This window comes from Streptomyces sp. CLCI03, from assembly GCF_053615355.1.
In genome coordinates, this window is the sequence record NZ_CM132132.1 from 6443067 (window position 1) to 6498323 (window position 55257).

The window sequence follows — 55257 nt, forward strand, 5'->3', positions numbered from 1 at the left end:
ACGAACTCCAGATCCGGTACGACGGCCCGCACGGCCCGCACCACCTCGGCCCGCCGCGCCGCCAGCTCCTTGCGGGCCGCGCCCTGCATCAGCCGGATCGTCCGGGACCGCAGCGGGCGACCCGCCAGCGAGTCCCCGACCCCGGCGACATGACCCTCGTACGCCATCAGACCCACGACCCGGAACCCGGGCCGGGCGGCCACCGCCCGGGCCAGCTCGGCCAGTTGCGCCGGCTCACGCAGCGGGGAGCGGCGGGCCCCGATCCGTACCCGGCCGCCGAGCAGCCGCAGGGACGTGTCCAGCTCCAGACAGACCCGGATCTCCTCGGCGCCGCCGTCCCGGGCGGCGTCGATCAGGTCCAGCTGCGCGGCGTCGTCCACCATCACGGTCACCGCGCCGGCGAGCTTGGCGTCGCTCGCGAGCTCGCCGAAGCCGGCCCGATCGGCGGAGGGATAGGCGAGGAGCACGTCCTCGAACCCGGAGCGGGCCAGCCAGAGCGACTCGGCGAGGGTGTACGACATGATCCCGGCGAACCCGGGGCGCGCGAGGACCCGTTCCAGCAGCGCACGGCACCGGACCGACTTGCTCGCGACCCGGACCGGCTTGCCGGCGGCGCGGCGGACGAGGTCGTCGGCGTTGGCGTCGAAGGCGTCGAGATCCACGATGGCCAGCGGCGCGTCCAGGTGCGCGGTCGCCCGGTCGTACCGGGCGCGGTCGGTGGCGGCGGAGTTCATGGGCGGCAGCTTGCCAGAGGTCTCTACCGGTGGGTAGAGGTCGCCCCCACGGGGCTGGATCGGCCCCGGTGGCGGGGGTGGTTCGGGAAGGGGCCTTGTGCGGGCACCCGGGGGCGTCGGGCGGCGGTGACGCCGTAGAGTACGGGGAGGCAGCCGTACGGAACGGGGGGCGGAGCCGCCGGATGACCACGACGACACCGCGGACCGAGATCCTGGGCGAGCCCGACCGGCCCCAGCCCACGCACGCGCACCCCCGCCGCCACCCCGTACGGGTCCTCGCCGCCACGCTCTGCGTCCTCCTCGGCAGCGGCCTCGTCGGCGGAGCCGCCCTCACCACCTGGGCCGAGCACCGCGCCGCCGCCCGCCCCCTCCCCGCCGACGCCGCCTACCGCAAGGCCGGGTCGCTGTGGCGCGCCGCCCCCGTCGACAGCCTGTTCCCGCCCGTCCTGACCGGCCCCGCCGCCGGCCCCGGCGGCGCCGACCGCACCTGGACCCGGATCGCGCTCGCCCCCGACGCCGACTGCTCGGCCGCCCTCGCCGCCGACTGGCAGGCCCTGTTGGCCGACGTCGGCTGCACCCGCGTGCTGCGCGCCACCTACACCGACGCCACCCGCAGCTCCCTGATCACCGTCGGCATGGTCTTCACCCCCGCCGACGCCCCCACGATGACCGCCCTCACGGCGCGGCTCCCCGCCCCGCCCGCCTACGGGTTCACCGACGCGCAGCGCGCCGCCTGGGCCACCTTCGTACGCCCGCAGGCGCCCGTCGTCGTCTACACCGTCGCCGCCTTCGCCGACGGCCGCCGCCCGGACGCACCCCGCCCCGCCGAGGACCTGATGAAGAAGGACGCCACCGGAGCCGCCGCCCATGCGGGCCTCGGCCACGAGGCCCGGGCGCTCGCCGACCGCGTCGGCAACGGCCTCGCCGTCCTCGCCGCGCCACCCGCACCGACCGCCGCCACACCCACCCCGGAGCCCACCCGATGATCCGCCGGGCCTCCGGGCAGGCGGCCGCCGCGCTGCTCGCCGCGACCCTCCTGGTGTCCGCCACCGCGACCCCAGCTGCCGCCGACACCATCCGCGACCGCCAGTGGGGCCTGCTGACCCTGCGCGCCGAGGAGGCCTGGGGCACCACCCGGGGCGCCGGGGTGACCGTCGCCGTCCTGGACACCGGCGTCGACGAATCCCATCCCGACCTCTCCGGTCAGGTCCTCGCCGGCACCGACCTCATCGGCATGGGCGCCGGCCCCGGCGACCGCGCCTGGGCCCGCCACGGAACCGCCATGGCGAGCATCATCGCCGGGCACGGCCACGGCCCCAGCCGCGGCCAAGGCGTCCTCGGCATCGCCCCGCAGGCTCGGATCCTGCCCGTCCGGGTGATCCTCGAAGAGGGAGACCCGGGCCGCGCCCAGGCCCGCGACAGCAAGGGCGGAGCCCTCGCCGAGGGCATCCGCTGGGCCGCGGACCACGGCGCCGACGTGATCAACCTGTCGCTCGGCGACGACAGCGACTCCGCCCACCACGAGGCGGGGGAGGACGAGGCCGTCCAGTACGCCCTCGCCAAGGGCGTGGTCGTCGTGGCCTCCGCGGGCAACGGCGGGGAGGCGGGCGACCGCGTCTCCTACCCGGCCGCCTATCCCGGGGTCATCGCCGTCACCGCCGTCGACCGGCGCGGCAGGAAGGCCAAGTTCTCCACCCGCAACTGGTACGCGACCGTCGCCGCCCCCGGCGTGGACGTCGTCATCGCCGACCCGGACCGCTCCTACTACGAGGGCTGGGGCACCAGCGCCGCGGCGGCCTTCGTCTCCGGCTCCGTGGCCCTCCTCCTGGCCGCGCACCCGGACCTGACCCCGGCCCAGGTGAAGAAGCTGCTGGAGGAGACCGCCTCCGACTCCCCGGCCGGCGGCCGCGACGACGCCCGCGGTCACGGGCTGGTCGATCCCGTCGCCGCCCTCCAGGCCGCCGACGAGGTGCGCCCCGAGGCCCCGGTGCCCGCGCCGGCGGCGGCAGGGAGCACCTACTTCGGCCCCGGCCCCGAACCGGTCCGCCCGCCCGAGCGCGGCGCCCGCCTGCGGGCCCCGGTGGCGGCCGTCTCGGGGGCGGTGCTGCTCGTCCTGGCCGCCGTACTGGCCAGGCGCCCGCGCCGGGGCACCCGGGGCCGCGACCAGGACCCGTACCCGGCACAGTAGGGTCGGGTAACTGTGGCGAACATGGCGAACAAGAACATTCCCGACCCGGGCTTCTCCGACGACGACGGCTCCGCCGATCCCCGGCTGACCGCGGCCCTGGCCGCCTGGTCCGAGGACCGGGCCAAGGAGCCGGAGGTGCTGGCCGCGCTCCAGGGCGCCCGCCTGCTCGTTCCGGTGGTCGCCGTCCTCGGCGAGGTGGAGACCGACCCGGAGACGGGCCTGAAGCGCGAGAAGACCAGCGACATGGCCGTCCCGACCCTGCGGGCGGGAGACCGGCGGGCCCTGCCCGCCTTCACCTCGATCGCCTCGCTCGCGCTATGGGACCCCGCGGCCCGGCCGGTGGCCGTCCCCCTGCACCAGGCGCTGGCGGCGGCCGCGCACGAGAAGGCCGACACCCTCGTCCTGGACCTGGCCGGTCCCGTCACCTATCAGTTGACCGGCTCCGCGCTGCTCGCGCTCGCCGAGGGCCGCACCGACGCGGGTCCCCTGGCCGACCCCGCCGTACGGGAGGCCGTACGGGCCGCCGTGTCCGCCGAGCCGGCCGTGCTGCGCGCCCACCTCGTCCCGGGCGGCGGCGACTGCGACGGCACCCTGGCGATCGTGTTGGCCGAGGACGCGCAGCCGCCCGCGGCGGCCCGACGCGTCGCCGAGGCGCTGGCGGCGGACACCACCCTGCGGGCCAGGCTGGTCCGCGGCCTGGACCTGGCACTGCTCCCGTCGGACGCCCCGGCTGCGCCCGGCGATCCCCTCTTCACCCGCTGACCGGGGGAGTCCCGTGAGCGATCTGCCGGCCCGGATGCGCCAGGCCGCCCTGATCGCGGGGCGGTCGCGCGGCCCCCGGACATGACGACGGCCGGTGCACCCCAGAGGGGTGCACCGGCCGTCGTCACATGGTCTTCCGTGTGCGGACTCAGCCGAAGACGGGGCCCGTGAACTTCTCGCCCGGCCCCTGGCCCGGCTCGTCCGGGACGATCGAGGCCTCGCGGAAGGCCAGCTGCAGCGACTTCAGGCCGTCGCGCAGCGGGGCGGCGTGGAAGGAGCTGATCTCGGTGGCGCTCGCGGTGACCAGGCCGGCCAGGGCCGTGATCAGCTTGCGGGCCTCGTCGAGGTCCTTGTGCTCGGAGTCCGGCTTGTCCAGGCCCAGGTTGACCGCCGCGGCGCTCAGCAGGTGCACGGCCACCGTGGTGATCACCTCGACGGCGGGCACGTCCGCGATGTCGCGGGTCATGGTGTCGTAGTCGGGGGCGCCGTCGGCAGTGGGCTCGGTGGGGGGTGTCGCGTCAGTCATGCGCCCCACGATATGCCGTGCGGCGGGCTTGCGGCGCGGGTGCTAGTATGTACTTCGACCGGCCGGACACTTCTGTGCCCGGCCCACAAGTGGAGGCTCCGTTCTCCCACCTGACTGCCCTCCGGGGCGGCGGGTCACCGGTCAGGTGGCATCCATCGTTCCGTACGGACGATGGAAAGCTGCCCGAGTTTACGCCCCGCGGTTCGCACGCGACGGTGTTCCGGTTGTTTTGGAGCCCCTGCCTGTGCCCGGCGGGGCTTTTTTGATTCTCCCGCCGCGGTCGGTCTGACGGAAATACACGTCAGCGGCTGTCTGCCAGGCAGCCGTGTGGTGCTACCGAGGAGGATCCATCAGCACCGAGCCCCGCATCAACGACCGGATTCGCGTTCCCGAGGTACGGCTTGTCGGTCCCAGCGGCGAGCAGGTCGGCATCGTGCCGCTTGCCAAGGCGCTCGAGCTCGCGCAGGAGTACGACCTCGACCTGGTCGAGGTCGCGGCGTCCGCACGCCCGCCGGTCTGCAAGCTCATGGACTACGGCAAGTTCAAGTACGAGTCGGCCATGAAGGCCCGTGAGGCGCGCAAGAACCAGGCGCACACGGTCATCAAGGAAATGAAGCTCCGGCCGAAGATCGACCCGCACGACTATGACACCAAGAAGGGTCACGTCGTTCGGTTCCTCAAGCAGGGCGACAAGGTCAAGATCACGATCATGTTCCGTGGTCGCGAGCAGTCCCGGCCGGAACTCGGCTACCGACTGCTGCAGCGTCTCGCCTCGGACGTCGAGGACCTCGGGTTCATCGAGTCGAACCCGAAGCAGGACGGCCGAAACATGATCATGGTCCTCGGTCCGCACAAGAAGAAGACCGAGGCGATGGCCGAAGCCCGCGAGGCGCAGGCCGCCCGCAAGGCGGAGCGCCAGGGTGTCGCCCACACCGAAGGCGAGGCTCCTTCCGAGGACGCCGCCGTCGAGGTCGATGACACCACCGAGGTCGCCTCTGCCGAGGCCACCGAGGCCGCCGCCGACGAGGCGCCGGCCGACGAGGCGAACGCCGAGGCCTGATTCCGAGGCAGCCTGTCTCGGATCACCGACACAACATGACGCTCCCGTCAGCCGGTCCCCCAGGACCGGCGGGAGCGCCACCGACGAGGAGATAACGGCGCCATGCCGAAGAACAAGACGCACAGCGGTACCAAGAAGCGCTTCAAGGTCACCGGCTCCGGCAAGGTGCTCCGCGAGCGTGCCGGCAAGCGCCACCTGCTCGAGCGCAAGTCGTCCCGCCTCACCCGCCGCCTGACCGGCACCGCGGAGATGGCTCCCGGCGACGCCGCGAAGATCAAGAAGCTTCTCGGCATCTGACGTCCTCCGCTCCCGACAGGGAGCGGACGTCGGACCGGGACCCCATCGAATTCGGGCCGTGTGAAGACACCCACGGCCCCGCTACAAGGAGTTAAAAAGTGGCACGCGTCAAGCGGGCAGTAAACGCCCACAAGAAGCGCCGGGCGATCCTCGAGGCGGCCTCCGGCTACCGCGGTCAGCGTTCGCGCCTGTACCGCAAGGCCAAGGAGCAGGTCACCCACTCGCTGGTCTACAACTTCAACGACCGCAAGAAGCGCAAGGGCGACTTCCGTCAGCTGTGGATCCAGCGCATCAACGCCGCTGCCCGCCAGAACGGCATGACGTACAACCGCCTCATCCAGGGTCTGAAGGCCGCCAACATCGAGGTGGACCGCAAGATCCTCGCGGAGCTGGCCGTCAACGACGCCAACGCGTTCGCCGCGCTCGTCGAGGTCGCGCAGAAGGCGCTTCCGGCCGACGTCAACGCCCCCAAGGCCGCTGCCTAAGGGCTAGCCGGCCCCGCTCGCACAGGGCCGGCCCCCACGGACCCGCAGGCATTCGCCTGCGGGTCCGTGTGCTTTCCCGCCCCGCGCACCGTCCGTACCCCGCGGGTCGCCCCGCCCCGTCCCGCACCCCCGCGGGCCGTCCCGCCCGGAACCCGAGAGAGAACCGCACACACCATGGGTCACCCCGACGAGCTGATCTCCCCCCGATCCACGCGGGTGGCCGCCGCCAGGCGTCTGGCGCGGCGCAACTTCCGCACCAAGGAGCGCCGCTTCATCGCCGAGGGCCCGCAGGCCGTCCGCGAGGCCGTCGAGCACCGCGGACCCACGGGCCGGTCGACCCTGATCGAGCTGTTCGCCACCGTCGAGGCCGCCGAGCGCTACTCCGGGATCATCGAGGCCGCCCTGGACGCGGGGGCCCGGGTCCACCACGCCTCCGACGAGGTGCTCGCCGAGGTGTCCCAGACCGTCACCCCCCAGGGCCTGGTCGGGGTCTGCCACTTCCTGGACTCCCCGTTCGAGGAGATCCTGGCCGCCCGGCCCAAGCTCGTCGCCGTCCTCGCGCACGTCCGCGACCCCGGCAACGCCGGTACGGTGCTGCGCTGCGCGGACGCCGCCGGCGCCGACGCGGTGGTGCTGACCGACGCCTCCGTGGACCTCTACAACCCCAAGTCGGTACGGGCCTCCGTCGGCTCCCTCTTCCACCTCCCGGTCGCCGTCGGCGTCCCGGTCGAGCAGGCCGTCGAGGGACTGCGGGCGGCCGGCGTACGGATCCTGGCGGCCGACGGCGCGGGCGAGGACGACCTCGACGCCGAGCTGGACGCGGGCACCATGGGCGGGCCCTCCGCCTGGGTCTTCGGCAACGAGGCCTGGGGTCTGCCCGAGGAGACCCGGGCCCTGGCGGACGCCGTCGTACGGGTCCCGATCCACGGAAAGGCGGAGAGCCTGAACCTCGCGACGGCCGCCGCCGTGTGCCTCTACGCGTCCGCGCGTGCACAGCGGGCGCCCGGAGGGTGCCGCTCTGTGACCCCCAGCTAGTAATGTGGCGGCCCGGGGGGCCCACTGCGCTACTCGGAGATGTGGGGTACGGGGACATGACCGTCGGTACGAACAACTCGCCGGGGGCCGGCACGACGGCCGGTCCGCCGATGCCCGTCGGCCCCTGCGCCCGCACGGGCGGGCCCGTCGACGCGGTGCCCCCCGCACGCGCCTCCGAAGCGCTGCGCGGCGTACCGCCGCAGGGCACGGCCCGCGGGGCCGTCCTGGGCGGCGGCGCCCCCGGTGACGCCCTCGGCTTCGGGATCGACCCCGACTGCCTGCCCGACGGGCTCGTCGTCGCCGACGCCACCGGGCGCGTGATCTGCTTCAACCGGGCCGCCGCCCGGATGACCGCGACCGACCCCGCCCAGGCGCTCGGCACCCCCATCGAGCGGGCCCTCCCGCTGGAGGACCTCGAAGGGCGCCGCTGGTGGGCGCTGACCGATCCGTACGGGGGCCTCGCCACCCGCCGCGGACAGCCCGAGCGGAACCTGCTGCTTCCCGGCGGCCGCGAGGTGCTGGTCTCCGCCAGCTACGTCCGTACGCACCCCACCGGCCCGCTGCGCCGCCTCGTGGTCACCCTGCGCGGCACCGAGGCCCGCCGGCGCACCGAGCGCAGCCACGCCGAGCTGATCGCCACCGTCGCGCACGAGCTGCGGTCCCCCCTGACCTCGGTCAAGGGCTTCACGGCCACCCTGCTCGCCAAGTGGGAGCGGTTCACCGACGACCAGAAGCGGCTGATGCTGGAGACCGTCGACGCCGACGCCAACCGCGTCACCCGGCTGATCGCCGAGCTGCTCGACATCTCCCGCATCGACTCCGGCCGCCTGGAGGTACGCCGCCAGCCCGTCGACATCGCCACCGCCGTCGGCCGACACGTCCAGGCACTCACCGCGAACGGGCAGGCCCCCGAGCGGTTCCTCGTGAGCGTCAGCCGTCCGCTCCCCGATCTGTGGGCCGATCCCGACAAGATCGACCAGATCCTCGGCAACCTCCTGGAAAATGCGGTGCGCCACGGCGAGGGAACGGTCACCATCGGGGTGTCGCCACATGAGAAGGGAACCGCCGTCACCGTGACCGACGAAGGCCCCGGGATCCCCGAGGAGTCGATGGGCCGCGTCTTCACCCGCTTCTGGCGGGGGAGCAAGCGCGGCGGCACCGGCCTGGGCCTGTACATCGTCAAGGGCATCGTGGAGGCCCACGGCGGGACCATCACGGTCGGCCGCGGCCCCGGCGGCGGCGCCGAGTTCCGATTTATCCTGCCCGTGAGCGCGCCCGCGTACCTCACGCAGTAGTCCTGCGGAGCGTCTCGGCAGGCGGCCCACGGGCTCCTTCACCCCCAGCGACCTTTAGACTCGTCCTTTGGCACCTTTGTGTCCTTGTGCCGAGCGCGTCCTGCGCGTCGCGCGGGGGACCCAACCAGCCAGCCATCGGAAGTACGGGAAGAGATGTCGGCACCGAACAAGTCGTACGACCCTGTCGAGGTCGAGGCACTGAAACCGGAAGAGATCGAGCGCATGCGGGACGAGGCGCTCGCCGCCTTCGCGTCCGCCGGCGACCTCGACGCGCTGCGTGAGGCGAAGACCGCGCACATGGGCGACCGCTCGCCCCTGGCGCTCGCCAACCGCGAGATCGGCGCGCTGCCCCCCCAGGCCAAGGCCGAGGCGGGCAAGCGCGTGGGACAGGCCCGCGGCGCCGTGAACAAGGCCTTCGGGGCCCGCACGGTCGCGCTGGAGGCGGAGCGCGACGAGCGGGTGCTGGTCGAGGAGGCCGTGGACGTCACGCTGCCCTACGACCGCGTGCCCGCCGGCGCCCGGCACCCCCTGACCACGCTGATGGACCGCATCGCGGACATCTTCGTGGCCATGGGGTACGAGGTCGCCGAGGGCCCCGAGGTCGAGGCGGAGTGGTTCAACTTCGACGCCCTCAACTTCACGCCCGACCACCCGGCGCGCCAGATGCAGGACACCTTCTTCGTCCGGGGCCCCGAGGGCACCCAGGGCGACGAGTCCGGTGTCGTGCTGCGCACCCACACCTCCCCGGTGCAGGCGCGCTCGCTGCTGGAGCGCAAGCCCCCCGTCTACATCGTCTGCCCGGGCCGGGTGTACCGCACCGACGAGCTCGACGCGACGCACACCCCCGTCTTCCACCAGGTCGAGCTGCTGGCCGTGGACGAGGGCCTGACCATGGCGGACCTCAAGGGCACCATGGACCACATGGTCCAGGAGCTCTTCGGCGAGGGCACCACCACGCGGCTGCGCCCGCACTTCTTCCCCTTCACCGAGCCGTCCGCCGAGATGGACATGCAGTGCTACGTGTGTCGCGGCGAGTCGGTGGGCAACCCCGACCGCCCGTGCCGTACCTGCTCCAGCGAAGGCTGGATCGAGCTCGGCGGCTGCGGCATGGTCAACCCCAAGGTGCTCGTCGCCTGCGGTGTCGACCCCGAGAAGTACAGCGGGTTCGCCTTCGGTTTCGGCATCGAACGGATGCTGATGTTCCGCCACAACGTCGAAGACATGCGAGACATGGTCGAGGGTGACGTTCGCTTCACCCGGCCGTTCGGGAGTGAGATCTGATGCGCGTCCCGCTTTCCTGGCTGCGGGAGTACGTCGATCTCCCCGCGGGTGAAACCGGCCGCGACGTGGCGGCCAAGCTGGTCGACGCCGGCCTTGAGGTCGAGACCGTCGAGCAGCTCGGCGGCGGCCTCAAGGGCCCGCTCGTCGTCGGTCAGGTGCTGACCATCGAGGAGCTGGAGGGCTTCCGCAAGCCGATCCGCTTCTGCACGGTCGACGTCGGTCAGGCCAACGGCACCGGTGAGCCGCAGGAGATCGTCTGCGGCGCCCGGAACTTCGCCGTCGGCGACAAGGTCGTCGTCGTGCTGCCCGGCGCGGTCCTGCCCGGCGACTTCGCGATCGCCGCGCGCAAGACCTACGGCCGCACCTCGCACGGCATGATCTGCTCCGGCGACGAGCTGGGCATGGGCGACGACGGCACGCACGGCATCATCGTGCTGCCGCACGAGCACGAGGTCGGCACCGACGCGATCGAGCTGCTCCAGCTCGTCGACGAGGTCCTCGACATCGACATCACCCCGGACCGTGGCTACTGCATGTCCATGCGCGGTGTCGCCCGTGAGGCGGCCACCGCCTACGGCCTGCCGCTGCGCGACCCGGCGCTGCTCGACGTGCCCCAGCCGAACTCGTACGGCTACCCGGTCAAGGTCGACGACCCGGCCGGCTGCGACCGCTTCACCGCCCGCACGGTCACCGGTCTCGACCCCGACGCGCGTTCCCCGATCTGGCTGACCCGCCGCCTGCAGAAGGCGGGCATGCGCCCGATCTCGCTCGCCGTGGACATCACCAACTACGTGATGCTCGAACTCGGCCAGCCGCTGCACGCGTACGACCGCTCCAGCATCGACGGCACCATCGGTGTCCGCCGTGCCGAGCAGGGCGAGAAGTTCACCACCCTCGACGGGGTCAAGCGCACGCTCGACGCCGAGGACCTGGTGATCACCGACAACAGCGGCCCGATCGGGCTCGCCGGTGTCATGGGTGGCGCCAACACCGAGATCGCCGACTCCGTCACCGACCCTGAGACCGGCCAGGTCACGGGGACCACGGACGTCGTCATCGAGGCCGCGCACTTCGACTCCGTGTCGATCTCGCGCACCGCCCGGCGCCTGAAGCTGTCCTCCGAGGCCTCCAAGCGCTTCGAGCGGGGCGTCGACCCGCAGGCCGCCGCCGCGGCCGCGCAGCGGACCGTCGACCTGCTCGTGCTCCTCGCGGGCGGCACCGCCGAGGCGGGCGTCACCGAGGTCCTCGCCCCGGGCGCGCCCCGCACCGTCGCCATGCCCGCGGACCACCCGGACCGGGTGGCGGGCATGGAGTACGGCCGCGAGACCGTCGTGCGCCGGCTCCAGGAGATCGGCTGCGACGTCTACGGGCAGGACGAGCTCGTCGTCACCGTCCCCTCGTGGCGGCCCGACCTCGCCGCGCCCAACGACCTCGCCGAAGAGGTCATCCGGCTGGAGGGCTACGGGAACCTCCCCTCGACCCTCCCGCAGGTGCCCTCCGGCCGCGGTCTGACCGCCAGGCAGCAGCTGCACCGCCGGGTCGGTCGCGCGCTGGCCGGCGCGGGCTACGTCGAGGCGCTCAGCTACCCGTTCATCGGTGAGGGCGTCTTCGACCAGCTCCAGCTCCCGGCGCACGACGTGGCCCGCCAGGTCGTCAAGCTGGTCAACCCGATCTCCGACGAGGAGCCGGCGCTGCGCACCACGCTGCTGCCGGGTCTGCTCGGCGCGCTGCGCCGCAACGACAGCCGGGGCAGCCACGACCTCGCGCTCTTCGAGACCGGTTCGGTCTTCCGGGCCGCCGCCCAGCCGGGTGTCGCCGTACGGCTGCCCGTCGACCGGCGTCCCACGGACGAGGAGATCGCCACCCTGAACGCGGCCCTGCCCGCGCAGCCGCGGTACGCCGCGGTCGTGCTGGCCGGTGCGCGCGAGCAGGCCGGCTGGTGGGGCAAGGGCCGCCCGGCCGACTGGGCGGACGCGGTCCAGGCCGCCCGCGCGCTGGCCGTCGAGGCCGGCGCCGACCTGGTGGTCCGCCAGGGCCAGTACGGCCCCTGGCACCCGGGCCGCTGTGCCGAGCTGGTCGTCACCCTCCGCGGGGTGGAGCAGGTCATCGGTCACGCCGGTGAGCTGCACCCGCGCGTGGTCAAGGCGATGGGCCTGCCGGCCCGGACCAGCGCGATGGAGATCGACCTGGACCGCCTCGCGGCGGCCGGTGGCGAGGCCCTCCAGGCTCCGCGGATCGCCTCCTTCCCGGTGGCGACCCAGGACGTGGCGCTGATCGTCGACGCGTCGGTCCCGGCGTCCTCGGTGGAGGCCGCGCTGCGCAAGGGCGCGGGTGAACTCCTCGAATCGCTGCGGCTGTTCGACGTGTTCACCGGCGAGCAGGTCGGCGAGGGCAAGAAGTCGCTGGCCTACGCGCTGCGCTTCCGCGCGGCCGACCGGACGCTGACCGCCGAGGAGTCCACGGCCGCGCGCGACGCGGCGGTGGCCCTGGCGGGCGAGCGGACCGGGGCGGTGCTCCGGGGCGCGTAGTCGCTTCGTACACGCGTGAGGGGCAGGTCCGGACCACCGGACCTGCCCCTCACTCGTTCGGGTGAGAACCCCGACGGCCCGTGTCCGGGGCGCCGGTCGGTCGACACAATCGATCCGGCCGGAGGGGAGTCCTACGGATGATCACGCGTGGGGGGATGACCCACGCCGGGGCGGACCGACGGCCCGACGCCGGCCGCGGCGCAGCCCCCGGCGAGCCGGGGCGAGGCCTCACCGCCGCCCGTGGTGCACCGACGGAGCCGAGGACGCCCGCGACCGGGCCGGGCGGTTCTTCGATCTGCCGGGCGTCCTCGCGCGGGAGGCGGCGGCGACGCCCACGCGGCTGGTGGCGGGCGTGCACGCCGCCCTGCTCCGGCACACCGGCGGGCGGCTCACCGACGACGTCGCCCTGCTGGTGCTCCGCAACGACCGGCCCTGACCGCCGGCCCCGGACACGCGCGCCGGGCCCGGTGGATGAGCCCGGCGCGCGCTCTCGACCCGACCCCTGCCGGGGCGCGGCGACCAACCGGGCGCCGGCGGGGCCGGAACGCGCCGCCCGCCTGCCATGGAGTGTCGGGCAGACAGCAGAACGGGCGGCGCGGTGACGGGTCGTCGCACTGTACGAGGGGGAGCCGACGACCCGAGCTACCTCTTGGCGAGGCTCTTCAGTGAAGCGCCTCCAGGGGTCCGCGCGGCAGAGTGCGCATCGCATTTATGCGCGTACGCGGTTCACACCCCGTGTGAACCGCGCACCCACTAGCCTGAGACCGACGAGCCCTTGGAGCGGCCCATGCAGCCCAATGTCCTGCTCGACGCCCTCCTCGCCGAGGCGGGCATGTCCCACGCCGGACTCGCCGCGTACGTGAACCAGGCAGGCCGCACCCGCGGTCTCGCACTGCGGTACGAACACACTGCGGTGACACGGTGGTTGAAGGGTCAGCGGCCCCGTGGCCAGGTTCCCGACCTGATCTGCGAGGTGCTCGGCGGGCGGCTGCGGCGACCGTTGGGGCTGGACGACATCGGACTCGGGGCGGCGGACCGGCCCGTGCCGCTGCACGCCTCACCGCTGAGCGGGTTCGTGGACCGGGCCGCCGCCCTGTGGCGTTCCGACGTCCAGGCCCGGCCCCAGCTGCTGGCCGCCGAGGCGGTCACCGGGACGCCCGCCGTCATCCCGGTGTGGGAGTGGGAGAATCCGCCGGAGGACGTCGACGTCTCGCGCGAGGGCCCGAATCCGGTCGGTCCCGAGCACATCGAGATCCTGAAGTCCGCCCGCGCCCACTACGAGCTGATGTACCGCCGGGCCGGCGGGCTGGCCACGCGGGACCGGATCGTCCGCTTCCTGGGCAGTGAGACCGCGCCCCTGCTGCGCGGGAGCTACTCCGACGACCTCGGCCGCCGGCTGCACCGGGCCACGGGGTCCCTCGTGGCGGTGGCGGGGATCTGCGCGTACGACTCGGACGCCCACGGCCTGGCCCAGCGCTATTTCCACCAAGCCCTGCGCCTGGCCAAGGCGAGCGGGGACCGGGGGCTCGGCGCGTACGTCATCGCGCTGATCGTCAACCAGTCCCTGCACCTACGGGAGCACCGCCAGGCCGTCGCCTTCGCCGAGGCCGCGCTGCGCGCCGCCGGGCACCACACCACCCCGGCGCTGGCCGCCGACCTGTACGCGATGCAGGCCAAGGCCTACGCCCAACTCGGCGACACCGGGGCCGCCATGGCCTGCATCCGCAAGGCCGAGGCGGCCGCCGAGCGGATCAGCCCGGGCAGCGAACCGGACGAGACCGGCTACGTACAGCCGGGGCTCGTCAACGTCCAGGTCGCCGAGGCGCTGCTCAGTCTGGGCGATCTGGAAGCCGCGCGGATCCAGGCGACCGCCGCCGTCGGCACCCCGGCGCACGACCGCGGCCGGGTGCACCGGCTGGCGATGCTGTGCGAGATCCAGTTGCGTCAGGGGGAGGCGGACCGGGCCGCGGCGTCCGCGGCCGAGATGGCCGAGCGGGCCAAGGGAATGGAGTCGCTGCGTCTGCGGGACCGGTTGAGGGCGGTCCGCGAACAGCTTCTGACCAGCGGTTGTACGGGCGCGGAGGAGACCGCGCTGCTCATCGACGGGGCGCTGCGCGTTCCGCTGTGACGGGCCGAGCTGCTGCCATGTTGCCACCTACTCGAACGGAAGGTGGCACAACCGTGCAGTGGATGAACCTGAGTGAGCAGACCGTGTACAAGAACCGTTGGTTCGACGTGAACCTCGCCGATGTGGAACTCCCCGACGGCCGACACCTGGACCACTTCGTGATCCGGCTGCGGCCGGTCGCCGTCGCCACGGCCGTCAACGAGGCCAACGAGGTGCTGCTGCTCTGGCGGCACCGCTTCATCACCGACAGCTGGGGCTGGGAACTGCCCGCCGGGGTGGTCGAGGACGGCGAGGACATCGAGGTCGCGGCGGCCCGGGAGATGGAGGAGGAGTCGGGCTGGCGACCCGGCCCGCTCCACCACCTCATGACCGTCGAGCCGTCCAACGGACTGACCGACGCCCGCCACCACCTCTACTGGGCGGACGGGGCCACCCACATCGGGCATCCCGAGGACGACTTCGAGTCCTCGCGCCGGGAGTGGGTCCCCCTCAAGCTCGTGCCGGACATGATCGCCCGGGGAGAGATCCCGGCCGCCAACATGGCGGCCGGGCTGCTCCTGCTGCACCATCTGCGCCTCGGCCAACCGTAGGAGCCGGCCGTAGGAGCCGGAGGTACGGATCGGCCGTACGGATCAGCCGTACGGGTAGAAGCCCGCGCCCGTCTTGCGGCCCAGGCGGCCGGCGTCGACCATGCGCTGGAGCAGCGGGGGAGCGGCGTACAGCGGCTCCTTGTACTCGGCGTACATCGAGTCGGCGATCGAGGCGATGGTGTCGAGGCCGATCAGGTCGGACAGCTTGAGCGGGCCCATCGGGTGGGCGCAGCCCAGCTCCATGCCGTTGTCGATGTCCTCGCGGCTGGCGATGCCCGACTCGAACATCCGGATCGCGGAGAGCAGGTACGGGACGAGCAGCGCGTTGACGACGAACCCGGACCGGTCCTGGGCGCGGACCGCGTGCTTGCCCAGCACGTCCCGCACCAGGGCCTCGGCCCGCTTGACCGTGTCCTCGCCCGTGGTCAGCGCAGGGATCAGCTCGACGAGCTTCTGCACCGGGGCCGGGTTGAAGAAGTGGATGCCGATGACCTGGTCCGGCCGCGAGGTCGCGACGGCCAGCTTGACCAGCGGGATCGAGGAGGTGTTGGAGGCCAGGATCGCGTCCGGGCGGGTGATCACCTGGTCGAGGACCTGGAAGATCTCCGTCTTGACCTGCTCGTTCTCGACGACCGCCTCGATGACGAGGTCACGGTCGGCGAACTCGCCGAGGTCGGTGGTGAAGGTGAGGCGGGCCAGGGTGGCGTCCCGCTCCTCTTCGGTGATCTTGCCGCGTTCGGCGGCCTTGGTCAGGGAGTTGTGCAGCCGGGTACGGCCGATCTCCAGGGCTTCGCCGGTGGTCTCGGCGACCTTGACCTCAAGGCCACTACGGGCGCACACCTCGGCGATACCCGCGCCCATCTGGCCACAGCCCACTACGCCGACCCGTGTGATGTCGGAAGGGAGGTCAGTCACTTCGTGCCTTTCGCAGCTCATCCGTCGGCGGGTCCCCCGTACGATTCCGGCGCCCGCCACGCCCCCCGACGTTACTCCCGACCTTGCGCCGGGCGGCGGGCCGGGGCGGGCATGCTGGGCGGACACCGCACATTGTCACTCAGCGAAACGGAGCTGTCACATGACGTACATCGGTCGACGGGCCCTGCTGGCCGGAGCCGTGGGGGTGATCGCCGCCGCCACGGCCGGGTCGGCGGCCGCCGCGCCGCGGCCCTCCGCGAGGATCCCCGGGGGGCGGGCGGGCGCCGCCGACTTCCGCGGGATGTGGATCGCCTCCGTGTCGAACGTGGACTGGCCCTCCGCGAGCGGGCTCTCCGCGGCGCGTCAGCGATCGGAGCTGCTCGCCCTCCTCGACACCGCCGTCGAGCGGCGCCTCGGTGCGGTGGTCCTCCAGGTCCGGCCGGCGGCGGACGCGCTGTGGCCCTCGAAGCTGGAGCCCTGGTCGCAGTGGCTGACCGGGGAGCAGGGGGTCGATCCCGGTTGGGACCCGCTGGGTACGGCGCTCAAGGAGGCGCACGCCCGCGGGCTGGAGCTGCACGCCTGGTTCAACCCGTTCCGCGTGGCCAACCACACCGACCTCGACCGGCTGGCGTCCTCGCACCCGGCGCGGCGCAACCCGGGCTGGACGGTGGAGTACGGCGGCAAGCTCTACTACAACCCCGGTCTGCCCGAGGTGCGGCGCTTCGTCCAGGACGCCATGTTCGACGCGATCTCCCGCTACCCGCTGGACGCCGTGCACTGGGACGACTACTTCTACCCCTACCCGGTGGCCGGCGAGTACTTCGACGACGACGAGGCCTTCGAGGAGTACGGGGCGGGCTTCACCTCGCGCGCCGCCTGGCGTCGCGGCAACATCGACACCCTGGTCCGCGAGATGTCCGTACGGCTGCGGGCGCTCGCTCCGGCTCCCCGCTTCGGGATCAGCCCGTTCGCGGTGTGGCGCAACTCCGACCGGGACCCGGCCGGTTCACCGACGCGCGCGGGCCTCGGTACCTACGACGACCTGTACGCGGACACCCGCAAGTGGGTCAGGGAGGGCTGGATCGACTACATCGTGCCGCAGGCGTACTGGCACATCGGGCACCCGACCGCCGACTACGCGGACATCGTGCCGTGGTGGGCGCGGACCGTCGCCGGTACGGGTGTGGACCTGTACGTGGGGGAGGCGCTGTACCGCTGCGACGAGGACAGCCCCACCGAGGCCTGGCGCGACCCCGGGGAGCTGTCCGAGCACCTGACGTTCGCCGCCAAGTACCCGGAGGTCCACGGCCACGTGTACTTCTCGGCGAAGCAGGTGGCCGCGGACCCCAACGGGGCGATGGCCCGGGTGGTCGCCGACCACTACCGGTCGGCGGCGTCCCGGCGCTGATTCAGTGAGTGGGCTCTGAGGGGTGGCGGACCGTGCAGTCGGGTCCGGGAGCCATCAGTGCCTCGTGTCCGTCCTGGAAACGGACCCGGTACGGGGGGGTTCCGTTCTCGCCCAGGACCTGGGTGATCTCGCCCACCTTGTCGTGCTGTCCTACGATCCTGCCGTGCTGCACCAGCTGGTCGCCCTCGGTCGCGCGCATAACTGACCTCCTCGGTGGCGGTCCGATCCGGTGCTTGCAGTTTAGGTCGTCATGGGGCTATTTGACCCGTTGGGTCACCGCGATGCAGACGAGTACGCCGCAGGCGGCGACCGGTGCGGCGGGGGAGAGGTGCTCGCCCAGCAGGGCCACCGACCAGACCAGCGTCAGCAGCGGTTGGGCGAGCTGGAGCTGGCTCGCCCGCGGTGCGCCGATCTCGGCCATGCCCCGGTACCAGACGTACAGGCCGAGGAAGGTGGAGCCGGCCGCCGCCCAGATCAGCCCGGCGAGCCCGTGGCCGGTGAGGTGCACCGGCTCGTACGCGAGCCCGGCCACGGAGCCGGCCAGGCTGAGCGGCAGGCACAGGACCAGCGCCCAGCCGATCACCTGCCAGCCGGGCAGCATCCGGGCGAGGCGGCCGCCCTCGGTGTATCCGGCGGCGCACACCAGCAGGGCGCCGAACAGGTAGGCGTCGCCCGCGGAGAGGGCGCCGCCGCTCTGCGCGAGCGTGAAGGTGATCACCACCGCCGCCCCGGCGAGGGCCGCGGCCCAGAAGGCGCGCGAGGGGCGGGCACCGGTGCGCAGCGCGGACAGCGCGGCGGTGGTGAGCGGCAGCAGGCCGACCACCACGGCGGCGTGCGAGGTCGTGGAGGTGGTCAGCGCGAGGGTGGTGAGCATCGGGAAGCCGACGACGACCCCGGCGGCGACGACGGCGAGCCCCACCCAGTGCTCACGGGCCGGCAGCGGGACCCGACATGCCAGCAGGAAGGCGCCGGCGATGGCGGCGGCCAGGACGCTGCGCAGCGCGACCAACGACCACGGACCGAAGCTCTCCAGTCCCCAGGCGGTGGCGGGGAAGGTCAGCGAGAAGGCGACGACGCCGAGCAGGGCGAGGGCGGTGCCCCGGCGTACCGGGTTCTTGACCGCTATCGTGGTCGGGAGAGTAGCGCTATTCTGTGCTGTCATGTACGAGCGTAGCAGTGTGGCGGAACTGGCCGAATCCCTGCGGGTCGAAATCGACCGCTACTCGGTGGGTGGAAAGCTCCCGTCGAGTCGGGCCCTGGTGGAGCGCTACCGGGTCAGCCCCGTCACCGTCTCCCGGGCCCTCGCGCAGCTCGCCGCCGAAGGCCTCGTCGTCACCCGGCCCGGCGCGGGGGTCTTCCGCGCCGCACCGCGTACGACGGCCCCCGCGCCCGGCGACACCTCCTGGCAGGAGGTCGCGCTCAGCGCCGAGGGGGCCGGGGAGATCGTCCCGCGCTCCGTCGACGCCACCGGAGTGCTGGGCTCCCTGGCCGTGCCGCCGCCCGGGGTGATCGAGCTCAACGGCGGCTACCTGCATCACTCCCTGCAGCCCGAGCGGGCCATGGCGGCCGCGCTGGCCCGGGCGGGACGGCGCCCCGGAGCCTGGGGGCGGCCGCCCCTGGAGGGCCTGCCCGAGCTGCGCGACTGGTTCGCCCGGGAGATCGGCGGCGCGGTCGTCGCCGCCGACGTCCTGATCACCGCCGGTGGGCAGAGCGCGCTGGCCACCGCCCTGCGGGCGCTCGCCCCGCCCGGCGCGCCGATCCTGGTGGAGTCCCCGACCTACCCCGGGCTGCTCGCCATCGCCAGAGCCTCCGGCTGCCGGCCCGTGCCCGTCCCGGTGGACGCCGAGGGCGTCCGGCCGGAGCTGCTGGCCGCCGCCTTCGAGGCGACCGGCGCGCGGGTGTTCGTATGCCAGCCGCTGTTCCAGAACCCGACCGGAGCGGTCCTGGCTCCGGGGCGGCGGGCCGAGGTGCTGCGCATCGCGCGGGCCGCCGGGGCCTTCGTGGTGGAGGACGACTACGCCCGGTCCCTGGTCCACGAAGGCGCCGGTCCGCTGCCCGCGACCCTGGCCGCCGAGGACGTGGACGGGGTCGTCGTGCACGTCCGGTCGCTGACCAAAGCCACCTCGCCCAGCCTGCGGGTGGGCGCCCTGGCCGCCCGGGGTCCGGTGGTCGACCGGCTGCGCGCCATCCAGGTCGTGGACTCCTTCTTCGTGCCCCGGCCGCTCCAGGAGGCCGCCCTGGAACTCGTCGGCGCGCCCGCCTGGCCCCGCCACCTGCGGACGGTGGCCGCCGAGCTGCGCCACCGGCGGGACGTGCTCGCGGGGGCCCTGCGCCGCGAGCTGCCCGCGCTGGAGCTGCCGCATGTGCCGTACGGCGGATACCAGTTGTGGGTGCGGCCGACCGGGTACGGCGACGACGCGGCCTTCGCGGCGGCCGCGCTGCGCGCCGGCGTGGCGGTGGCACCCGGCCGCCCGTACTTCTGCGCGGAGCCGCCGGGACCGCACGTCCGGCTGAGCTTCGCCGGGGTCTCGGGGCCCGGCGAACTGGTCGAGGCGGTCCAGCGGCTGCGCACCGGTCTGCCGGACGGCCTCGGTCCGGACGCTTGACCCGGTGCGGTATGCGGATCACCATCACCGCATGCATGTTCGGGTCTCGCTCGTCGCCGCAGCCCGTTGTTCCTCGCTGCTCGCCGAGCGCTTCGACGACGACCGCCCGCTGGACGGACCCGGTTGGCGGTCGGTGGAGTCCGCCGCGCAGGGCCTCGTACCCCTGGGCTCGGCCGAGCTGCGCTACTGCTCGCCGACCCCGCGCAGCCGTGCCACGGGCGAGGCCCTCGGCTACGCGCCCCTCGCGCAGCCCGCGCTGCGCGAGTGCGACATGGGCCGCTGGCGGGGGCTGACCCTGGCCGAGGTGACCGCCCACGAGCCCGGGGCGGTGGACCTGTGGCTCAGCGATCCGCGGGCCGCCCCGCACGGCGGCGAGTCCCTGCTCGCCTTCATCTCCCGGATCGGCGGCTGGCTCGACACCCGGCCGGCCGACGACGGAGGCCGGATCGTGGCGGTGGCGGAGCCCTCGGTGGTCCGGGCGGCCCTGGTGTACGCGCTGAAGGCGCCGCCGCTGACCTACTGGAGCGTGGACGTCCGACCGCTGTCCACGATGACCCTCACGGGCCGGTCCGGCAGCTGGCACCTGTGCCTGCAGGCCCCGGCGTAGGCCGTCCGGCTTCCTGCGGCCCGCCCGGATCCAAGCCGGGGTCCCGATCCCTGCCGCCCACGGGCCCGGGGCCGTCGCAAGCGGCGGAAACGGCGTCGCGGCGCATCCTTTCCTGCTACATATTTCCCTGAGGGTCGCGACCCCTCCGTCCTGGGCCGCCCCGTCCTCACCGCGATCAAGAGCATTGCATAAACGTGCGTAAGTACGTATAGTCATGCCATCGATGAGGAGGGTCCGATGGTGGTACGTGTAGCGGTGGCCGGTGCGAGCGGGTACGCGGGCGGAGAAGTCCTGCGCCTCCTGCTCTCGCACCCCGAGGTGGAGATCGGCGCCCTGACCGGCAACTCCAACGCCGGACAACTCCTCGGCTCCCTGCAACCCCACCTCGTGCCGCTCGCGGGACGCACCCTGGAGGCGACCACCTCCGTGGTCCTCGCCGGCCACGATGTCGTCTTCCTCGCCCTCCCGCACGGCCAGTCCGCCGCCGTCGCCGCCCAGCTCGGCGAGGACGTCCTCGTCGTCGACATGGGCGCCGACCACCGGCTCAAGGACTCCGCCGACTGGGACGCCTTCTACGGGGCCCCGCACGCCGGTACCTGGCCCTACGGGCTCCCCGAACTGCCGGGTGCGCGCGAGGCACTGGCGGGCACGAAGCGCATCGCCGTCCCCGGCTGCTTCCCCACCGCCGTCTCCCTCGCGCTCTTCCCCGCCTACCAGGGGAAGTTCGCCGAGCCGGAGGCCGTGATCGTCGCCGCCACCGGCACCTCCGGCGCGGGCAAGGCCCTCAAGCCGCACCTGCTCGGCGCCGAGGTCATGGGCTCGGTGACCCCGTACGGCGTGGGCGGCGGACACCGCCACACGCCCGAGATGGTGCAGAACCTCAGCCCGCTCGCGGGAGAGCGCGTCTGCGTCTCCTTCACGCCGACCCTCGTGCCCATGGCCCGCGGCATCCTCGCCACGTGCTCGGCCAAGGCGCTCCCCGGCACCACCGCCGAATCGCTGCGCGCCGCGTACGAGAAGGCCTATGCCGACGAGCCCTTCGTCCACCTGCTGCCCGAGGGCCGGATGCCGTCCACCAAATCCGTCCACGGTTCCAACGCCGTCCACGTCCAGGTCGCCTACGACGAGTCCGCCCGCCGGATCATCGCCGTCAGCGCCATCGACAACCTCACCAAGGGCACCGCCGGCGGCGCGGTGCAGAGCATGAACATCGCCCTGGGGCTTCACGAGAGCCTGGGTCTTTCGACGATCGGAGTCGCACCGTGAGCGTCACGGCAGCACAGGGATTCACGGCAGCGGGCATCGCCGCCGGGATCAAGGCCAACGGCAACCCCGACCTGGCCCTCGTGGTCAACAACGGGCCGAGTCTGGCCGCCGCGGGCGTCTTCACCTCCAACCGCGTCAAGGCCGCCCCCGTGCACTGGACCGAGCAGGTCCTGCGCGGCGCCGCCGTCGGCGCGGTCGTCCTGAACTCCGGCGGCGCCAACGCCTGCACCGGACCCAAGGGCTTCCAGGACACCCACGCCACCGCGGAGAAGGTCGCCCAGGTGCTCGGCGGCGACTTCAACGCCGGCGAGATCGCGGTCGCCTCCACCGGCCTGATCGGCGTTCTGCTCCCCATGGACAAACTGCTCCCCGGCATCGAGACCGCGGCCGCGGCCCTGTCCGCCGACGGCGGCGAGGCCGCCGCCATCGCCATCAAGACCACCGACACCGTGCACAAGACGGCCACCGTCTCGCAGGGAGGCTGGACCGTCGGCGGCATGGCCAAGGGCGCCGGCATGCTCGCCCCGGGCCTGGCCACCATGCTCGTCGTCCTCACCACCGACGCCGACCTGGACAGCGCCACCCTCGACAAGGCGCTGCGCGCCGCCACCCGCACCACCTTCGACCGGATCGACTCCGACGGCTGCATGTCCACCAACGACACGGTGCTGCTGCTCGCCTCCGGAGCCTCCGGCCAGGTGCCGGCGTACGAGGACTTCGCCGAGGCCGTGCGCAAGGTCTGCGACGACCTGGCCCGCCAACTCATCGGCGACGCCGAGGGCGCCAGCAAGGACATCCGCATCGAGGTCATCGGCGCGCTGACCGAGGACGACGCGGTCGAGGTCGGCCGCTCCATCGCCCGGAACAACCTCCTCAAGTGCGCCATCCACGGCGAGGACCCGAACTGGGGCCGGGTGCTCTCAGCGATCGGCACCACCAAGGCCGCCTTCGACCCGGACCGGCTGAACGTCGCCATCAACGACGTCTGGGTCTGCCGCAACGGTTCGGTCGGCGACGACCGCGACCTGGTCTCCATGAAGGGCCGCGAGGTCCGGATCACCGCCGACCTGTCCAACGGCAGCGAGTCCGCCGTGATCTGGGGCAACGACCTGACCGCCGAGTACGTCCACGAGAACAGCGCCTACTCCTCATGAGCGACGAGAAGGCCGGCCTGCCCGGCACCTCCGGCGGCACCGCCCGCAAGCACACCGCCCTGCCCAAGGCGCAGATCCTCATCGAGGCCCTGCCGTGGCTCACCCGCCACAACGGCAAGATCGTCGTCATCAAGTTCGGCGGCAACGCCATGATCGACGAGGAGCTCAAGGCAGCCTTCGCCCAGGACGTGGTCTTCCTGCGCCAGGCCGGCCTGAAGCCGGTCGTGGTACACGGCGGCGGCCCCCAGATCAACGCCCAGCTCGACAAGCAGGGCCTGGTCAGCGAGTTCAAGGCGGGGCTGCGCGTCACGACCCCGGAAGCCATGGACGTCGTACGGATGGTCCTCGCGGGCCACGTCCAGCGTGAACTGGTCGGGCTGCTCAACCAGCACGGGCCGCTCGCCGTCGGCATGACCGGCGAGGACGCCCGCACCATGATCGCGACGAAGCACAGCCCGGAGATCGGCGGCGAGGTCATCGACATCGGCCGGGTCGGGGAGATCACCTCCATCGACACCGGCGCCATCGAGGCCCTGCTGGCCGACGGCCGGATCCCGGTCATCTCCTCCATCGCCGGCAGCGCCGACGACCACCACGTCTACAACGTCAACGCCGACACGGCGGCCGCGGCGCTCGCCGCCGCTCTCGGCGCCGAGACACTGATGGTCCTCACCGACGTCGAAGGCCTGTACGCGGACTGGCCCAACAGCGACGAGGTCATCAGCAAGCTCACCGTCAGCGAGCTGGAGAAGCTGCTGCCCGAGCTGTCCAGCGGCATGGTGCCCAAGATGGAGGGCTGCCTGCACGCCGTACGCCACGGCGTGAACACCGCCCGCGTGCTCGACGGGCGGGTCCAGCACTCGATCCTGCTGGAGATCTTCACGGACTCCGGCATCGGCACGATGGTCGTGCCCGACCACCAGTCAGGGGGAACGCAATGACGAAGGGCACCGGCAACCAGGAGTACGGCGCGCGCTGGCAGGGGGCGCTGACCAACAACTACGGCACCCCCGCGGTCGCACTGGTACGGGGCGAGGGCGCCCAGGTCTGGGACGCCGACGGCAAGCAGTACACCGACTTCGTCGGCGGTATCGCGGTCAACGCCCTCGGGCACGCCCACCCGGCGATCGTCGCGGCCGTGACCGAGCAGATCTCCACCCTCGGCCACGTCTCCAACCTCTTCATCTCCGAGCCGGTCGTCGCGCTCGGCGAGCGGCTGCTCCAGCTCTTCGGCCGCCCCGGCAAGGTCTTCTTCTGCAACTCGGGCGCCGAGTCCGTCGAGGCCGCCTTCAAGATCGGCCGGCTGACCGGGCGGACCCACATGGTCGCCACCGACGGCGGCTTCCACGGCCGGACCATGGGCGCGCTCGCGCTCACCGGCCAGCCCAAGAAGCAGGAACCCTTCCGGCCCCTGCCGGGCGACGTCACGCACGTCCCGTTCGGTGACGTCGAGGCCCTGCGGGCCGCCGTCACCGAGGAGACCGCGCTCGTCGTCATCGAGCCCATCCAGGGCGAGAACGGCGTCGTCGTACCCCCCGCCGGGTACCTGACGGCCGCCCGCGAGATCACCCGCGCCACCGGCACCCTGCTCGTCCTCGACGAGGTCCAGACCGGCATCGGCCGCTGCGGCCAGTGGTTCGAGCACCAGGCCCACGAGGACGTCGAGCCCGACATCGTCACCCTCGCCAAGGGGCTGGGCGGCGGTCTGCCGATCGGCGCGGTGGTCGCCTTCGGCCCCGTCGCCGACCTGCTGCAGCCGGGCCAGCACGGCACCACCTTCGGCGGGAACCCGGTCGCCTGCGCGGCCGGCCTCGCCGTCATCGACACGATCGCCACGGGCGGACTGCTCGACCAGGTCAAGGCCCGGGGGGAGCGACTGCGCTCCGGGATCGAGGGCACGGGCCACGCCCTGGTCTCCCACGTCCGGGGCTCGGGACTGCTGCTGGGTATCGTGCTGACCGAGCCGCTCGCCGCCCAGGTGCAGCAGGCGGCTCAGGACGCCGGCTTCCTGGTCAACGCGCCCGCCCCCGACGTCGTACGGCTCATGCCCCCGTACGTACTCACCGAGGCCGAGGCGGACGCGTTCGTCCGGGCCCTGCCCGGCATCCTTGACGCAGCAGGCGGGGACGGATCCGGAGAATGAGACGACGATGAGTCAGGCGCAGGACAACGAGCAAGGCGGCCAGGCCGTCCCGCAGACCCGCACCGCGCGTCACCGCCGGATCGTGGACATCCTCAACCGGCAGCCGGTCCGCTCCCAGAGCCAGCTGGCGAAGCTGCTCGCCGACGACGGGCTGAGCGTCACCCAGGCGACGCTCTCGCGGGACCTCGACGAGCTGGGCGCGGTGAAGATCCGCAACACCGGCGGCGAGCTGATCTACGCGGTACCCAGCGAGGGCGGCTTCCGCACCCCGCAGGCCCCGCTCGGCGAGTCCGCGAAGGAGGAGCGCATGCGGCGCCTCTCCGGGGAACTGCTGATCTCGGCGGAGGCCTCCGCGAACCTCGTGGTCCTGCGCACCCCGCCGGGTGCGGCGCAGTTCCTCGCCTCGGCGATCGACCAGGCCGAGCTCCGCGCGATCCTCGGCACGATCGCGGGCGACGACACCCTGATGCTGATCAGCCGGGATCCGGCGGGCGGCCAGGCCCTGGCCGACCACCTGCTGCGGCTGGCGCAGAAGGAGAGCTGAACAGGCTCTTGCGGCTCTTCCGGATCCTGCCGGGCCCGGCTCAGTACCGGGTCACGGCCAGGTCCCCGGATTCGGTGCCGATCGCGATGTGCGGACGGCGGCGCGGGTCCGCCCAGCGCAGGATCGCCCGCATGGCCGACTCGGGCACGGACACGCAACCGGCCGTCGCGCCCTTGCCGTTGACGTGCAGGAAGATCCCGGCGCCCCGGCCGCGTACGGGCCGGTCGTAGTTGAAGGCGATCACCAGCGCGTGCGCGTACTGCTTCTCGTACGTCACCAGGTGCTCGGCCTCGCCCGGCGCGCAGTCCGCGGGCAGCGGCTCGACCCAGCGGTTGTAGTGGGCGGACGCGTTGTCCTGGCACCACCAGGAGTCCTGGGTCACCCGCCGGTAGAGGTGGTCCGTGCCGGACGGTGCCCGCCGGATCCCGAAGGCGTAGGGGAGTGCGTAGAGGCCCGCGGGTGTCGTATCCGTGCCCTGGGTCCGCGCCGCGCCCTCGGTCAGGCCGTTCGCGCCGAACCGCGCGGGCGCGCTCCCGGACCGGTGCCAACGTCCCGCCCATCGCTCCCACCAGATCACCCGACCGGTGGTGGAGCCGGAGGTGGGCGCCACGGCGGTGATGAGCTGGCTTCCCCCGCCGGTGTCGGCGAGCCGGTCGGGCAGGGGCGCCTGCGAGGGGGCCTGCGGAAGCAGGGTCGTGACGACGAGTGAGACGGCGACTACAGCGGTACGCAGCACATGTCAGACGGTACGGGGCGGAAGCGGCAGCGGCAGCGCAGGCAGGCCGTCGACGCTCGATCCGATGAACTCCTTCTTCTCGCAGTACGCGGCGAACTCCTCGTCCGTCTTGCGACCGAAGTACTCGGCGTGCAGCGTCCGCTCGCCCTGGTACTCCATCAGGGGGACGGCGTACCCGCAGACATCCGCGATCCGGCGGGCATGGACCAGGATGATCGCCCGCGCCGACGGCCCGTCGGCGTCACCGAACAGCGCGATCAGCTCGCCCCAGCGCGGATCGTCGCGGAAGACCGCCTCGCCCTCGCCGTGGATGCGCACGATGTTGGGCGGCCCGGAGAACGCGCACCACATCAGGGTGATCCGGCCGTTCTCCCGGACGTGGGCGATGGTCTCGGCGCCACTGCCCCCGAAGTCCAGGTAGGCCAGGGTCTGTTCGTCGATGACGACGAGGGTTCCGGCCCGGCCCTTCGGGGAGAGGTTGACATGACCGTCACCCGTGAGCGGGGCGGTCGCGGTGAAGAAGATCGGCTGCTCCTCGATGAACGTGCGCAGCCGGCCGTCTATGCGTTCGTAGAGCTTTCCCATGCCGATCAGTATGCGTCCGCCGGGACCGGGAGCCCGAGGCCGTAGCGCATCCGCCGCATGACGTGGTCGCTGAACAGGTGCGTGCACCGGTCCAGGAGGGCGCCGACCTCAGGGTCCCGCGCGGGCAGGTCCGGTGGCCGGTTCGGGCTCCACATGCTCTGGACGCGCTGCGCGGCGATCGTCCGCAAGGCCGGGTCACGGTCCGTCAGCAGGGCGACGGAGGCGCGCAGTCCGGCCACCCCGCCCCGGGCGAACAGCAGCCGGTACGCGGCCCGGCGGGTGTGCGACGGCCGCCCGGGCTCGATACGGGCCATCAGCCAGTCGGCGGGCAGCCGGTCGGTCGAGGCGCCGAGGCTCCGGGCGACCTCGCGGGCCACCGCGGGCGCCGGGTCGTCCAGGAGCGGCCGCAGCAGCTCGACGTCGGTGACGTCCAGCAGCCGCAGCCCACCGACGGCGGCGGCGCGCACCTGACCGGCCGGGTGCACCAGCAGTGCGCGCAGCAGCGGCGCGTCCTCGCGGCGCGCGCACTCGGCGAAGGCCGTCACCGCGTACGGGGTCACGCGGGCGGGATCGGCCAGCGGCTCGCGGCACAGCGGGCGTGGGTCGCCACCGGCCTGGCGGACCAGCCAACGGGCGCAGGCCCGGACCATCCCGGAGCGGTCGCGGAGGTGATCCGCGGCCTCGGCGGCCCGGCCGGCCCCGCGCAGGGCGGTGACCCCGGCCGCGCGGACCATCTGGCCGTGCCCGCCGAGCAGCGTGTCGACGGCCTCGTCGTCCGGCCCGTCGGCGGCCAGGGCGGCCAGCGTCGCGTCCGTCCACAGCCCGCCCGTCGCCGGGTCCTGTTCCGTCGCGGCCAGCGCGGCCAGCTCCCGTACGTCCAGCAGCCCGGCCCCGAGGGTCAGCCGTGCGGCGAACCGCCGGGTCCGGGGGTCCGGGCTCGCGCGCAGTTCGGCGAGGAGGGCGTGGTCCTCGTCGAGCAGGTCCTCGAAGCGCTCCAGCGCCCAGGCGCCCTGCTCGCGCCGGCCGAGCCGTACGACGAGCGGCGTCAGCCGGTGCAGCGTGCCCGCGAGGTCGTCGGCCAAGGCCCTGGCCAGGACCTGCCGGGCCCGCGCGCGGACGGCCGGCACCCAGTCCGCGCAGCGGATCGCCGCGAACTCCAGCAGTGGCGACAGCAGGGGCTGCGGCGACCGCAGGGTCGCCTCGCGGATCCGGCCGTCGGGATGGCACAGCTTCACGGCGTCCGGCGTGTCGACGGGGCTCACGTACCACCAGGTGGAGGTTCGCCGGACCGCGTGGTCGAAGGCGATCCAGTCGGCCGCCGGAGCCCCCGGCGAGGGCGGTCGTGGCTCCGCGCCCGTGTCCATACGTCCTCCCCTGTGGTTGTCGAGGTTGATCGTAGGTAATCGGGCCGCCGCCTCGCCTCCCATATATCCGCAGGTCAGGTGGGACGTATGGGGGAGGGGCGGAGGGCGCGCGGGCAGCGCTCCCCGAGTCGATTGACGAAACATACGGAGTAGTGCATAGTTATGCCTGTCGTTGAATGCACCGTAAGGAGAAACCCGTGACCGAGCGCGTCGTACTCGCCTACTCGGGCGGCCTGGACACCTCCGTCGCCATCGGCTGGATCGCCGAGGAGACGGGCGCCGAGGTCATCGCCGTTGCCGTGGACGTCGGCCAGGGCGGCGAGGACCTGGACGTCATCCGCAAGCGCGCGCTCGACTGCGGTGCGGTCGAGGCCGAGGTCGCCGACGCCTCCGACGAGTTCGCCAACGAGTACTGCCTCCCGGCGATCAAGGCGAACGCCCTCTACATGGACCGGTACCCGCTGGTCTCGGCGCTCTCCCGGCCGGCCATCGTCAAGCACCTGGTCGCCGCCGCCAAGAAGCACGGCGCCACGACCGTCGCCCACGGCTGCACCGGCAAGGGCAACGACCAGGTCCGCTTCGAGGCGGGCATCGTCGCCCTCGCCCCGGACCTCAAGTGCATCGCCCCGGTCCGTGACTACGCGATGACCCGGGACAAGGCGATCGCCTTCTGCGAGGAGAAGCAGCTCCCGATCGCGACCACCAAGAAGTCCCCGTACTCCATCGACCAGAACGTCTTCGGGCGCGCCGTCGAGACGGGCTTCCTGGAGGACATCTGGAACGCCCCGATCGAGGACATCTACGAGTACACCTCGAACCCGGCCCTGCCGCGCGAGGCCGACGAGGTCGTCATCTCCTTCAAGGAGGGCGTCCCGGTCGCCATCGACGGCAAGCCCGTCACCGTGCTGCAGGCCATCCAGCAGCTCAACGACCGCGCCGGAGCCCAGGGCATCGGCCGGATCGACATCGTCGAGGACCGCCTCGTGGGCATCAAGTCCCGTGAGGTGTACGAGGCCCCGGGCGCGATCGCGCTGATCACGGCCCACCAGGAGCTGGAGAACGTCACCGTCGAGCGCGAGCTGGCCCGTTACAAGCGGCAGGTCGAGCAGCGCTGGGGCGAGATGGTCTACGACGGCCTGTGGTTCTCCCCGCTCAAGCGCGCCCTGGACGGCTTCATCAACGAGGCCAACCAGCACGTCACCGGTGACATCCGGATGACCCTGCACGGCGGCCGGGCCGTCGTCACCGGCCGGAAGTCGGACGAGTCGCTGTACGACTTCAACCTCGCCACCTACGACTCGGGCGACACCTTCGACCAGTCCAAGGCCCAGGGCTTCATCGAGATCTTCGGTCTCTCCTCGAAGATCGCGGCCCGCCGCGACCTCGCCTGACCGACCAGCAGTTCGGACCGCCTCCCCGTTACCTCCGCGGCGGGGAGGCGGTTGCACATCCGGAACCCTGCCGGCCGTCCAGGCCGGGCGGGCCCCCGGAGCCTTACCAGCAGTCAAAGCCATGCAGTCTTGAGGAGCAGTAGCTGTGAGCAGCAAAAAGGGTGACGTCCGGCTCTGGGGCGGCCGGTTCGCCGACGGTCCTTCGGAGGCGCTGGCCCTGCTGTCGGCGTCGGTCCACTTCGACTGGCGCCTCGCGCCGTACGACATCGCGGGCTCCCGCGCCCACGCACGCGTGCTCCACAAGGCCGGCCTGCTCACGGCCGACGAGCTCGACCGCATGATCGCCGGACTCGACCAGCTGGAGGCCGACGTGGCCGACGGCTCCTTCACCGGCACCATCGCCGACGAGGACGTGCACACCGCCCTGGAACGCGGCCTGCTGGAGCGGCTCGGCGCCGAGCTCGGCGGCAAGCTGCGCGCCGGCCGGTCCCGCAACGACCAGGTGGCCACGCTCTTCCGGATGTACCTGCGCGACCACGGCCGGATCATCGGCGGCCTGATCGCCGACCTCCAGGACGCGCTGGTCGGCCTCGCCGAGACGCACCACGACGTGGCCATGCCGGGCCGGACCCACCTGCAGCACGCGCAGCCGGTGCTCTTCGCCCACCACGTACTCGCCCACGTGCAGTCCCTGTCCCGGGACGCGGAGCGGCTGCGCCAGTGGGACACCCGGACCGCGGTCTCCCCGTACGGCTCGGGCGCCCTGGCCGGCTCCTCGCTGGGCCTGGACCCGGAGCAGGTCGCCGCCGACCTGGGCTTCGAGCGGGGCTCGGTCGGCAACTCGATCGACGGCACCGCCTCGCGCGACTTCGTCGCCGAGTTCGCCTTCATCACCGCGATGATCGGGATCAACCTGTCCCGGATCGCCGAGGAGATCATCATCTGGAACACGAAGGAGTTCTCCTTCGTGACGCTGCACGACGCCTTCTCGACCGGGTCGTCGATCATGCCGCAGAAGAAGAACCCGGACATCGCGGAGCTGGCGCGCGGCAAGTCGGGCCGGCTCATCGGCAATCTGACGGGCCTGCTCGCCACGCTCAAGGCGCTGCCCCTCGCGTACAACCGGGACCTCCAGGAGGACAAGGAGCCGGTCTTCGACTCCTGCGACACCCTTGAGGTCCTGCTGCCGGCCTTCACCGGCATGATGGCGACCCTCACCGTCAACCGGGAGCGGATGGAGGAGCTGGCCCCGGCCGGTTTCTCGCTCGCCACCGACATCGCCGAGTGGCTGGTCAAGCAGGGCGTGCCCTTCCGGGTGGCGCACGAGGTGGCCGGTGAGTGCGTCAAGGTCTGCGAGGGCGAGGGCATCGAGCTCGACCAGCTGACGGACGAGCAGTTCGTGAAGATCTCGGAGCACCTGACCCCCGAGGTCCGGACCGTCCTGAACGTCAAGGGCGCCTTGGCCTCCCGCAACGGCCGCGGCGGCACCGCCCCCTCGGCGGTGGCCACCCAGCTCACCGAGCTGAAGGCCGACCTGGTCATCCAGCACGCCTGGGCGGCCCACAAGCAGTAGCGGACACGCCCGGAGGGGCGGTGGGGGCCCGTCGGCCCCCACCGCCCCTCCGGCATGTCGGGGTATCAGCAGACGACGTTGATCGAGAACGGCCGGTCACTGTCCACGGCGGCGCTGCCGGGCTGGGACGGCGTCGCGGTACGGATGAAGAGGGTGTTCCCGTTCACCTGCCCGACCAGGATGGACGAGCTGCCCGGCCCCGGGTCGTTGCCGCCGTTGGTGTTGATGGTGCCCAGGAGGGCGCACCCGTTGAGGCCGGACGACGTGGTGATGTTGTAGCGGCCGATGCCGAACTTGTTGATCCCGGTGATGCCCTGCCCGCCCAGGACCTGACCGTTCGCGGCCACCTTCGCCCACGCCGTGGTGACCGCCGCGGCCTGCCGCGCCTCCCTGGACTCGGCGGACGCCGAGGACACGGCGACGACGCCGCCGACCGTCGTCAGTGCCAGCGCGGCTGCCCCGATGGCCAGCTTCCGTGATGCGTTCATGGTTCTCTCCCTGCCGAAGACGGAATACGTGCAGGTGAACCCGCCCCGGGTAACGGCCCACCGGGGAGCAGACTTCCGTGTTCCGGATCGGCGGGGGAAGGCTCCGGGGCCCCGGTCACTCCAAATGATCACAGTCCGCATCAGCCCGCTGAACACGGGTAGTCATGATCGAATCACCATCAGTAGTCGAATGGTGGCGGTGTGGCCCATGTGGCGAGAGTGTCGAAGTCCGCGCGGACCAGGCCGATCCGTTCGTCGATGCGCATCAGCAGGGTCTGTGCCGGGTGGCGCTGGTCGACGTACTCGCGGTCCATCGTCGTGATGTCGTCGTCGATCCAGGCGAAGGGTCGCCCGCCCGCGTACTCAAGGATGTACTGGGTCTTCCAGAAGGTGCCGCGCGGCGCCCGGCCGTGCATCACCGGCCAGTCGATGAAGGGGAGCCTCGGCAGCCCCAGGTGCGGGCCTATCCAGTCATTGGCCTCGTCCTTCCAGGTGGTGGCCCAGACGAGCTCGTAGGTCTCGGCGAGGGCGAGCAGCTCCGCCCCGTGGCCGTGATGGAGCCAGACCCGCAGGGGCTTGGCCTGCTCGGCCTCCGTCCAGCCCGTCGGGCGCATTCGATGGGTGCGGTAGCCCTCGGGGCGGCGCTGAGCCTTGGCCGCATAAGGGTTCAGCGGCCCGTCGACATCGATCAGCAGCAGTGGCTTCATTGCGGCAGGATTCCCTTCCGGCTGCCCCGAGGCGGCTCATTTTTCGATTGAATGAGACAGTGACGTCTCATTCAGGGTATGCTTGTCTCATGGCCATGGATCGTGACCAGGTGCTCCGCGACGCGGCCGCCCTGCTTTCCCGCAAGTCGACCGCCACGATGGACGAGGTCGCCCGCGCCGCCGGAATCGGGCGCGCGACCCTCCACCGGCACTTCGCCGGACGCGACGCCCTCGTACGGGCCCTCGAAGAACTCGGCATCCGCGAGTTCGAGGTGGCCTTCGACAAGGCCCGCCTCGACGAGGGCACCGCGGTGGACGCGATCAGACGCCTCGTCGCCGAGGCCGAACCCAACGCCCAGCTCCTGGCCTTCCTCGTCACCGAGAACCAGCTGTTCGAGGGCGACGAGGTCAACGAGGGATGGGCCCGGCTCGACGCCCGCGTCGGCGCGCTCTTCCGGCGCGGCCAGGAAGAGGGCGACATCCGGATCGACCTGAGCCCCGCATGGCTCACCGAGGCCCTCTACGGCCTCGTCGGCACCTGCGCCTGGGCCGTGATGGACGGTCGGGTCGCCGCCAAGGACTTCCAGTACATGATCATCGAGCTCTTGCTCGGTGGCGCCAGACGGAGTGTGGAGAAATGAGCACGACCCAGCACCTGAACAGCCCGATCGGGACGGAGACCAAAAGCCGCGGCCGCTGGCTCGCCCTGGGCGTGCTGGTGCTCGCCGTGCTGCTGGTCGCCGTCGACGCGACCGTACTCGGCCTCGCCACCCCCGCACTCTCCGAGGACCTCAAGCCGTCCGGCACCCAGCTGCTGTGGATAGGCGACATCTACTCCTTCGTCATCGCCGGACTCCTGGTCTCCATGGGCAGCCTCGGTGACCGCATCGGACGCAAGAAGCTGCTGCTCACCGGCGCCGCCGCGTTCGGTGCCGTGTCCGTGCTCAACGCCTACGCCACCAGCCCCGAGATGATGATCGTCGCCCGGGCCCTGCTGGGCGTCGCCGGCGCGACCCTGATGCCGTCCACCCTCGCGCTGATCCGCAACATCTTCCACGACCCCAAGGAGCGCAGCCTCGCGATCGGCATCTGGGGCGCCACCGCCTCGGCCGGCGCGGCCGTCGGCCCGGTCGTCGGCGGAGCCCTCCTCCAGCACTTCTGGTGGGGCTCGGTCTTCCTGATCAACCTTCCTGTGATGATCGCTCTGGTCGTCGTCGGAATCAAGCTGCTTCCCGAATCCAAGAACCCGGTCGCCGGTCCCTGGGACCTCGTCAGCGTCGGCCTCTCCCTCGTCGGCGTGATCAGCGTGGTCTACGCCGTCAAGGAGGTCGCCACCCACGGAGTCACCTGGGAGGTCGCGGCCACCGCGACACTGGGCGCGGGCGCCCTGTACGCCTTCGTACGCCGCCAGTTCGTCCTGCCGTCACCGCTGCTCGACATGCGGCTCTTCAAGCACCGCGGCTTCTCCGGCGCGGTCCTCGCCGACCTGCTCACCGTCTTCGGGCTCTCCGGACTGGTCTTCTTCCTCTCCCAGTTCCTGCAGCTCGTCCAGGGCCGCGATCCGCTGGAGGCGGGCCTCGCCGAACTGCCCGCCGCCATCGGCGCGGTGGTCACCGGCCTGATCGCGGGTCGGTACGCCCGCCGGTACTCGGTACGGACCATCGTGGCCGGCGGCCTCGGCGCCATCGGCCTGGCCCTCGCCGTGCTCACCCTGATCCACAAGGAGAGCGGCTACCCACTGCTCGGCGCCGCCCTGCTCGTCGTCGGCCTCGGTGCGGGATTCTCCTTCACCGTCACCGCCGACGTGATCCTCTCCAGCGTCCCCAAGGAGCAGGCCGGTTCGGCCTCCGCCGTCTCCGAGACGGCGTACGAACTCGGCGCCGCCCTCGGCATCGCCCTGCTCGGCTCCATCGTCACCGGCGTCTACCAGAGCTTCACCGCCCCGGCCTCGGTCGCGGGCCCGGTCGCCGACGCCGCGCACGAATCCCTCGGCGGTGCCGTCGAGGCCGCCAAGGCACTGGACCCGCACACCGCCCAGGTGATGGTGGGCGCGGCCCAGGACGCCTTCGTGGACGGGCTGCGGCTCGCCTCCGGCGTCGGCGCGGCCGTACTGCTGGCCACCGCCGTGGCCGCCTGGTTCCTGCTGAAGGGGCAGCGGCTCCAGGAGGGCGTCGAGCACTGACGTTCCGGTGAAGGGGTGGTGTTCCGGCCGGAGTTGACAGTTCGTAGAACGTCGGGACACCATCGCGGCGATGGAGATCAACGATCTTACCCCGGCGGAGCGCCGCGTCTGGGAGGCCTTCCCGCGCGGTGACGGGGTCGACTTCCGCGTCGCCCCCGAGGACAGCTCCGTCGACGGAGCCGACTGGGGTCCCGACCGCACCCTGCGCGCCGAGGTGCTGCGGGCGATCCTGCTGGGAGCCTGCCCCGTCGTCCAGGGGCGGATCCCCGGTCTCAAGATCAAGGGCGCGAAGATCGTGGGCAAGCTCGACCTGCGCTACGCCGTCATCGACCACCCCATCCGGCTGCGCGACTGCTGGTTCGAGCGCAAGCCCCTGATCTACGGGGCCCAGCTGCGCGCCCTGGTCCTCGGCTACTCCACCCTGCCCGGCCTGACCGCCTCCACGGTGCGCGTCGAGGTGGTCCTGCGCCTGTCCCACTGCCGGATCGCCGGCCCCGTACGGCTGCAGGGCGCCAAGATAGCCGGCGGCCTCTTCCTCCAGGGGGCGGTGATCGGCCCCACGGTCGGCGAGGAGGCGGACGAGCCCCCGCTCCAGCTGAACCACGTCGAGGTCGACACCGACATCATCGCGAACGACCTGACCGTGCACGGCCAGCTCCGCCTCAACGGGGCCACCGTCGGCGGCCAGATCCAGCTCGACGGCGCCCGGCTGCTCGCTCCCGGCGGGATCGCCCTGCACGCCGAGACCCTGACCGTCGGCACCGACCTGCGCGGGCACCGGCTGAAGGCCCGCGGCATGGTCAACCTCACCGGCTCCCGGATACCCGGCCAGGTCAACCTCACCCGCGCCGACCTCGCCAACCCGGACGGGACCGCCCTGCGCGCCTCCAGCTGCGCGATCGGCGAGCTGTGGCTGCGCCGCTGCGACCCGGTCCGCGGCGACGTGAACCTGCGCCGGTCCACCTTCGACCTGCTCCACATCGATCCGGGGGCCTGGCCCGAGCGGATCGCCATCGACGGCCTGACCTACCGCACCCTCGCCCCGCACCTCCCCGCCGAGCAGCGGCTGCCCGCCCTGGAGCGGGAGGAGTCCGGATACCTCACCTACGCCTACGAGCAGCTCGCGGCGGCCTACCGTACGGCGGGCGACGAGGCGGCCGCCCGGACCGTCCAGCTCGCGAAGCTGCGCAGGCACCGGCACACCCTGCCCCGGGCCGCCCGGGCGTGGGGGCTGCTCCAGGACGCCACCGTCGGCTACGGCTTCCGGCCGCTGCGGGCGGCGGGCTGGCTGCTGGCGTTACTCATGACGGGGTCGATCGCCTACGGGATCGACCCGCCGCGCGCCCTGAAGGCGGGGGAGGCCCCGGACTTCAACGCGGTCTTCTACACGATCGACCTGATGGTGCCGATCGTCAGTTTCGGCCAGGAGGCGGCCTTCGCACCGGGCGGCCTGCACCAGTGGCTGTCGTACGTGCTGATCGTGACCGGCTGGATCCTCGCCACCACCACGGCGGCGGGCGTCAGCCGGTCACTCCAGCGTCAGTAGGGGAGCGCTACGCGGCCTTCGCCTTGGTGGCGTACATGTCGACGTACTCCTGGCCCGAGAGGCGCATGACCTCGGCCATCACCGAGTCGGTGACGGCGCGCAGCACGTAGCGGTCGCGGTCCATGCCCTCGTAGCGGGAGAACTCCATCGGCTCGCCGAAGCGGACGGTGACCCGGCCCGGACGCGGCATGCCGGCGCCGCCGGGCTGGAGCTTGTCGGTGCCGATCATCGCGAACGGCACCACGGGGGCGCCGGTCATCAGGGTCAGGCGGGCGATGCCGGTGCGGCCGCGGTAGAGGCGGCCGTCGGGGGAGCGGGTGCCCTCGGGGTAGATGCCGAAGATCTTGCCCTCTTCGAGGATCCGGCGGCCGGTCATCAGCGCCGCGACGCCGCCGTTGGCCCCGTCACGGTCGACGGGGATCATGCCGGAACCGGAGAAGAACCAGGCCATGGCGCGGCCCTTGATCCCCTTGCCGGTCACGTACTCGTCCTTGCCGATGAAGTGGACCGTGCGGTCGCACACCAGCGGCAGGATCATGGAGTCGATGAAGGTGAGGTGGTTGCCCGCCAGGATCACCGGACCGGAGCCGGGGATGTTCTCGATGCCCTCCACGCGGGTGCGGAACATCATGCGCATGACCGGTCCGACAGTGGCTTTGATGAGCTTCGTACGGAACAACGTGGGCCCTCCGGCATCGAAAAGCGGTTCGCGCACCCACCACACGGCGGTAGCGCAGGTGAGGACGATACTCGCGGGTCAGGTCGGAGCGCACATCGGGTTCACGTGTCGGATACAGAGTGTTGACGCACGTTTGCGCCAAGTTCCCCGGACGATCCCTCGTCGCACGCCCCTCGGCCACCCCTGTTTGCCTACCATCTGCACGCCGATCGCGGGCCGCGACACGGCGATCACGACGAGGAGTGGGCACTCATGACACAGGGTGGGGCAGCGCGGCGCACGGTCCTGGGGGCGGCCGTCCTGGCGGCGGGGACCGGGATCACGGGACTGGCGGCGGGTTCCGCCACCGCGGCCGAGGGCGGGTACGGCGAGGGACACGGCGACGGGGGATACCGGGACCTCCCCCACCCGACGGTGATCGGCCATCGCGGAGCCAGCGGCTACCGGCCGGAGCACACGATCGGCTCCTACCAGCTCGCCCTCGACCTGGGCGCCGACGTCGTCGAGCAGGACCTGGTGCCGACCCGCGACGGCCATCTTGTGTGCCGCCACGAGAACGAGATCGGAGGGACCACCGACGTCGCCGATCACCCCGAGTTCGCCTCCCGACGCACCACCAAGTCCGTCGACGGGGTCTCGGTCACCGGCTGGTTCACCGAGGACTTCACCCTGGCCGAGCTGCGGACCCTGCGCGCGAAGGAACGTATCCCCGCCGTTCGTCAGCGCAACACCCTCTACGACGGCCGGTGGGCCGTACCCACCTTCGAAGAGGTGCTGCGCTGGGCCGACCGCGAGGGCAAGCGGCGCGGCAGGCGGGTGTGGCTGCACGTGGAGACCAAGCACCCCAGCTACTTCCGGGGGCTGGGCCTCGGCCTGGAGGAGCCCCTCGCCAAGCTCCTGCGCCGTTACGGGCGCGAAGGACGGGGCGCCGCCGTCTTCCTCCAGTCCTTCGAGCCCTCCAGCATCCAGCGGCTCTCCCGACTGGTCTCCGCGCCCCGGGTGGTCCTGCTGTCGGCGGCCGGCACCCGCCCCTGGGACTTCGAGCTGGCCAAGGACCCGCGTACGGTCGCGGACCTGGTCAAGCCGGAGGGTCTGAAGTGGATCGCCGGATTCGCCCAGGGCATCGGCCCGACCATGGACCTGATCCTTCCGCGCGACGCGGCCGGCGAACTCGGCGCACCGACCACCCTGGTGAAGGACGCCCACGCCCGCGGGCTGCTGCTGCACCCCTACACCGCCCGCAACGAGAACAGCTTCCTGCCGGCCGAATACCGCAGGGGCACCGACCCGGCCGCGTACGGGGACGCCCTCGGCGCCTTCCGGACCTACTTCGAACAGGGCATCGACGGGATCTTCACCGACAACCCGGACACCGGTCTGCTCGCGGCGGATGCCTTCCGCCCGGGCCGACGCCCCGTCAACCGCTGAGCGCCGCTTCCCGTACGAGTGGGCCGGGCCCGGTGGGGAAACCGTCCGGCCCGGCCCGCTCGTCCCGCCCGGCATGGACCTGCTGAAGGCTGATTACGTCGACAAGCTCGGCCCGCTGCTCTCCGCCGAGGCGGCCGCGGAGGCCCCGGGCACCGGAGTGGACGCGGCCGACCTGGAACAAGCCGTCTGGGTCAGGCTGCTGGAGAGCGGCCGGCACGCCCCCGATCCGGCCGAACCCGCGGAGCCGGCGCGATGGCTGCGCCGCGCGGTCCGGGCGGAGGCGCGTCTCGCCCGCCGCCGGGCCCGCCGCGAGGTCCCGTACGGGCACGGCCGGCACTCGACGGACGGGAGCACACCGGCCGGCCCCGCCGCCGCTGCCGAGCCGGAGGACGCCCTCCTGCACGGCGAGGAGAACCGCGCACTCCGATCGGCGGTCGCCCGGTTGCCCGGACGCTGCCCCGAGCTGATGAAGGCACTTCTTTCGCCCAGAGACCTCACTTACCGTGAAATCGCAGGAGAGTTGGGTATCTCACAAGGAAGTTTGGGGCCCGTCCGTTCCCGTTGCCTGGGATGTCTGCGCAGAATGCTGGCTGCAGAGGTTGCGGCTCCTGGCCTGCGGGGAAAGGAGCGGTAGACCAACGGGCTACCAGGTGAGCTGGAGGCATGCGCACATGGGCATGAGCGTGACCATTTCGGCGGCGGCTGCCGAGGACGCTGAGCAGATCTTCAAACTGCAGTACCTGGCCTTCCAGCGGGAGGCCGAGCTCTACGGCAACTACCTCATCCAGCCGCTCACCCAGTCCCTGGACTCCCTCAAGGGCGAGCTGGCGACGGACACCGTCCTGGTGGCCCGGCTCGGCGACGAGATCGTCGGGACCGTGCGCGGCAACGTCGACGAGGACGGCACCGGCAAGATCGCCAAGCTCTGTGTGCACCCGCGCCTGCAGGGTCACGGCCTCGGGGCGCGCCTGCTGCGCGCGGTCGAGGAGGCCCTGGCGAGCCCCGGCAACACCACCCGCTTCCGCCTGCACACCGGGCACAAGAGCGAGTCGAACCTGCGCCTCTACCGCAAGGCCGGTTACGTCAAGGTCGGTGGCCGCACGGCGTCCGACGGCGTCCAGCTGGTGATCCTGGAGAAGGAAGCCAAGGACCCGACCGACTTCACGGTCAGCGCGTAGTCGCCGCTCCGCGCCCGCGCAGCCAGAGCATCCCGGTGATCGGCAGGATCACCGGGATGAACAGGTAGCCCATCCCGAACTGGGACCACACGGTCGTGGCGGGGAAGGACTCGGGTCGCACCAGGGTCCAGGTCCCCACGGCCAGCACGCCCGCCAGCTCGGCGGCGCAGCAGACCAGTGCCGCCTTACGGGCCCGCTCGCCGCCACGCACCAGTGAGTACGTGATGAAGGCGTAGGCCAGCGCGGCCACGGCGGACAGCGAGTACGCCAGCGGCGCCCGGTCGAACTCGGTGGAGATCTGGAAGGCCGAGCGGGAGACCGCGCCCACCACCATCACCCCGTACAGCCACACCAGCAGCAGACCGGGCCCGGAGACCAGCCGCTTGCGACCGGCGGTGGTGGCGGCGTCCGTGCCGCTTTCGGTGCCGGTGTCGTTCGTCGTGTCGGAGTCAGGCACCGGTGGTTCCCCAGATGTCGTAGAGCCGTACTTCGAGGACGGCGAGCACGACGGCGCCGGCGGCCACCGTGATCGAACCCCACTTGGTCCGCTCGGTCAGCGAGAGCATCCCGGCCGCCGGTACCGCGGCGAACGCGCCCACCAGGTAGGCCACGAAGACCACCGTGCCCTCGTCGGGCTTCTCGCCCCGGGCCAGCATCACCAGACCGATCACCAGCTGGGCCAGGACCAGAACCGTCACGACGGCCATACCGATGAAATGCCAGTCCTTGGTCGGCTGGTCCCGCCACGCGGCGTGGCCGCACCAGGCGGCGAGGGCGAGTGCGGCCACGCCGATGGCGACCGTCAGGGCGTCGAGCATGCAGCGAGGGTATTACGGGCCGAAAGACCCGATGCGCGCACCCCTGCGTCCCGACCGTGGTCTTGACCACAGCGGCCCCGGTCACCGCACCCCGCAGGGCTCGGCCGTACCGGCCTCGGCATCACTGTCGGTGCAGGTCAGCGATGGGGAGAGGGCTGCGTCGGGCAAGGGTGGTGCGCCCGGTGTCGTCCGGTATGCGGTCGAATCGCGTCCGCTATTCGGACGCCGTTGATCGGTCAGGGGATAGGTCTGGTTTACTGGGGCCCATGACCACGACGAGCAGCCGCACCCTTGCGACCGAGGCGACGATGACGCCCGGTGCTCGTTGTATGTGTCGAATGTGCGCCTTCTGAGGGTCCCCTCCTGAGTCTCGCGCCCCGAAGCGAGACCAGTCGCGCCAGTGCTTCGTCCCCTGATGAACAGCACGGCTCGGCCATGCCCCGCGCACGTGTCGACCTCATCGTTTTCTGACGGTTCGTCCCGTATCGCGTCCCCAGATTGTTTGCCCCGTGCCGGCACCCCGCTGCGCCGCGCACACGACAGCGACGGAAATCCCTGTGATCACCACATCGGGCCTCACGAAGGTCTACCAGTCCCGTGGCCGCGAGGTCACCGCCCTGGACGGCGTCGATCTCCACGTCCGTGAGGGCGAGGTGTACGGAGTCATCGGCCAGAGCGGCGCCGGCAAGTCCTCCCTGATCCGCTGCGTCAACCTGCTGGAGCGCCCCACCACCGGCACGGTGACCGTCGACGGCGTCGACCTCACCGCCCTCGCCGGCCGGGGCCGCCGCGCGGGCAAGGAGCTCCGCGAGGCGCGCAGCCGCATCGGCATGGTCTTCCAGCACTTCAACCTGCTGTCCTCGCGCACCGTCCAGGCCAACGTCGAGCTGCCCCTGGAGATCCTCGGGGTCTCCGGCCGTGAGCGCTCCCGCAAGGCCCTCGAACTCCTCGACCTCGTCGGCCTCGCCGACAAGGCCAAGGCCTACCCGACCCAGCTCTCCGGCGGCCAGAAGCAGCGCGTCGGCATCGCCCGCGCCCTGGCCGGCGACCCCAAGGTGCTGCTGTCCGACGAGGCCACCAGCGCCCTGGACCCCGAGACCACCCGCTCCGTCCTGGGGCTGCTGCGCGACCTCAACCGCCAGCTCGGCCTCACCGTGCTGCTCATCACGCACGAGATGGACGTCGTCAAGACCGTCTGCGACTCGGCCGCCCTGATGAAGAACGGCCGCATCATCGAGTCCGGCACCGTCGCCGAACTCCTCGCCACCCCCGGATCCGAGCTCGCCGGCGAACTCTTCCCGGTCACCGGCACCGCCACCGGCCCCGACCGCACGGTCGTCGACGTCACCTTCCACGGCGAAGCCGCCGTCCGGCCGGTCATCTCGCAGCTCTCGCGCACGTACAACATCGACATCTCGATCCTCGGCGCCGCGATGGACACCGTCGCGGGCCGCCAGATCGGCCGCATGCGCATCGAACTGCCCGGCGGCTACGAGGACAACGTCGTGCCGGTCGGTTTCCTGCGCGAGCAGGGCCTCCAGGTCGACATCGTCGACGAGATCGACAACGAGCTGGCCGAGCTGGTCAAGGATGGTGCCAAGTGACCTGGTCCGAAATGCAGCCCCTGCTCACCCAGGGCACCTACGACACCCTCTACATGGTGCTGTGGTCCACCCTGGTGACCGTGCTCGGCGGCCTGCCCATCGGCATCCTGCTGGTCCTCACGGACAAGGGCGGCCTGCTGCAGAACCAGCCGCTCAACAAAGTCCTCGGCGTGATCGTGAACATAGGCCGCTCGCTGCCGTTCATCATCCTGCTGATCTTCCTGATCCCGGTCACCACCGCGGTCGTCGGCACCTTCATCGGCCCCACGGCCATGATCGTCCCGCTCGCCATCGGCGCCATCCCCTTCTTCGCGCGCCTCGTCGAGACGGCCGTCCGCGAGGTGGACCACGGCCTGATCGAGGCCGTCGAGTCCATGGGCGGCGGCATCCCCACCCTGGTCGGCAAGGTGCTCCTCCCGCAGGCCCTGCCCTCCCTGGTCGCGGGTGTCACCACCACCGTCATCACCCTCGTCGGCTACTCGGCCATGGCCGGCGCCGTCGGCGGCGAAGGACTGGGATCCAAGGCCATCACCTACGGCTTCCAGCGCTTCGAGACCGGGTTCATGGTCGCCACCGTCGTGGTCCTCATCGCCCTCGTCACGGTGATCCAGCTGCTCGGCGACGGCGTGGTCCGCCTCCTCGCCCGCCGCGGCCGCACCGCCTGAGAAGACTTTCCACCCCTCACAGAGCCCGCACTTGTCGTGCTTGGGCCACCACCAGCAAGTCATCGGTACTTGTTCAGCAAGAAAGGCACTCTTCGTGCGTAAGAACATCAAGCTCACCGCCCTCGCCGCCACGGCCACCGCGCTCGCCCTCGGCCTCACCGCCTGCGGCAGCTCCTCGGACCCGTCCTCGGCGAAGGCCGACGGCGGCAAGGCCGACGAGAGCAAGCCCCTCGTCATAGCGGCCTCCCCGAGCCCGCACGCCGACGTCCTGAACTTCGTCAAGGACAAGCTCGCGGCCAAGGAAGGCCTCAAGCTGGAGGTCAAGGAGTTCACGGACTACGTCCTGCCGAACACCGCCACCGAGCAGAGCCAGGTCGACGGCAACTACTTCCAGCACAAGCCGTACCTCGACGACTTCAACAAGAAGAACAACACGCACGTCGTGCCCGTCGTGAACGTCCACCTGGAACCCCTCGGTCTCTACTCCAAGAAGATCAAGGCCATCGGTGACATCAAGGCCGGCCAGACCATCGCCGTCCCCAACGACACCACCAACGAGGGCCGCGCGCTCCAGCTGCTCGCCGCGAACAACCTGATCACCCTCAAGGAAGGTGTCGGCACCAGCGCCAAGCTGTCCGACATCACCGACAAGAAGGGCCTGGAGTTCAAGGAGCTGGAGGCCGCCACGGTCCCGCGCGCCCTGAACGACGTGGACGCCGCGATCATCAACGGCAACTACGCCCTGGAGGCCAAGCTGTCGCCCGCCAAGGACGCGCTGGTCCTGGAGAAGGCCGAGGGCAACCCCTACGCCAACTTCCTCGCGGTCAAGGACGGCAACCAGAACGACCCGCGGATCCAGAAGCTGGCCAAGCTCCTGAACTCCGACGAGGTCAAGAAGTTCATCGAGGAGAAGTACCAGGGCTCGGTCATCCCCGCCTTCGGCGCCCCGGCCACCTCCTGAACCGGTACCTCGTGATCCGGTTCCTCCCGAACCGGTCATGAATCTCGGCCCCGCACGCACCTGACGGCGCGCGGGGCCGAGTTCTGCCCGCATCCGGGCAACCCGGCCCTGCACATCACCCGGTCGATGCTGCATGCTGTGGCCTACGAACCGCACGCACGGTCCCGCACGAACGGTCCCGCACCGCGGTCGCATCGCACCACGGTCGCACCACGGTCTCAGGCATGGAGCTGCGCATGACTACCACCTTCCCGGACGTCACCATCAGCACGGACCGGCTGGTGCTGCGCCCCTTCGAGGAAGAGGACGTCACCGCGCTGACCGAGATGATGAACGACGAGCACGTCACCGCCTGGACCGGAGTGCCCCACCCGTACACCGCCACCGACGCGCACGCCTGGGCCACCCGGCACTCCCACGCGGAACGCACCGAGGGCCGCGGCATCGTCTTCGCCGTCACCGAGTTCCTCACCCAGCGCCTCGTCGGCATCGTGCACCTGCAGAGCACCAACTGGCACACCCGCGCCACCGAGGTCGGATACGTCACCGCCCCCTGGGCCCGCGGCGAGGGCTACGCCAGCGAATCCGTCCTGGCCGTCGCCCAATGGCTCTTCCGCGACCAGGGGTTCGAGCGCCTCGAACTGCGCACCGCCGCCGACAACACCGCCTCGCAGCAGGTGGCCCAGAAGATCGGCTGCATCAGCGAGGGCGTCCTGCGCAACGCGTGGATAGTCCGTACGCAGACGGCCGACGGCGGTTGGACCGACACCCGCACCGACCTCATCGTCTGGAGCCTGGTCCCCGAGGACCTCGACGAGGGCGACGGCTACGACGGCTACGACAGCTATGACAGCTACGACGGATACGCCCGCAGCACCGCCTTCCCACAGCGTGCCGACGCGCACGGCCACCGCGTCGGCGCCGACTGGAACTGAACCGATGACCGGGTAGTCTCACCGTGCCCGCCCCGACCGACTTCGCCCTCCCCCGGCCCCCGCGGGGAGGTGCCCCCGCCAGACCAGGAGACTGACGACGATGGCCGACCGGGTCACGGTGATCGGCTGGGACGGTTCGCCCCTGACCGCGGGCGCCCGGTCCGCGCTCTCCGCCGCCACCCTCGTGGCCGGCGCCGCGCACCACCTCGCCCTTCCCGAAGTACCGCCCACCGCCGAGCGCATCCGCCTGGGCAGCGTCGGCCTCGCCGCACGCCGCATCGCCGGCCACAGGGGCACCGCGGTGGTCTTCGCCGACGGGGACCCCGGCTTCTTCGGCGCCGTACGCGTCCTGCGCGCCCCGGAGCACGGCCTGGAGGTCGAGGTCGTCCCGGCCGTCTCCTCCGTCGCCGCCGCCTTCGCCCGCGCCGGCATGCCCTGGGACGACGCCCAGGTCGTCGTGGCCCACCCCCGTACCCTGCGCCGCGCGGTCAACGTCTGCCGTGCCCACGCCAAGGTCGCGGTCCTCACCTCACCCGGCGCCGGCCCCGCGGAACTCGCCCTCCTCCTCGAAGGAGTTCACCGCACCTTCGTCGTCTGCGAGGAACTCGGCACGGACCGGGAGCAGGTGAGCGTCCTCACCTCCGACAAGGCCGCCGACCACAGCTGGCGCGACCCGAACGTCGTCATCGTCATCGGCGGCGGGGGACCGGCCCAGGCCGACGCGGGCTGGCTCCTCGGCCGGAGCGCCGCCCGGTCCACCGAGCGCGGCTGGGCCAGGCCGCGGACCGACACGGGAGAAGGAGGGTCCGCACAACTGCGCGCCGCCCAACTCGCCCGCCTCGGCCCGCGCACCGGCGACCTCCTGTGGGACATCGGCGCCGGATCCGGCGGCGTGGCCGTGGACGCGGCCGCCCTCGGCGCCGCCGTCATCGCGGTGGACGCCGACCCGGCCGCCTGCGACCGCATAACCGCCGCCGCCCGCACGCGCGGAGTGCAGCTCCAGACCGTCGCCGGGCGCGCCCCGCACGTACTGGAGAACCTGCCCGAACCCGATGTCGTCCGCGTCGGCGGTGGCGGCGCCGCCGTCGTCGCGGCCGTCGCCGAACGCCGCCCCGAACGGATCGTCAGCCACGCCTCCACCCGCGACGAGGCGGAGGCGATCGGCAGGGCACTCACCGAACACGGTTACGCCGTCGAGTGCGCACTGCTCCAGTCCGTGGGCCTGGACACCCGAACCTGGGCCGAACAGGACCGTTCCGTGGTGTTCCTCCTGGCAGCCGAACGCCCCACCACGCGCTGAGAGGAGGGCCGGGGTAGGCTGGCCGATCGTCGTACTGCCTCGGACGATTCGGGCATCGCGACACCGCCTGGACGCGCGACGTGGCGCAGTCCACAGAGGACCGTGACGGTTATGGCCGTCACGGTGGCCGACGGGCGCGACAATGCTTACTGGTTGTCGTGCCGGCGCATGCGAGACGAGCTCGTCGCACCGCAACCCCGCAGGCAAAACCGCTCGGCGGCCTCGTGGGCGACCGGGCGATCGAAGAGGCAAAACCGATGGGCGAGGGGTAAGCATGACTGACACCGGCCAGGTCCCGGGCGAGGGTCTCCCGGACAACGCGGGCATGGTGGATCAGCAGAGCGTCCCCGCTCCGGTCCAGATCCCGGCACCGATTCCCGCCGGCTACGCCTTCCAGGACCTCATGGACAATCCGGCCGAGCCGGAGGACGAGGAACTGCTGCTGATGCCGAGCGGCCAGGGTGCCTGGAGCGACCCGCAGGTCGTCCCGCAGGCCCCGGCCTTCCCCGCGCCCCAGATCGGCGAGCCGCAGCTGTACGCGGACCAGGCCTACGGCGCCGAGTCCTCCTACGCCGAGGCCCCGGCCGCGTACACCGAGTTCCCCCCGCCCGTGTTCCCCGACGGCGGCTACAGCGCGGGCGCGCACGAGACGGGCGGCCGTGACTCCGGCGCGCTCGACCTCGGCGGGCTCGTCGTCCCGCCGCCCGCCGCCCCGGTGGCTCCCGCGGCCCCCGTGCGGCGCCCCCTGCACATGGGCCCGCCCGTGCCCGAGGCCAACGGCGGAGTCGTACGGTCCCTCGCCGACCGCGGCCCGGCCGCGGCGCCCGCCCAGGCCGCCCCGATGGCCGCCGTGAGCACCCCGCCGGCGCCCACCCCGTTCCCCCAGGCGGGCCCCCCGACCACGGGCCCCGAGTACCTGGACATCCGCGCCGAGGCCGCCGAGGCCGCCGTGGCCCCGTCCGCCGAGATCCCGCCGCAGGCCGGCGCCCCGTGGACCCCGGAGCCGGTCGCCGCGCCCGAGCCGGTCGCCGCGCCCGAGCCGGTCGCCGCGCCCGAGCCGGTCGCCGAGCCGGTCGCCGAGGCGGTGTCCGAGCCCGCCGCGGAGCCGGAGCCGACCCAGGCCCCCGCTCCGGCGGAAGCGGTGGTCCTGCCCGAGCCCGTCGCGGTCGAGCCGGAACCGCAGCCCGAGCCGGTCGCCGCCCAGCCGGTCGCCGCCCAGCCGGTCGCCGTCGAGCCGGTCGCCGTCGAGCCGGTCGCCGTCGAGCCCGCGCCGGAACCCGAGCCAGAGCCGGTCGCCCCGGTGGAGCCGGTGGCCGCCGCCGTGGCCGAGCCGGTCCTGCCCGAGCCCGTCGCGGTCGAGCCGCAGCCGGAGCCGCAGCCGCTCGTGGTCGAGCCGGCGGCCGTGGAACCCCAACCCGAGCCCGCGCCGGCGGCCCCGCCCGTCGTGGCCGAGCCGGCGCAGCCGGAAGCCGCCGCCCCCGCGGAGCAGCCCGAGGCCCCGGCGCAGCCCGAGCCGGTGCTCGCCGCCCCGGCCGTCGTGGCCGAGCCGGCCCCGGCGCAGCCCGCCCAGCCGCAGACAGTCCGACCGGAGCCGGAGCCGGAGCAGGCGTCGGAGCAGGCGTCGGAGCAGGCGCCCCTCCAGATCCACCCCGAGGTCGCCCCGGAGCCGCTCCCGGCGGAGCAGGCCGAGGCACAGCCCGAGGCCGAGCCCGCGGTGGACGCCCCCGCCGAGCCCTCCGCGGGCGAGGCGGCCCCCGGCTACGCCGACGCCGAGCGCGAGGCCGTCCTGCGCGTCATGCGCGAGCGCCGCGACATCCGCAAGGGCTTCCGTACCGACCCGATCCCGCACGAGGTGCTGCTGCGCGTCCTGGAAGCGGCCCACACCGCGCCCAGCGTCGGCCACTCGCAGCCCTGGGACTTCGTCGTCATCCGCTCCGCCGAGACCCGCCGGACGATGCACGAGCTCGCCCAGCGCCAGCGCGAGGCCTACGCGAAGTCGCTGCCCAAGGGCCGGGCGAAGCAGTTCAAGGAACTCAAGATCGAGGCCATCCTCGACACCCCGGTCAACATCGTCGTCACCGCCGACCCCACCCGGGGCGGGCGCCACACCCTCGGCCGGCACACCCAGCCGCAGATGGCCCCGTACTCCTCGGCCCTCGCCGTCGAGAACCTCTGGCTCGCCGCGCGCGCCGAAGGCCTCGGCGTCGGCTGGGTCAGCTTCTTCGACGAGCGCGAGATGGTCCGCGAGCTGGGCCTGCCCGAGCATCTCGAAGTCGTCGCCTACCTCTGCGTCGGCTACGTCGACGAGTTCCCCGAGGAGCCCGAGCTGGCCCAGGCCGGCTGGTCGCAGCGTCGCCCGCTCTCCTGGGTGGTCCACGAGGAGACCTACGGTCGCCGCGCGCTGCCCGGCGAGGAGCCGCACGACCTCCTCTCGGAGACGGTCGCCAGCATCCGCCCGCTCGACGCGAAGGCGCTCGGCGAGGCCTGGGAGCGCCAGAAGCGCATGACGAAGCCCGCCGGCGCCCTGGGCATGCTGGAGATCATCTCCGCCCAGCTCAGCGGCCTGTCCCGGGTCTGCCCGCCGCCGATCCCGGAGCCGGCCGCCGTCGCGATCTTCGCCGGTGACCACGGCGTGCACGCCCAGGGCGTCACCCCGTGGCCGCAGGAGGTCACCACCCAGATGGTGGCCAACTTCCTGGGCGGCGGAGCGGTCTGCAACGCCTTCGCCAACCAGGTCGGCGCCGAGGTGTGCGTGATCGACGTCGGCGTCGCGGGCGACCTCCCGGCCACCCCGGGCCTGCTCCCGCGCAAGGTCCGCCCGGGCACCGCCGACCTCTCCACCGGCCCCGCCATGACCCGCGAGGAAGCGATCGCGGCCATCGAGGTGGGCATCGAGACGGCCCGCGACCTGGTCGCGGCGGGCAACAAGGCGCTCCTCACGGGCGAGATGGGCATCGCGAACACCACGGTGTCCGCCGCCCTGATCTCGGTCTTCACCGGTGTCGACCCGGCCGAGGTGACCGGCCGCGGCACGGGCATCAACGACGAGACGCACGCCCGCAAGGTCGAGGTCGTCCGCCGCGCCCTGGAGCTCCACCAGCCCGACCCGGCGGACCCGATCGGCGTCCTCGCGGCGATCGGCGGCCTGGAGCACGCGGCCATCGTCGGCCTCCTCCTGGGCGGCGCGTCGCTGCGTACCCCGGTGATCCTGGACGGCGTCAGCGCCGGAGCCGCCGCCCTGGTGGCCCGCGCCATCGCCCCCGAGTCCCTGTCGGCGTGCATCGCGGGCCACCGCAGCGCCGAGCCGGGCCACGTCGCGGCGCTCAACAAGCTGGGCCTGCGCCCGCTGGTCGACCTGGACCTCCGCCTCGGCGAGGGCACCGGCGCCCTCCTCGCCCTCCCCCTGGTCCAGAGCGCGGCCCGGGCGATGCACGAGGTGGCCACCTTCGACTCGGCGGGCGTGACGGAGAAGTGACCCGCCCCGGTCCGGAGGCGATGCGTCTGCGGACCGCCGCGGGGCGGGGCCGCTCCGGGATGTCCCCGCAGGTCGAGCGAACCCACCGCCGCTCGGCAGGCCGGTCCGGCTGAGGGTTCGCGAGCCGAGGAGACGTCCCGGAGGGGCCCCGCCCCACCGCGAAGCCACCCCCGGCCGCGCCGGCGTTCGAGGTGCGGGTCCGGGGCGGAGCCCCATCAGGCCGGGCGCTGCCCCCGTCCGCGCCTCGGGACGACCCGCGCCGTATGGTGGACCAGCACAAAGAAGCCGCACGTCAGTACACCGCCGCTCCAGCGCCGCAGCGGCACGCAAGAGCACCGCCGCCCCCAGGAGCCGCATCCGCCATGGCCGACACCCCCGCCTACCCCGTAGGACTCCGCCTGGCCGGCCGCCGTGTCGTCGTCATCGGCGGCGGACAGGTCGCGCAGCGCCGCCTTCCCGCGCTCATCGCGGCCGGCGCCGACGTCCTGCTCATCTCGCCCTCCGCCACCCCGTCGGTGGACGCCATGGCCGAGACCGGCGAGATCCGCTGGGAGCGCCGCCGCTACCAGGACGGCGACCTCGCCGACGCCTGGTACGCGCTGATCGCCACCCAGAACCGCGAGGACAACGAGCGCGCCTCCGCCGAGGCCGAGCGCGAGCGCGTCTGGTGCGTGCGCGCCGACGAGGCCTCCGCCGCCACCGCCTGGACCCCCGCGACGGGCCGCATCGAGGGCGTCACCGTCGCCGTGCTGACCGGCAACGACCCCCGCCGCTCCGCGGCCGTCCGTGACGCCGTCGTCGAAGGCCTGCGCGACGGCACCCTCACCGCCCCCGCCCACCGGCACAAGGCCACCCCCGGCGTGGCCCTCGTCGGCGGCGGCCCGGGCGACCCGGACCTGATCACCGTGCGCGGCCGCCGGCTCCTCGCCGAGGCCGACGTGGTCATCGCCGACCGGCTCGGCCCCCGCGACCTGCTCGACGAGCTTCCGCCGCACGTCGAGGTCATCGACGCCGCGAAGATCCCGTACGGCCGGTTCATGGCCCAGGAGGCCATCAACAACGCCCTGATCGAGCACGCCAAGGCCGGCAAGGCCGTGGTCCGGCTCAAGGGCGGGGACCCGTACGTCTTCGGTCGCGGCATGGAGGAGCTCCAGGCCCTCGCCGAGGCCGGCATCCCCTGCACCGTCGTTCCCGGTATCTCCAGCTCCATCTCGGTGCCCGGCGCCGTCGGCATCCCGGTCACCCACCGCGGTGTGGCGCACGAGTTCACCGTGGTCAGCGGCCACGTCGGCCCCGACGACCCGCGCTCGCTCGTGGACTGGGCCTCCCTCGCCAAGCTCACCGGCACCCTGGTGATCCTCATGGGCGTCGACAAGATCGGCCTGATCGCCGAGGCACTGGTGCGGCACGGCCGCTCCGCGCAGACCCCCGTCGCGGTGATCCAGGAGGGCACCACCGCCACTCAGCGCCGCGTGGACGCCACCCTCGCCACCGTCGGCGAGACGGTCCGCGCCGAGGAGGTCCGCCCGCCGGCCGTCATCGTCATCGGCGAGGTCGTCCGCGTGAACGCCCCGGGCGATGGCACCCTCCCCACCACCGGCGCCTGACAGGCCGTTGGCACCGCACCCAGGACAAGGCAGTATCACCCTGTGGCTGATCTCATCACCATCAACGACCCCGACGACCCGCGCCTGCGCGACTACACGGGCCTGACCGACGTCGAACTCCGGCGCAGGCGCGAGCCCGCCGAAGGCCTCTTCATCGCCGAGGGCGAGAAGGTCATCAGACGCGCCAAGGACGCCGGGTACGAGATGCGCTCGATGCTGCTCTCCGCCAAGTGGGTCGACGTCATGCGCGACGTCATCGACGAACTCCCGGCACCGGTCTACGCCGTGAGCCCCGAGCTCGCCGAACGCGTCACCGGCTACCACGTGCACCGCGGGGCCCTGGCCTCCATGCAGCGCAAACCGCTGCCCACGGCGGAGGAACTGCTCTCCACCACCCGCCGCGTGGTCGTCATGGAAGCGGTCAACGACCACACCAACATCGGGGCCATCTTCCGCAGCGCCGCCGCCCTCGGCATGGACGCGGTGCTGCTGTCACCGGACTGCGCGGACCCGCTCTACCGCCGCTCGGTGAAGGTGTCCATGGGGGCGGTGTTCTCCGTGCCCTACGCCCGCCTGGAAGCCTGGCCGAAGAGCCTGGACTCGGTGCGCGAGGCGGGCTTCAAGCTGCTCGCCCTCACCCCGCACGAGAAGGCCACGCCGATCGACGTGGCCGCGCCGCAGTCCCTCGAACGGGTCGCGCTGATGCTCGGCGCCGAGGGCGACGGCCTGTCCACGCCCGCGCTGGTCGCCGCCGACGAATGGGTACGGATCCCCATGGCGCACGGCGTGGACTCGCTGAACGTGGGCGCGGCGGCCGCGGTCGCCTTCTACGCGGTGGCCCAGGGCCGCGCCCCGCAGCAGTAGCCCAGGACCAGGGCCTGTCCGCAAAGTCCCGCCTGCCCCGCGGACACGCCCTACAACTTCTGGGCCGCCGCGATGCCCAGCGCCACGATCAGCGTCACCACGACGAACACGATCAGCCGCTGCCGCATCAGCTTCGGATCCGGCCGCGAGGGCCGCCGTCCCGTCCCCGTCGTCCTGGGGGCCGGACGGCCGCCCGTACGCCCCGAGGTCGGCCGGGAGGACGGGCCGCCGGGGTGCTGCGGGTTGCGGGAGGACGAGGGCCGCGAGTGCGGGCCGCTCGGGGTGCCGCCCTGGGCCCGGGGCGTGGTGTTGCCGCCGGTACGACGCTCCGTACGCCGGCCGGGGTACTCCTCGGCCGCTCCGCCGATCCGCTCCGCCTCGGGGAGCCGCCCGGTCGGCCGCTCGACCCGGGCCCGCTGGGCCGGCGGGCGCCCGTCGGAGAGCCCCTGGGCCTCGCGGGCCGCGATCTCCTTGAGCCGCATCGACAGCTGGAGCGTGCTGGGCCGCTCCTCGGGATCCTTGGCGAGGCAGGCCCGTACCAGGGGTGCCAGCGCGTCCGGCACGCCCTGGAGGTGCGGCTCCTCGTGCACCACGCGGTACAGCATGACCTCGGAACTGCCGTGCCCGAAGGGCGAGTCGGCGGTGGCCGCGTACGCCAGCGTGGCGCCGAGGGCGAAGACGTCGGTGGCCGGGGTGACGGCGGCGCCGCGTACCTGCTCGGGTGCGAGGAACCCGGGGGAGCCGACAGCCGTACCCACATGGGTGAGGGTGCTCGCCCCGGTGGCCCAGGCGATGCCGAAGTCGATGATCCGCGGGCCCTTGGGCGACAGCAGGATGTTCGAGGGCTTGAGGTCGCGGTGCACGACGCCCGCCTCGTGGACGGCGACCAGGCCCTCGGAGAGCGCGGCGCCCACGGCGGCGATCTGCGCGGCCGTCAGAGGGCCTTCCTCGGCCACCCTGTCGTGCAGCGAGGGGCCGGGTACGTACTGGGTCGCGAACCAGGGGCGCTCGGCCTCCAGGTCGGCTGCCACCAGGCGCGCCGTGCAGCCACCCCGGATCCGCCGGGCGGCGGACACCTCACGGGCGAACCGCGAGCGGAACTCCTGGTCCTCGGCCAGATCCGGCCGGATGACCTTGAGCGCGACACGCTGCCCGCGCCGGTCCGATCCCAGGTAGACCACGCCCATGCCGCCGGCGCCGAGCCGGCGGTGCAGTCTGAACGAGCCGACGACACGCGGGTCCTCGCGCCGGAGCCGCATCATCGCCATGTCCACCCCGCTGACCGGTCGTCCTGTTGACCTGGCACAGCTTACGGACCATCCGGCATACGTGCTCAGAGGCCGCGCCCTCGCCGGGGGATTCGATTGTCAGTGCGGCGCAGCACACGTGAGGGGGTGTCGGCGCTGCCGTCCGGGCGTTCCTCCGGGGCGGTCGAGTCGGCCAAACACCCGTCGAAGCAAGGGGATTGGCGCCCCGGAGCAGGTCAGGGCCCGCTCCGGCGCGACCGCGGGCGACTCCCGGCCGAGTCGATCTTGCCGGCGGCGGGTGGGCGGACACGCGGCCACGGGGAGTGACGCAAGTGAGCGAAGTCACTACCCTCCGGTCATCCCCTCCGGGAAGTCCCCCACAACGGGGGAGCGGTCTCCACCCAGGGGAGTACACGGGGCGGCCCCCGTCATCCTCCTGGAGGCCCGGCAATGGGTACGAGGGCATGAGGCCACGAGCCGCCCGCCCGCCTAGTGTTGAAGACAAGCGGCGGGTGGCGCACTCGTCCCCCGAGGTCACGAGCCCGCCGCTGCCAGACGACAGGGAGAGGACCATGGCGGACATCGCACGGCAGGGGCGCAAGGCATTCGCGTTCAACGGCCACGAGTCCGGTACCCGCCACCCACTGGTGGCCGCGGCCATGGTCCTCCCCCTGGCCGCCCTGCTGCTCTTCCTCTTCGGAGGCTTCGATCAGCTGGCGGCACAGGCGTCGTCCGTGGGCGTGATGCTGGGGCGCTGAGCGGCGCCCCAGGTCCGGGAGAGCGGCCCGGACCGGGACATCGGCCTGTCGAACCCCGTGGGGACGGGGGAGCGGCGGACGGACGGCAGGTGAAGGGTGCTGCCCGTACGACTGGGGAGTCGGACGGGCAGCACCCTTTTTCATGTGCCGCGACCCACTCGTGCGGAGGAACGCGAAAGCCCCGACCGTGGGACGGTCGGGGCTTTCAGGTGGTGCGCGATACTGGGATTGAACCAGTGACCTCTTCCGTGTCAGGGAAGCGCTCTCCCGCTGAGCTAATCGCGCGGGCTCCACGGCCCGAAAGCCGCAGGTGGAACAAGGTGATGCCGGTGCTGCGTGCGCGATACTGGGATTGAACCAGTGACCTCTTCCGTGTCAGGGAAGCGCTCTCCCGCTGAGCTAATCGCGCGGGGATCCTTGCGGATCAGTGGACGATACTGGGATTGAACCAGTGACCTCTTCCGTGTCAGGGAAGCGCTCTCCCGCTGAGCTAATCGTCCTTGGAGGTGGAGACGGGATTTGAACCCGTGTAGACGGCTTTGCAGGCCGTTGCCTCGCCTCTCGGCCACTCCACCTGGAGCTGCGGGGGTTCTCGGGAAGATCCCCCACTTCGAGCGGACGACGAGACTCGAACTCGCGACATCCACCTTGGCAAGGTGGTGCTCTACCAACTGAGCTACGTCCGCAGGTCACCATGTTCGCTCCGGGGGTTTTCCCCTTCGCTCCCTGGCGACGTGTTGAACTCTAGCGGATTACCGGGCCAGCTCAAAAACGCGTTTCCGCAGCGTGCTGCCGCTCGATCACCACAGGTCACCCTGCCGTCACCGCACCGGCGCCGTGTCGTCACCGGTCATAGACTCGCAGCCGTGCACGACCTGCCTCCCATGGCCCGCTTCGGCGGCCTTCTCGCGACCGACCTCCGAGACGTCACCAGCGACCCCGCCGCCCTCGACTCCACCGGCTTCTGGGCGGTGTCCGCCGACTTCGAAGGCCGGCTCGTCTGCGCGCGCTTCGGCGACGTACGCCGCGAGCCCGTCCCCGCGCCCGTTCCGGGCGCCTGGCGCGGACCCGACGCCGACCGGTGGACCTCCTCCCTCGACCGTGCCGCGTACGTGGCCGGGGTGCGGCGCGTCCGTGAGCACATCGCCGCAGGTGAGGTCTACCAGGCCAACCTCTGCCGGGTGATGTCCGCGCCGCTGCCCCACCCCGACCGCGCCGACGTCGACGCGCTCACGGCGCTCCTCGCGCGCGGCAACCCCGCACCCTTCGCAGGAACGATTCGCCTGGCCGCCCACGGAGTCGAGATCGCCACCGCCTCCCCCGAGCTGTTCCTGCGCCGCTCCGGCCGGTACATCGAGTCCGGCCCCATCAAGGGGACCGGCCGCACCGTCCACGACCTGCTCCCCAAGGACCACGCCGAGAACGTGATGATCGTGGACCTGGTACGCAACGACCTCGGCCGGGTCTGCGCGACGGGCTCCGTCGCCGTCCCCGAGCTGTGCGCCGTCGAGGAGCACCCGGGCCTGGTCCACCTCGTCTCCGTCGTGAGCGGCGAACTCGCCGACGGCACCGGCTGGCCCGAGCTGCTCGCCGCCACCTTCCCGCCCGGTTCCG

General features: G+C 72.4%; 53 protein-coding genes and 5 tRNA genes (2 of these 58 running past the window's edge). 39 read left to right on the plus strand and 19 right to left on the minus strand.

Features of this window, described 5'->3' with window-relative positions; translation table 11 throughout:
- Positions 1 to 734, minus strand: partial view of an amino acid deaminase/aldolase gene (locus tag ACWG52_RS29695; RefSeq protein WP_389814855.1) — the 5' portion only. Its footprint begins 469 nt before the window's first position; the window shows 734 of its 1203 coding nt (coding positions 1-734); its start codon is at positions 732 to 734; its stop codon lies beyond the left edge, outside the window.
- Positions 735 to 916: 182 nt separating this feature from the next.
- Between ACWG52_RS29695 and ACWG52_RS29700 the strand changes: the two genes are divergently transcribed.
- From ACWG52_RS29700 to ACWG52_RS29710, 3 genes are read left to right on the plus strand one after another with little or no spacing between them, the layout of a single operon-like run.
- Entirely contained in the window at positions 917 to 1720 is an 804-nt protein-coding gene (locus ACWG52_RS29700; RefSeq protein WP_389814858.1) for a hypothetical protein, read from the plus strand.
- A complete protein-coding gene (gene mycP, locus ACWG52_RS29705; RefSeq protein WP_389814860.1) occupies positions 1717 to 2922 on the plus strand; it encodes a type VII secretion-associated serine protease mycosin in 1206 nt (401 codons plus the stop codon). The genes ACWG52_RS29700 and mycP overlap by 4 nt, the downstream gene beginning before the upstream one ends.
- 21 nt (positions 2923 to 2943) lie before the next feature.
- Positions 2944 to 3684: an SseB family protein gene (locus tag ACWG52_RS29710; RefSeq protein WP_453126429.1), complete on the plus strand. Its 741-nt coding sequence runs from the start codon at positions 2944 to 2946 to the stop codon at positions 3682 to 3684.
- A 148-nt stretch (positions 3685 to 3832) separates the two neighbouring features.
- On the opposite strand, the gene ACWG52_RS29715 is transcribed toward ACWG52_RS29710, so the two are convergent.
- Complete coding sequence (locus ACWG52_RS29715) at positions 3833 to 4210, minus strand: DUF1844 domain-containing protein (protein WP_030012387.1); 378 nt, start codon at positions 4208 to 4210, stop codon at positions 3833 to 3835.
- Positions 4211 to 4535: 325 nt separating this feature from the next.
- Here ACWG52_RS29715 and infC point away from each other — a divergent pair, with 325 nt between their 5' ends.
- The 10 genes from infC to ACWG52_RS29765 all read left to right on the plus strand — a co-directional run bounded on the left by infC (position 4536) and on the right by ACWG52_RS29765 (position 14909).
- Positions 4536 to 5270, plus strand: a complete 735-nt coding sequence (infC, locus tag ACWG52_RS29720) for a translation initiation factor IF-3 (protein ID WP_389814867.1) — start codon at positions 4536 to 4538, stop codon at positions 5268 to 5270.
- 102 nt (positions 5271 to 5372) lie between these two features.
- Positions 5373 to 5567, plus strand: coding sequence for a 50S ribosomal protein L35 (gene rpmI, locus ACWG52_RS29725; RefSeq protein ID WP_033222478.1), 195 nt, complete (start codon positions 5373 to 5375; stop codon positions 5565 to 5567).
- A gap of 98 nt (positions 5568 to 5665) precedes the next feature.
- The gene (gene rplT, locus ACWG52_RS29730; RefSeq protein ID WP_007263143.1) at positions 5666 to 6052 is read left to right on the plus strand and encodes a 50S ribosomal protein L20; all 387 of its coding nucleotides are present in this window, start codon (positions 5666 to 5668) and stop codon (positions 6050 to 6052) included.
- 174 nt (positions 6053 to 6226) lie between these two features.
- Positions 6227 to 7087 (plus strand): TrmH family RNA methyltransferase, encoded by an 861-nt coding sequence (locus ACWG52_RS29735; protein WP_033222481.1) that lies wholly within the window; start codon positions 6227 to 6229, stop codon positions 7085 to 7087.
- Positions 7088 to 7197: 110 nt separating this feature from the next.
- Positions 7198 to 8382 (plus strand): sensor histidine kinase, encoded by a 1185-nt coding sequence (locus ACWG52_RS29740; RefSeq protein ID WP_389815117.1) that lies wholly within the window; start codon positions 7198 to 7200, stop codon positions 8380 to 8382.
- Between the two features lie 153 nt (positions 8383 to 8535).
- Positions 8536 to 9663, plus strand: a complete 1128-nt coding sequence (gene pheS, locus ACWG52_RS29745) for a phenylalanine--tRNA ligase subunit alpha (protein ID WP_033222485.1) — start codon at positions 8536 to 8538, stop codon at positions 9661 to 9663.
- Positions 9663 to 12191, plus strand: a complete 2529-nt coding sequence (gene pheT, locus ACWG52_RS29750; RefSeq protein WP_389814876.1) for a phenylalanine--tRNA ligase subunit beta — start codon at positions 9663 to 9665, stop codon at positions 12189 to 12191. The genes pheS and pheT overlap by 1 nt, the downstream gene beginning before the upstream one ends.
- 61 nt (positions 12192 to 12252) lie before the next feature.
- Entirely contained in the window at positions 12253 to 12627 is a 375-nt protein-coding gene (locus ACWG52_RS29755) for a SpoIIE family protein phosphatase (RefSeq protein ID WP_389814879.1), read from the plus strand.
- Positions 12628 to 12978: 351 nt separating this feature from the next.
- Positions 12979 to 14319, plus strand: a complete 1341-nt coding sequence (locus ACWG52_RS29760) for a transcriptional regulator (protein ID WP_389814882.1) — start codon at positions 12979 to 12981, stop codon at positions 14317 to 14319.
- A 62-nt stretch (positions 14320 to 14381) separates the two neighbouring features.
- Entirely contained in the window at positions 14382 to 14909 is a 528-nt protein-coding gene (locus ACWG52_RS29765; RefSeq protein WP_389814885.1) for an NUDIX hydrolase, read from the plus strand.
- Positions 14910 to 14951: 42 nt separating this feature from the next.
- Here the strand turns inward: ACWG52_RS29765 and ACWG52_RS29770 are convergent, their stop codons facing one another.
- Complete coding sequence (locus ACWG52_RS29770) at positions 14952 to 15845, minus strand: 3-hydroxybutyryl-CoA dehydrogenase (protein ID WP_051782388.1); 894 nt, start codon at positions 15843 to 15845, stop codon at positions 14952 to 14954.
- A gap of 139 nt (positions 15846 to 15984) precedes the next feature.
- Here ACWG52_RS29770 and ACWG52_RS29775 point away from each other — a divergent pair, with 139 nt between their 5' ends.
- A complete protein-coding gene (locus tag ACWG52_RS29775) occupies positions 15985 to 17232 on the plus strand; it encodes a glycoside hydrolase family 10 protein (RefSeq protein ID WP_389814889.1) in 1248 nt (415 codons plus the stop codon).
- Between the two features lies 1 nt (position 17233).
- Here the strand turns inward: ACWG52_RS29775 and ACWG52_RS29780 are convergent, their stop codons facing one another.
- Together ACWG52_RS29780 and ACWG52_RS29785 are read right to left on the minus strand one after the other, a co-directional pair.
- Positions 17234 to 17431, minus strand: a complete 198-nt coding sequence (locus ACWG52_RS29780; RefSeq protein ID WP_030010502.1) for a DUF1918 domain-containing protein — start codon at positions 17429 to 17431, stop codon at positions 17234 to 17236.
- Between the two features lie 57 nt (positions 17432 to 17488).
- A complete protein-coding gene (locus ACWG52_RS29785) occupies positions 17489 to 18394 on the minus strand; it encodes a DMT family transporter (RefSeq protein ID WP_389814893.1) in 906 nt (301 codons plus the stop codon).
- Between ACWG52_RS29785 and ACWG52_RS29790 the strand changes: the two genes are divergently transcribed.
- The 7 genes from ACWG52_RS29790 (at position 18393) to ACWG52_RS29820 (ending at position 25552) form a co-directional block, all read left to right on the plus strand.
- Positions 18393 to 19838: an aminotransferase-like domain-containing protein gene (locus ACWG52_RS29790; protein ID WP_389814896.1), complete on the plus strand. Its 1446-nt coding sequence runs from the start codon at positions 18393 to 18395 to the stop codon at positions 19836 to 19838. The genes ACWG52_RS29785 and ACWG52_RS29790 overlap by 2 nt on opposite strands.
- 31 nt (positions 19839 to 19869) lie before the next feature.
- Positions 19870 to 20445: a histidine phosphatase family protein gene (locus tag ACWG52_RS29795; RefSeq protein WP_389814899.1), complete on the plus strand. Its 576-nt coding sequence runs from the start codon at positions 19870 to 19872 to the stop codon at positions 20443 to 20445.
- Positions 20446 to 20682: 237 nt separating this feature from the next.
- The gene (gene argC, locus ACWG52_RS29800; RefSeq protein ID WP_389814902.1) at positions 20683 to 21711 is read left to right on the plus strand and encodes an N-acetyl-gamma-glutamyl-phosphate reductase; all 1029 of its coding nucleotides are present in this window, start codon (positions 20683 to 20685) and stop codon (positions 21709 to 21711) included.
- Positions 21708 to 22865: a bifunctional glutamate N-acetyltransferase/amino-acid acetyltransferase ArgJ gene (gene argJ, locus ACWG52_RS29805; protein WP_389814905.1), complete on the plus strand. Its 1158-nt coding sequence runs from the start codon at positions 21708 to 21710 to the stop codon at positions 22863 to 22865. The genes argC and argJ overlap by 4 nt, the downstream gene beginning before the upstream one ends.
- Positions 22862 to 23806: an acetylglutamate kinase gene (argB, locus tag ACWG52_RS29810; RefSeq protein WP_389814908.1), complete on the plus strand. Its 945-nt coding sequence runs from the start codon at positions 22862 to 22864 to the stop codon at positions 23804 to 23806. The genes argJ and argB overlap by 4 nt, the downstream gene beginning before the upstream one ends.
- Entirely contained in the window at positions 23803 to 25008 is a 1206-nt protein-coding gene (locus ACWG52_RS29815) for an acetylornithine transaminase (RefSeq protein ID WP_389814911.1), read from the plus strand. The genes argB and ACWG52_RS29815 overlap by 4 nt, the downstream gene beginning before the upstream one ends.
- 7 nt (positions 25009 to 25015) lie before the next feature.
- Positions 25016 to 25552, plus strand: a complete 537-nt coding sequence (locus tag ACWG52_RS29820) for an arginine repressor (RefSeq protein ID WP_030010023.1) — start codon at positions 25016 to 25018, stop codon at positions 25550 to 25552.
- Between the two features lie 40 nt (positions 25553 to 25592).
- Here ACWG52_RS29820 and ACWG52_RS29825 read toward each other — a convergent pair whose 3' ends face one another.
- The 3 genes from ACWG52_RS29825 to ACWG52_RS29835 are packed head-to-tail and all read right to left on the minus strand — an operon-like array spanning position 25593 to position 28237.
- A complete protein-coding gene (locus ACWG52_RS29825; protein WP_389815120.1) occupies positions 25593 to 26285 on the minus strand; it encodes a L,D-transpeptidase family protein in 693 nt (230 codons plus the stop codon).
- A gap of 6 nt (positions 26286 to 26291) precedes the next feature.
- Entirely contained in the window at positions 26292 to 26873 is a 582-nt protein-coding gene (locus tag ACWG52_RS29830) for a pyridoxamine 5'-phosphate oxidase family protein (RefSeq protein ID WP_030723505.1), read from the minus strand.
- A gap of 5 nt (positions 26874 to 26878) precedes the next feature.
- Positions 26879 to 28237: a HEAT repeat domain-containing protein gene (locus tag ACWG52_RS29835; RefSeq protein ID WP_389814915.1), complete on the minus strand. Its 1359-nt coding sequence runs from the start codon at positions 28235 to 28237 to the stop codon at positions 26879 to 26881.
- A 197-nt stretch (positions 28238 to 28434) separates the two neighbouring features.
- On the opposite strand from ACWG52_RS29835, the gene ACWG52_RS29840 reads away from it, so the two are divergent.
- Positions 28435 to 29628, plus strand: coding sequence for an argininosuccinate synthase (locus ACWG52_RS29840; protein WP_030009472.1), 1194 nt, complete (start codon positions 28435 to 28437; stop codon positions 29626 to 29628).
- Between the two features lie 145 nt (positions 29629 to 29773).
- Positions 29774 to 31201, plus strand: a complete 1428-nt coding sequence (gene argH, locus ACWG52_RS29845; RefSeq protein WP_389814919.1) for an argininosuccinate lyase — start codon at positions 29774 to 29776, stop codon at positions 31199 to 31201.
- Between the two features lie 65 nt (positions 31202 to 31266).
- On the opposite strand, the gene ACWG52_RS29850 is transcribed toward argH, so the two are convergent.
- Positions 31267 to 31689, minus strand: coding sequence for a hypothetical protein (locus ACWG52_RS29850; RefSeq protein WP_386022431.1), 423 nt, complete (start codon positions 31687 to 31689; stop codon positions 31267 to 31269).
- 179 nt (positions 31690 to 31868) lie between these two features.
- Complete coding sequence (locus tag ACWG52_RS29855; protein WP_389814923.1) at positions 31869 to 32396, minus strand: HAD domain-containing protein; 528 nt, start codon at positions 32394 to 32396, stop codon at positions 31869 to 31871.
- Positions 32397 to 32485: 89 nt separating this feature from the next.
- Here ACWG52_RS29855 and ACWG52_RS29860 point away from each other — a divergent pair, with 89 nt between their 5' ends.
- The 3 genes from ACWG52_RS29860 (at position 32486) to ACWG52_RS29870 (ending at position 36124) form a co-directional block, all read left to right on the plus strand.
- The gene (locus tag ACWG52_RS29860) at positions 32486 to 33037 is read left to right on the plus strand and encodes a TetR/AcrR family transcriptional regulator (RefSeq protein WP_033222513.1); all 552 of its coding nucleotides are present in this window, start codon (positions 32486 to 32488) and stop codon (positions 33035 to 33037) included.
- Positions 33034 to 34578: an MFS transporter gene (locus ACWG52_RS29865; RefSeq protein WP_390141338.1), complete on the plus strand. Its 1545-nt coding sequence runs from the start codon at positions 33034 to 33036 to the stop codon at positions 34576 to 34578. The genes ACWG52_RS29860 and ACWG52_RS29865 overlap by 4 nt, the downstream gene beginning before the upstream one ends.
- Positions 34579 to 34648: 70 nt before the next feature.
- Positions 34649 to 36124, plus strand: a complete 1476-nt coding sequence (locus ACWG52_RS29870) for a membrane-associated oxidoreductase (RefSeq protein WP_389814929.1) — start codon at positions 34649 to 34651, stop codon at positions 36122 to 36124.
- 7 nt (positions 36125 to 36131) lie between these two features.
- Here ACWG52_RS29870 and ACWG52_RS29875 read toward each other — a convergent pair whose 3' ends face one another.
- Complete coding sequence (locus ACWG52_RS29875; RefSeq protein ID WP_033222645.1) at positions 36132 to 36761, minus strand: lysophospholipid acyltransferase family protein; 630 nt, start codon at positions 36759 to 36761, stop codon at positions 36132 to 36134.
- A gap of 294 nt (positions 36762 to 37055) precedes the next feature.
- Here ACWG52_RS29875 and ACWG52_RS29880 point away from each other — a divergent pair, with 294 nt between their 5' ends.
- The 3 genes from ACWG52_RS29880 to ACWG52_RS29890 all read left to right on the plus strand — a co-directional run bounded on the left by ACWG52_RS29880 (position 37056) and on the right by ACWG52_RS29890 (position 39409).
- Positions 37056 to 38231, plus strand: coding sequence for a glycerophosphodiester phosphodiesterase (locus ACWG52_RS29880; protein WP_389814934.1), 1176 nt, complete (start codon positions 37056 to 37058; stop codon positions 38229 to 38231).
- 73 nt (positions 38232 to 38304) lie between these two features.
- Positions 38305 to 38865, plus strand: coding sequence for a sigma-70 family RNA polymerase sigma factor (locus tag ACWG52_RS29885; RefSeq protein ID WP_389815123.1), 561 nt, complete (start codon positions 38305 to 38307; stop codon positions 38863 to 38865).
- A gap of 37 nt (positions 38866 to 38902) precedes the next feature.
- Positions 38903 to 39409, plus strand: a complete 507-nt coding sequence (locus tag ACWG52_RS29890) for a GNAT family N-acetyltransferase (RefSeq protein ID WP_030723525.1) — start codon at positions 38903 to 38905, stop codon at positions 39407 to 39409.
- Here the strand turns inward: ACWG52_RS29890 and ACWG52_RS29895 are convergent.
- Both ACWG52_RS29895 and ACWG52_RS29900 read right to left on the minus strand, forming a co-directional pair.
- On the minus strand, positions 39399 to 39788 hold the full coding sequence (locus tag ACWG52_RS29895) for a hypothetical protein (RefSeq protein WP_389815126.1): 390 nt from the start codon (positions 39786 to 39788) through the stop codon (positions 39399 to 39401). The genes ACWG52_RS29890 and ACWG52_RS29895 overlap by 11 nt on opposite strands.
- Before the next feature lie 70 nt (positions 39789 to 39858).
- Positions 39859 to 40227, minus strand: a complete 369-nt coding sequence (locus tag ACWG52_RS29900) for a hypothetical protein (RefSeq protein ID WP_453126441.1) — start codon at positions 40225 to 40227, stop codon at positions 39859 to 39861.
- Between the two features lie 557 nt (positions 40228 to 40784).
- Between ACWG52_RS29900 and ACWG52_RS29905 the strand changes: the two genes are divergently transcribed.
- The 8 genes from ACWG52_RS29905 to ACWG52_RS29940 all read left to right on the plus strand — a co-directional run bounded on the left by ACWG52_RS29905 (position 40785) and on the right by ACWG52_RS29940 (position 51638).
- Positions 40785 to 41831, plus strand: a complete 1047-nt coding sequence (locus tag ACWG52_RS29905) for a methionine ABC transporter ATP-binding protein (RefSeq protein ID WP_033222524.1) — start codon at positions 40785 to 40787, stop codon at positions 41829 to 41831.
- On the plus strand, positions 41828 to 42496 hold the full coding sequence (locus ACWG52_RS29910; protein WP_389814940.1) for a methionine ABC transporter permease: 669 nt from the start codon (positions 41828 to 41830) through the stop codon (positions 42494 to 42496). Before ACWG52_RS29905 ends, ACWG52_RS29910 begins: the two co-directional genes overlap by 4 nt.
- 94 nt (positions 42497 to 42590) lie before the next feature.
- The gene (locus tag ACWG52_RS29915) at positions 42591 to 43457 is read left to right on the plus strand and encodes a MetQ/NlpA family ABC transporter substrate-binding protein (protein ID WP_375935762.1); all 867 of its coding nucleotides are present in this window, start codon (positions 42591 to 42593) and stop codon (positions 43455 to 43457) included.
- A 236-nt stretch (positions 43458 to 43693) separates the two neighbouring features.
- Positions 43694 to 44392 (plus strand): GNAT family N-acetyltransferase, encoded by a 699-nt coding sequence (locus tag ACWG52_RS29920; protein ID WP_390141354.1) that lies wholly within the window; start codon positions 43694 to 43696, stop codon positions 44390 to 44392.
- Between the two features lie 100 nt (positions 44393 to 44492).
- Complete coding sequence (cbiE, locus tag ACWG52_RS29925; RefSeq protein WP_389814947.1) at positions 44493 to 45692, plus strand: precorrin-6y C5,15-methyltransferase (decarboxylating) subunit CbiE; 1200 nt, start codon at positions 44493 to 44495, stop codon at positions 45690 to 45692.
- 274 nt (positions 45693 to 45966) lie between these two features.
- Positions 45967 to 49167: a nicotinate-nucleotide--dimethylbenzimidazole phosphoribosyltransferase gene (gene cobT, locus ACWG52_RS29930; protein ID WP_453126444.1), complete on the plus strand. Its 3201-nt coding sequence runs from the start codon at positions 45967 to 45969 to the stop codon at positions 49165 to 49167.
- Positions 49168 to 49529: 362 nt separating this feature from the next.
- Positions 49530 to 50774: a uroporphyrinogen-III C-methyltransferase gene (gene cobA / locus ACWG52_RS29935; RefSeq protein ID WP_453126446.1), complete on the plus strand. Its 1245-nt coding sequence runs from the start codon at positions 49530 to 49532 to the stop codon at positions 50772 to 50774.
- A 42-nt stretch (positions 50775 to 50816) separates the two neighbouring features.
- Positions 50817 to 51638, plus strand: coding sequence for a TrmH family RNA methyltransferase (locus ACWG52_RS29940; RefSeq protein WP_161296698.1), 822 nt, complete (start codon positions 50817 to 50819; stop codon positions 51636 to 51638).
- A gap of 50 nt (positions 51639 to 51688) precedes the next feature.
- On the opposite strand, the gene ACWG52_RS29945 is transcribed toward ACWG52_RS29940, so the two are convergent.
- Complete coding sequence (locus tag ACWG52_RS29945; protein WP_033222647.1) at positions 51689 to 52906, minus strand: serine/threonine-protein kinase; 1218 nt, start codon at positions 52904 to 52906, stop codon at positions 51689 to 51691.
- A gap of 527 nt (positions 52907 to 53433) precedes the next feature.
- Here ACWG52_RS29945 and ACWG52_RS29950 point away from each other — a divergent pair.
- Positions 53434 to 53643: a hypothetical protein gene (locus tag ACWG52_RS29950; protein WP_371589784.1), complete on the plus strand. Its 210-nt coding sequence runs from the start codon at positions 53434 to 53436 to the stop codon at positions 53641 to 53643.
- A 210-nt stretch (positions 53644 to 53853) separates the two neighbouring features.
- On the opposite strand, the gene ACWG52_RS29955 is transcribed toward ACWG52_RS29950, so the two are convergent.
- From ACWG52_RS29955 to ACWG52_RS29975, 5 genes are all read right to left on the minus strand, one after another.
- Positions 53854 to 53928: transfer RNA gene (locus ACWG52_RS29955), tRNA-Val, on the minus strand.
- Positions 53929 to 53980: 52 nt separating this feature from the next.
- Positions 53981 to 54052: transfer RNA gene (locus ACWG52_RS29960), tRNA-Val, on the minus strand.
- Positions 54053 to 54071: 19 nt separating this feature from the next.
- Positions 54072 to 54143, minus strand: a tRNA-Val gene (locus ACWG52_RS29965).
- A 1-nt stretch (position 54144) separates the two neighbouring features.
- Positions 54145 to 54218 (minus strand) — tRNA-Cys (locus tag ACWG52_RS29970).
- A gap of 38 nt (positions 54219 to 54256) precedes the next feature.
- Positions 54257 to 54329, minus strand: a tRNA-Gly gene (locus ACWG52_RS29975).
- A 180-nt stretch (positions 54330 to 54509) separates the two neighbouring features.
- Between ACWG52_RS29975 and ACWG52_RS29980 the strand changes: the two genes are divergently transcribed.
- Positions 54510 to 55257: the 5' portion of a chorismate-binding protein gene (locus tag ACWG52_RS29980; protein WP_375935773.1), read on the plus strand. It continues 338 nt past the right edge of the window; the window shows 748 of its 1086 coding nt (coding positions 1-748); the start codon lies at positions 54510 to 54512; its stop codon lies beyond the right edge, outside the window.

What these genes read in the sequence shown, in the direction of transcription:
- ACWG52_RS29700 (WP_389814858.1), top strand. Translation starts at nt 917, where the DNA reads ATGACCACGACGACACCGCGGACCGAGATCCTGGGCGAGCCCGACCGG.
- mycP (WP_389814860.1), top strand. Translation starts at nt 1,717, where the DNA reads ATGATCCGCCGGGCCTCCGGGCAGGCGGCCGCCGCGCTGCTCGCCGCG.
- ACWG52_RS29710 (WP_453126429.1), top strand. Translation starts at nt 2,944, where the DNA reads ATGGCGAACAAGAACATTCCCGACCCGGGCTTCTCCGACGACGACGGC.
- ACWG52_RS29715 (WP_030012387.1), bottom strand. Translation starts at nt 4,210, where the DNA reads ATGACTGACGCGACACCCCCCACCGAGCCCACTGCCGACGGCGCCCCC.
- rpmI (WP_033222478.1), top strand. Translation starts at nt 5,373, where the DNA reads ATGCCGAAGAACAAGACGCACAGCGGTACCAAGAAGCGCTTCAAGGTC.
- ACWG52_RS29735 (WP_033222481.1), top strand. Translation starts at nt 6,227, where the DNA reads ATGGGTCACCCCGACGAGCTGATCTCCCCCCGATCCACGCGGGTGGCC.
- ACWG52_RS29740 (WP_389815117.1), top strand. Translation starts at nt 7,198, where the DNA reads ATGCCCGTCGGCCCCTGCGCCCGCACGGGCGGGCCCGTCGACGCGGTG.
- pheS (WP_033222485.1), top strand. Translation starts at nt 8,536, where the DNA reads ATGTCGGCACCGAACAAGTCGTACGACCCTGTCGAGGTCGAGGCACTG.
- pheT (WP_389814876.1), top strand. Translation starts at nt 9,663, where the DNA reads ATGCGCGTCCCGCTTTCCTGGCTGCGGGAGTACGTCGATCTCCCCGCG.
- ACWG52_RS29760 (WP_389814882.1), top strand. Translation starts at nt 12,979, where the DNA reads ATGCAGCCCAATGTCCTGCTCGACGCCCTCCTCGCCGAGGCGGGCATG.
- ACWG52_RS29765 (WP_389814885.1), top strand. Translation starts at nt 14,382, where the DNA reads ATGAACCTGAGTGAGCAGACCGTGTACAAGAACCGTTGGTTCGACGTG.
- ACWG52_RS29770 (WP_051782388.1), bottom strand. Translation starts at nt 15,845, where the DNA reads ATGAGCTGCGAAAGGCACGAAGTGACTGACCTCCCTTCCGACATCACA.
- ACWG52_RS29775 (WP_389814889.1), top strand. Translation starts at nt 15,985, where the DNA reads ATGACGTACATCGGTCGACGGGCCCTGCTGGCCGGAGCCGTGGGGGTG.
- ACWG52_RS29780 (WP_030010502.1), bottom strand. Translation starts at nt 17,431, where the DNA reads ATGCGCGCGACCGAGGGCGACCAGCTGGTGCAGCACGGCAGGATCGTA.
- ACWG52_RS29790 (WP_389814896.1), top strand. Translation starts at nt 18,393, where the DNA reads ATGTACGAGCGTAGCAGTGTGGCGGAACTGGCCGAATCCCTGCGGGTC.
- ACWG52_RS29785 (WP_389814893.1), bottom strand. Translation starts at nt 18,394, where the DNA reads ATGACAGCACAGAATAGCGCTACTCTCCCGACCACGATAGCGGTCAAG.
- ACWG52_RS29795 (WP_389814899.1), top strand. Translation starts at nt 19,870, where the DNA reads ATGCATGTTCGGGTCTCGCTCGTCGCCGCAGCCCGTTGTTCCTCGCTG.
- argC (WP_389814902.1), top strand. Translation starts at nt 20,683, where the DNA reads ATGGTGGTACGTGTAGCGGTGGCCGGTGCGAGCGGGTACGCGGGCGGA.
- argB (WP_389814908.1), top strand. Translation starts at nt 22,862, where the DNA reads ATGAGCGACGAGAAGGCCGGCCTGCCCGGCACCTCCGGCGGCACCGCC.
- ACWG52_RS29815 (WP_389814911.1), top strand. Translation starts at nt 23,803, where the DNA reads ATGACGAAGGGCACCGGCAACCAGGAGTACGGCGCGCGCTGGCAGGGG.
- ACWG52_RS29820 (WP_030010023.1), top strand. Translation starts at nt 25,016, where the DNA reads ATGAGTCAGGCGCAGGACAACGAGCAAGGCGGCCAGGCCGTCCCGCAG.
- ACWG52_RS29830 (WP_030723505.1), bottom strand. Translation starts at nt 26,873, where the DNA reads ATGGGAAAGCTCTACGAACGCATAGACGGCCGGCTGCGCACGTTCATC.
- ACWG52_RS29835 (WP_389814915.1), bottom strand. Translation starts at nt 28,237, where the DNA reads ATGGACACGGGCGCGGAGCCACGACCGCCCTCGCCGGGGGCTCCGGCG.
- ACWG52_RS29850 (WP_386022431.1), bottom strand. Translation starts at nt 31,689, where the DNA reads ATGAACGCATCACGGAAGCTGGCCATCGGGGCAGCCGCGCTGGCACTG.
- ACWG52_RS29855 (WP_389814923.1), bottom strand. Translation starts at nt 32,396, where the DNA reads ATGAAGCCACTGCTGCTGATCGATGTCGACGGGCCGCTGAACCCTTAT.
- ACWG52_RS29860 (WP_033222513.1), top strand. Translation starts at nt 32,486, where the DNA reads ATGGCCATGGATCGTGACCAGGTGCTCCGCGACGCGGCCGCCCTGCTT.
- ACWG52_RS29865 (WP_390141338.1), top strand. Translation starts at nt 33,034, where the DNA reads ATGAGCACGACCCAGCACCTGAACAGCCCGATCGGGACGGAGACCAAA.
- ACWG52_RS29870 (WP_389814929.1), top strand. Translation starts at nt 34,649, where the DNA reads ATGGAGATCAACGATCTTACCCCGGCGGAGCGCCGCGTCTGGGAGGCC.
- ACWG52_RS29875 (WP_033222645.1), bottom strand. Translation starts at nt 36,761, where the DNA reads ATGCGCATGATGTTCCGCACCCGCGTGGAGGGCATCGAGAACATCCCC.
- ACWG52_RS29880 (WP_389814934.1), top strand. Translation starts at nt 37,056, where the DNA reads ATGACACAGGGTGGGGCAGCGCGGCGCACGGTCCTGGGGGCGGCCGTC.
- ACWG52_RS29885 (WP_389815123.1), top strand. Translation starts at nt 38,305, where the DNA reads ATGGACCTGCTGAAGGCTGATTACGTCGACAAGCTCGGCCCGCTGCTC.
- ACWG52_RS29890 (WP_030723525.1), top strand. Translation starts at nt 38,903, where the DNA reads ATGGGCATGAGCGTGACCATTTCGGCGGCGGCTGCCGAGGACGCTGAG.
- ACWG52_RS29900 (WP_453126441.1), bottom strand. Translation starts at nt 40,227, where the DNA reads ATGCTCGACGCCCTGACGGTCGCCATCGGCGTGGCCGCACTCGCCCTC.
- ACWG52_RS29920 (WP_390141354.1), top strand. Translation starts at nt 43,694, where the DNA reads ATGACTACCACCTTCCCGGACGTCACCATCAGCACGGACCGGCTGGTG.
- cbiE (WP_389814947.1), top strand. Translation starts at nt 44,493, where the DNA reads ATGGCCGACCGGGTCACGGTGATCGGCTGGGACGGTTCGCCCCTGACC.
- cobT (WP_453126444.1), top strand. Translation starts at nt 45,967, where the DNA reads ATGACTGACACCGGCCAGGTCCCGGGCGAGGGTCTCCCGGACAACGCG.
- cobA (WP_453126446.1), top strand. Translation starts at nt 49,530, where the DNA reads ATGGCCGACACCCCCGCCTACCCCGTAGGACTCCGCCTGGCCGGCCGC.
- ACWG52_RS29945 (WP_033222647.1), bottom strand. Translation starts at nt 52,906, where the DNA reads ATGGCGATGATGCGGCTCCGGCGCGAGGACCCGCGTGTCGTCGGCTCG.